The organism is Amycolatopsis sp. NPDC003731, assembly GCF_053586895.1.
In genome coordinates this window covers 1-57,671 of sequence record NZ_JBSFNC010000033.1, presented here as the reverse complement: position 1 = coordinate 57,671, position 57,671 = coordinate 1, and the positions used below count along the sequence as shown (strand labels likewise).

Here is a 57,671-nt window from a genome sequence, read left to right as displayed (position 1 = left end):
CGTCGCGCCAGGCGACGACGTCCTCGACCTGCTGGTCGACCTGGCCGGCGACGCCGTCGTCGAAGAAGTACGTGACGGGCACGCCGAAGAACTGGGCGAGCGCCTGGATGTGCGAGCGCTTGGGGTCCTTGCGCGCGCCGACGGCGAGCTGCTGGACGTGCGTGGCCGACATCGTGACGCCGGTCTGCTCCGCGACGCCGTGCGCGATCTCCCGGTAGGAGTACGGCTTGCGGTCCGGCGGGTGCACGGTCGCGATCAGGTGCGCCAGCCGTTCGGCGAAACTGCGCTCTTCGCTCACCACACACCACCTGCAGACATGAAACGTGACACCGGTCAGCGTAGCTGTTCCGAAAACTTGACACATCCTGTGCCGGAAAGACTACGATACGCCTGTCCGGTGTTTCGGAAACGTGACACCGGCCCGGGGTGGCGCAGCGGCCCACGGGTGACTCACGTGGCCGCTGGGGGTGGCCACGCGCCTAACCCGCCCGCCGCGCCGCCCCGCTTCGTGTCCGGGGCGGCCCGCTCGCGACGCGGCCGGGCCACGGGGGTTCGCGGGGTGCCGCGCATTGTGCGGACCAGGGCCGCCCGGCCGAAGTGATCGGCCACCTTGGCGCAGTGGGGCCCCGCGGATGCGCGCTGCGGGGGGCCCGGCGGCCGCAGGTTGCGGCGACCGGCGACCGGCGGCCGCAGGTTGCGGGAGCCCGGCGGCTGCCACGTTTCGGCGACCGGCGACCGCACGTTGCGGCGACCGGCGACCGCAGGTTGCGGGACCCTGGCGGCTGAACGACAGCGCACCGAGCGCATCTCCCCGGGCCGGCCTCACCCCGCTCGATCAGCGCACCGAGCGCAGCTCTCCACCCGGCAGCACCCCGCCCGACCACCCACCCCGCAGATCCTCGAACCGGCCTCACCCGGGCCGACCACCGCACCCCGCAGATCCCCGACCGCGGCCTCATCCCGCCAACAGCCGGCGCACCGCGCCCGGTGGCGCCCCCGCGTGCTCGCGCACCGTCCGGGTCAAGTGCGCCTGGTCGGCGAACCCCAGCTCGGCCGCCAGCCTCGCCAGCTCCCGCTCCCCCGCCTCCAACCTCTCCAGCGCGCGGCCGACCCGGACCCGATTCCGGTACCGCGTCAGCGAAACTCCCACCTCCCTCGGGAACGCCCGGCTCAACCGGTACGGCGACACCCCCAGCGACTCCGCCAGCGAGAACAATCCCGCCGCCGAGGGGTCGTCCGCCACGATCGCCTCGCGGGCTCGGGCCACCAACGCGCCGTCGTCTGCCGAAGACCGCCGCGGTGATCGCCCGATCGCCCCTCCCACCAACACCAGGAGCTGCTCCGCCAGCGCGTAGTCCGGGTCGGCCGCCGACGCCACCACGCGCCGGTGGGCCAGCTCGAGCGCGCCGTCCACGTACACCGTCGGTGGCAACTCCCTCTCTCCCGCGAGGCGGTGCCACAACGGCGACCCGAACTCCACCGACGTGCAGACGTCTCCGCCCGCCGGGTGTGCGAAACGCTCTTCGTCGCCCGGGGCCGCCAGGTACGCCGCCGTCGGGTCGGCGTCCGCCGCCCGTCCGCGGACCCGGCGGCGGAACCGGCCTCGGCGCACGAGCACCATCCGGTGGCCGGACGACACCTCCGCCGGCGACCAGCCGGTGTGGTCGTCGGCGCACCGGACCACGCTCACCGAGTACCCGGCGCCGGCCACGACTTCGACTGCTTCACGCACGTCCCGGACGGTACGCCGGGGGTACGACAGTTTCCGGCCCGCAAGGATCTTCAAGACCGCACCGGGTGACGGCGGGCAGGCTGCCGCACGACGAAAGGAGCCATCCGTGCCCGCAGAACTCACCACCGTCGTCCTCGACTGCGCCGATCCGGCCGCGCTCTCCGCCTTCTACGGCAAGGCGCTCGGCTGGGAGGTCACCTACGAAGACGAAGACACCGTCCAGCTCGGCGGCGGCCCGGTCGGCCTCGGCTTCCAGCGCGTCGCGGGCTACCGCGGCCCCGGCTGGCCGGACGACGCCAAGCACGCCCACCTCGACCTCCGGGTCGGCGACCTCGCCACCGCCACCGAGGAGTTCCTGGCGCTCGGTGCCACCAAGCCGGACTTCCAGCCCGGCGGCGGCGACTGGGTCGTCCTGCAGGACCCCGAGGGGCACCTCTTCTGCCTCTCCGAAGGGTGACGCCGTGGTGGTCCCCTGCACTGGGGGGCCACCACGAAATCCGGTCGCCGCCCTCGCCCGAGCGCGGCACCATGCCGGTCATGGCCCCCTCGTTCCTCCCCGGACTCGAACTGTCGCGCCTCTTCTACGACGAGGCCGTGCGGCCGCTGCTCGGGGACCTGCCCCACACGGCCGCGCGGATCGGCACCGGCTCGGAAGTCCTCGGCTTCGACACCGCCCGGTCCGCCGATCACGAGTGGGGGCCGCGCCTGCAGATCTTCCTGACCCACCGGGACGCCGGCCGGGACGTCGCCGAAGCGCTGAGCCTGAAGCTGCCCAAGACGTTCCACGGCTACCCCACGAACTTCGCCCCCACCGACCACCCCCACGTCCGCCACATGGCCCTCACCGACGGGCCGGTCTTCCACCGCGTCGACGTGACCACCCTCGGCGAGTGGCTCACCGGTCACCTCGGTTTCGATCCGCGCCGAGGGGTCACCACCCGGGACTGGCTCGCCACCCCCACCCAGACCTTGGCCGAGCTCACCGCCGGCGCCGTCTTCCACGACCCGGCCGGGGAACTCGCCTCCGTCCGTTCGCGGCTCGCCTGGTACCCGGACCAGGTCTGGCGCTACGTCCTGGCCGCCCAGTGGCAGCGGATCTCCCAGGAAGAGGCGTTCGTCGGGCGGTGCGGGGAAGTCGGCGACGAACTCGGCTCGGCCGTCGTCGCCGCGCGCCTCGTGCGCGACCTCATGCGGCTGAGCCTGCTGGTGCACCGCCGCTATCCGCCCTACAGCAAGTGGCTCGGCAGCGCGTTCGCCCGGCTCCCGTTCGCCGCCGCGGTCACGCCGGCACTGGCCGGAGCGCTCTCGGCCACGACCTGGCGGAGCCGGGAAGCCCACCTCGCCACGGCCTATTCGGCGGTCGCCGGGCTGCACAACCGGCTCGGGCTCACCGAGCCGGTCGACCCCCGCACGCGTCCCTACCACGACCGGCCGTTCCAGGTCCTGCACGCCGACCGGTTCAGCCGAGCGCTCGCCGACGGCATCAGCGACGCCGGACTGCGCGGCCGTCCGCTCGCCGGCGCCGTCGACCAGTTCGCCGACAACACCGATCTGCTCGGCGACCGCACCGCGGCCCGGGCCGTGACCGCGGCGGTGTTCGCCTCAGACGACCCGCAGTGAGCGCGTCTCGATCCCGACGTTGCCGTGGCCGTCCCGGGCGTAGAGGTACAGCTTCCACACACCCGGCTGCTGCGGCGCCGTGACGGTGAACGTCCCGCTCCCGGTGAACGGCGCCGGGATCAGGCCGGACGCGTTGTTCAGATACTTGCTGTTGTACCCCATGGTGTAGGTGATCGGGTCACCGTCCGGATCGGACACCGCGGCCGTCGCCGTGAAGGTGCCGCCCGCCGGGACGTCGCCGCTGCGGCTGAGGTTCATCGACGCGATCACCGGTGGCGTGTTGCCTCCGGTCTGTCCACTGTAGAGCTTGCGGACGGCGTACCACGACAGCCGCTTCTCGCCGCCCGTGGTGATGTTGAACCAGACGCCGCCGAAGTCGCCCTCGGTGCCGTAGTGGAAGAGCGTGGCTCCGAGCGCCACGCCGGGGTGGGCCAGCACGCAGTTCCACGCGGTGCCGTAGCCGTCGCGCTTCTGCTGGTCGGACGGCTCGGCCGGCACGCCGTTGCCGTCGTTCGGCACCTCCCATTCGCCGGGCGGGCCGGTCTCGGTGATGAGGTACGGCTTGGTGTACCCGCCCGCGAGCCAGTCCTGCTTCACCTGGCAGACGTGGGCGTAGGAGTTCACCGCGTACAGGTCGAGATTCGGCGCATACGCCTTGTAGTACGGCCACGCGCCGGTCCAGGCGTCGGTCGAGGTGACCGGGTGGTTCGCGTCGATCGCGTGGATCGCCTGCGCGGCCTGGTCGACGAAGCGCGTGTAGGCGATCCGGTTCTGCTCCAGCTGGGTGCCGGAGTAGCAGTTCTGCATCCCGAGGATCGACTCGTTCCCGACGTTCCACAGCAGCACACCGGGGTGCGCCCGGTAGGTGGTCACCCAGTTCCGGATCTCGGCGAGCATCGTGTTCTTGTACGCGGTATCGGTCGTGTAGTCGACACAGCCGCCGCTGCCCGGGCCGCCCCCGGGTTGCAGCCAGAACCCGGCGACCACCTTGATGCCGTTGGCCGCCGCGGCGTCGAACAGCGGCCGGGAGGTGGCGTCGGTGCCCCAGGTGCGGACCGTGTTGACGCCGATCGCGTGCAGCTCGGGCATCCGCGCCGCCGCTTCGCCGGCCGGCGGGCCCCAGGTCAAGCCGCGCACGGTCCACGGTGTCCCGTCGACCGTCAGCTGCCAGTTGCCCTGCGTGCCGGTCACCCGCGTGCCCCCGGAGCCCGCCGCCGGGGTGCCGCTGACCTGGAACTCCCACAGCGAGTAGCCGTAGCCGCCGACGCGATGGGTCCCGTAGAGGCGGACGTAGCGGCCGTGCCCGGTGACGGCGAGAGTCTGCACCCCGCCGGTCGCCGTCGTCGTGCTGGCTACAGTCCGCCAGGTACCAGCGTCGTCGGAGACCTGGATTTCGTAGGCCGTCGCGTAGGCGGCCTCCCAGTTCAGCGTGACCTCGCTGAGGTCGGCCGGAACGCCGAGGTCGACCTGCAGCCACTGCGGATCGCTCCAGGCGCTCGCCCAGCGGGTGCGGGGATCGCCGTCGACGGCCGCCGACGCCGGCGTGCCCGCCCCTTCGCTGGTCGATGCGGTCGCGGGCCTGCCTTGCGAAAGCAGGGTGGCGGCGTGCGCCGGAGACGGGCCGGCGAGCAGGCCCAGCACCAGCAGGACCACCAGCGGCAGGACGGCGCGGCGGAGCGACGGTCGGTCCACGATGACTCCCGTACGACAGGCAGACGGCGCTTGGAGAGCGCTCTCCGGTGGGCTCGATGGTTCGCCCGCGGCCCCGGCGTTGTCAAGGATCGCCGGCAAACCCGACAATGGCTGTCCGGTCGAGGAACCGGGTACTCCTTGACAGCCCGGCGGCCGGACGCGCATGCTGCGGGAGAGCGCTCTCCCATCCTTGGCACCCTCACCGTGGAGGACCCTTGGCAACGAAAGCCGCGCTCCTCGCCTGCACCGCCGCCACCGTGCTGGCAGGCGCCTTCCTGACCGCGGCCACCTGGTCGCCCGCCGGGGCCGACGACCTGGTGACCCACCACGAGTTCCAGGTCAACTGCTCCCCGAGCCACCACCAGCCGGACGACCCGATCGTCTTCCCCGGGCTGCCCGGCGCCTCGCACGACCACACGTTCCTCGGCAACAAGACCACGAACGCGGCCACCACGCTGTCGTCCCTGCAGGCCGCGGGGGTCGGCAACACGACCTGCGTGACCCCGGACGACCTGTCCGCGTACTGGTTCCCGACCGTCTACAACGGGAACCAGGTGGTGCTGCCGAACTTCGCGCAGGTCGTCTACTACAAGTCCGGCATCCTCGACTACACGAAGGTGGTGCCGTTCCCACCCGGCCTGCGGTACGTCGCCGGGAGCGTGACGGCGACACAGGACGAGTTCCAGCACGCGCCCGGCGCGGTCGAAGGCTGGGAATGCGGCGACAGCTTCCACAACTGGGACGTCCCCGTCCGGTGCGTGGCCGGCAGCCAGCTCAACATCCGCTACCAGGCGCCGAGCTGCTGGGACGGCGTCCACCTGGACTCGGCCGATCACAAGAGCCACCTGGCCTACCCGGACCGGGCGACGCTGACGTGCCCGGCCGATCACCCGGTGGCCGTACCGATGCTCGAGTTCAAGATGGCGTTCCCGGTGAGCGGCGACATGTCCGGCGTGCACCTGGCCAGCGGACGCGGGTACTCGTGGCACTACGACTTCTTCAACGCGTGGGATCCCGAGACGCTCGCGGCGCTGGTGAAGCACTGCATCAACGGCGGCCTGCAGTGCGACCCGCGCGGGTTCGACCTGTACAAGCCCGATCGCGGCAGCGTGCTCGGACCGAACTACCGGCTGCCCGGCCGTCCGTGAGGGTCCTGGGGGCGGTGGTGGTGGCGCTGATCATGGGCGGTTGCGCCGCCACCACCGGCCCCGCTCCCGCGGCGGCCGTCAACCCGACCGACGTGGCCTGGCTGCAGCTGGTGGTGCCGATGACGGAGAACGCACTGGCGGCGGCCCGGCTGGCCCCGGACCACACCGCGAGCACGCGGGTCCGGTCGGCGGCCGGCGAGATCACCGGTCCGCAGGAACGATTGCTGGGCCGTCTCCGGGCCGTCCGCGACCGGGCCGGGCTACCGGCCAGCGATGTCCACAGTGGACACCGGATGCCGGGCATGGTCACGGCGGCCGATCTGGTCGCGTTGCGCAGCGAACGGGACGCCGCGTTCGACCGGCGGCTGATCGCGCTGTTGCGGGCGCACGCCGCTCAGCTCGTCGTGCTGGCCGGCGGCGAACAGGCCAACGGCGCGGACGCGCAGACGCGCGAGCTGGCGCGGGACGTCGGGGCCGAGGCCGCGAAGGAAGCCGCGCTGCTGGCCTGAGGCCGTCGAGGCCACGGTGATCCGTGGCCTCGACGGCATATCCGGCTCCGCCCGCCGGGGGCTCAGTACGTGACGGTCACCGGGCCGTGCCCCGGCCGGGCCGGCGCGGTCACCGTCAGCGTCTTTGTCGCCGCGTCCCACTTCCACGCCGACGAAGGCGCCCAGCCGCTGCCCACCTTCACCCGGCTCGGAGCCGCCGCGACGCCGACGAACTTCACCGTCCACTCGCGGGGTGCCACCCGGAACGAGCCCTGCGCGGGAGCCACCGTCACCGTGTGCGCCCCGGCGCGCTCGCTGTAGGTGATCTTCGTCGACGCCGAGCGCGCCGACGACACGCCGTTGTCCTCGTACAGCGAGAACGTCCCGGAACCGCCGGGCGCCACCGTCACCGTCGCCCGGTTCAGCGGGTTCTGGACGTCGTTGGCGACGTCCGCCGTCCGGGTCACCGTGATGCCGCCCGCGCGCAGGAACACCGGCATCGTGCCCAGGTCGGAGGTGACCTGCTGGGTGGTCCCGCCCGCGTAGGTCTTGCCGGTGAAGTAGTCCGTCCACTGCCCCGGCGGGAACCAGACCGGCGTCGTCGCCGACGTGCCCGGCGAGGTCACCGGCGCCACCAGCATGTCCGGCCCGTAGAAGTACTCGCTTTGGGCCGCCGCGTACGCGCCGGGCTCCTCCGGGTACTCCAGGTACGTCGGCCGGACCACCGGAACGCCGGTCGTCGCGGCTTCCTGGGCCAGCGTGTACGTGTAGGGAACCAGGTTCTCGCGCAGGTTCAGGAACTTCGTCGCCGACGCCTTCGCCGCGTCGCCGTACTGCCAGGGCAGCCGGTCGCTGTGGTTGCTGTGCAGGCGGTCGATCGGCTGGAACGTGCCGAGCTGCACCCAGCGCGCGTACAGGTCGTCCGGCAGCTTGACCGTCTGGCGCTGCTGGCCGCCGGAGGTGTAGGTCTCGCTGCCGCGCAGGCCCGTCGTGTCGTTGTGGCCGCCGATGTCGTGGCTGATCGCCGACATGCCCGTCGCCGCCGATTCCGCCGGCGTGATGCCGATCTCCAGGCGCAACGTGCCCCACGTCGAGGACGTGTCGCCGGTGAAGTGCAGCGTGCTGCGCTTGTCGGCCCACGGCCCGGTCGCCAGCCCGGTCGGGCCGCCGTAGCCGCCCGCCTGCAGCGACCCGTACGCCCGCGAGATGACGAACCCGCGGCCGGTCGCGGGGGCTGCGAGGTCGGCGTACTGCTGGTTGATCCAGGCGTCCGGGGTGACGCCGGGCAGGCTCGAGCGGGAGGCGTCGCAGCACCAGTCGAGCCACCAGAAGTCGTTGCCCTGCTGCATCATCCCGGCGTGCAGGTCGAGGTAGGCCTTGAGCTGGTCCGGGTCGCCCCAGTCGAAGACGTAGCAGTCGGTGCCGCAGTTCGACTTCGCCAGCTTGCCCTTCGCCGTCGCCTGGGCGCGGGCGAACTGCGGGTCCGAGCCCATGATGCTGGGGTGGATGTTGAGGTTGTTGTGCAGGCCCTGGGCCTTCGACCAGGCGAAGAAGCCGGCCGGGTCGGGGAACTTCGTGGTGTCGAACTGCCAGCCGTTCCAGGTGTCCGGCGCCTTGAAGTCGGTGTCGGTGACCAGCACGTCCAGCGGGACGCCTTCGCTGCGGAACCGCGGCAGGATCTTGTCCCGGTAGTCGGCCGCGGTGCGGTCGATGTACTCGGAGTACCAGACGCCGTAGGCCCAGCGCGGCAGCAGCTGCGGCGGCCCGGTCAGGGTCGCCAGGTCGCGCAGCCCGGCCTTGTAGTCGTGGCCGAAGGCGAAGAGGTAGCCGTCCTGGTAGGGGCTTCCGCCGTGGGACGGCCGCTGCGTCACCGCGCGCGTGCGCGTGTCGTACAGCGCGGAAGGGGTGTCGTCGAGCAGATACCAGCCGTCCTGGTGCAGCAGGCCTTCGGTGGTCGACGGCGCGCCGTTGTCGCCGTTGACGCCGTCGAGGCCACGCCGGTAGCCGCCGAGCGCGAGGTGCGGCGCCGGCGCCGTGCCCCCGGCCGCGGTGACGGCGACGGTGTCGACGTTGACGTGGCAGCTGGTGTCCTCGGGGCAGCCGAGGACGACGTCGTTGGTGCCCGCCTTCAGGTCGACCGGCACGGACGCGCTCTTCCACGCGTCCCAGCTGTCGGTGATCGGCAGGGTCAGGGTGCGCGTGACGCCGTTCGCGGTGACGGCCGCGGTCCGCGTTTCGTGGCGGCCGTCGCCGCCGGTGCCGTTGGCGTAGCGGACGTGCAGCAGGTACGTGCCGTCGGCGGCCACGTCGGCGACGCGGTGGGTCAGCGTCGAGCCGCGGTTGAGCTCGGCGACGAACCCGCGCCCGGCGTACCCGGTGTGGTCGGTCGCGACGACGGCGGAACCCGCGCGGAGCCCGGCTTCGGCCTCGCAGCTCACGCCGGTGGGGCAGCCGGAGAACGCGCGCGCCGACGCCGGCGGGAAGGCCGCTCCCGAGGTCAGGACGGCCAGGCCGTCGAGGTTGACGTTGCCGGAATCGGCGGCGGCCCGCTCGATCCGGACGCTGTGGTGGCCGGCGCCGAGGGTGACCGGGACCGAGGCCAGGCCCCAGGCGTTCCAGTCGGCCGTCACGGGCAGGGTGAGCTTCTGCGCCGCGCCGCCGTCGACGCTCACGCTGAGCGTGCGGGTGACATGCTGGCCGTCGCCGCCCTGGCCGTTGGCGTAGCGCGCGGTGAGCGAGTACGTCCCGGCGGCCGGCGCGAGGACGTCCGCGGTCACCGAGTTGCCGGTGCTCTCGAAGCCGGCGAGGAAGCCTTCGCCGGTGTAGCCGGTGTGGTCGGTGGCGACGCCGAGCCCGTCGGCCGTGAGGTCCTCGGCCTCGCAGCGGGCGCCGACCGCGCAGGTCAGGTGGTGCCAGGGGGCCGCAAGCGCCGTGTTCGTGCGGATTTCCAGGTTGCCGCCGTCGAACGGGCCGGAGTTCAGCCGGTAGGTCAAGGTCGCGGCGCTCGTCCGGATGGTGAGGACGCCGCCGGTCACCGTGCTGGTGTACGACGTCGGCGTGAAGGCGCCGCGGCCGACGGCGTTGAAGGTGGCGGCGTCGGTGAACCGGCCGTCGCCCGCGTACTCGGTGCGGATCAGGGTCGGCGACAGCACCTGGAAGCGGGCGTTGCCGGCGGTGACGGTCTGGCGCGCGGGCCCGGCCACGGCGGGCGTCGCTACGGTCACCGCGGCGACGGCGGCCCCGGTGACGGCGAGCGCGCAAGCCCGCCGGATGGTTCTCGCTGTTCTGGTCCGCACGGCGGAACTCCGTTCCGGTGAAGGGGACTCGGCGGCGTTACAACGTTGGAAAGCTGAGCACAGCACGTCCGCCGATGTCCAGACCACTGAGCGGAACTTGTCCCGGACAGATCAGCGGCCGGTCACCCCGTCCGGGACGGTCACTCCGACGTCACCGGGGTCCGGGCCGCCCGCGATGTGGTGGCCGAACCAGACCCGTTCGGCGAGGGTCAGGTGGTGGACGAGATTGAGCAGCGTGGTGCCCGAGCCGACCAGCACCCGGCGCAGCCGCTCCTCGTACCGGTCAGGCCGAGTCGCGGACCACGAGCTCCGGGTCGAAGATCACCGACTCCGCGCGCAGGGCCGGATCGGCCATCCGGTCGAGCACCATCCGGGCCATCGCCGCGCCCATCTCCTCGACCGGCTGGCGGACCGTCGTGAGCCGGGGGCGGCAGCTGAGCGCGACACGGCTGTCGTCGAAGCCCACCACCGCCACGTCGCCCGGGACGCGCTTGCCCGCCTCGCGCAGGACCGTCAGCGCGCCGTAGGCCATCAGGTCGTTGGCCACGAACAGCCCGTCGAGCGCGGGCTCCTCGGCGAGCAGGTGCTCCATCGCGCGCTCGCCGCCCCGCTCGGTGAAGTCGCCCTCGGCGACCGCGACGTAAGCGTGGCCGTGGCGGGCCATCGCGTCGCGGAACCCGGCCAGCCTGTCCTGCCCCGCGGGGGTGCCCGCCGGACCCGCGATCGTGGCGACCCGCCGGCAGCCGCGCGAAACAAGCCTTTCCGCCGCGAGCCGGGCGCCGTCCTGGTGGGCGACGTCGACGTAGCAGACCGGCGCCGGCCGGGCCGGCCGCGCGAACAACGCCGTGGGGACGCCCGCGCCGGTCAGCATGCGTGGCAGCGGGTCCTCCGCCGGGTGCAGCGAGATCAGCAGGACGCCGCTGACCTGTTCCTGACGCAGCTTCGGCACCAGCTTTTCGCGCTCTTCGTCGCTGTCGACGAGCATCAGCAGCGGATGCAGCCCGTGCGGGCGCAGGTGCGCGACCACGCCTTCGACGACCCGGCCGAAGAACGGGTCGCCGAACACCCCGCCGGTGAACGCCTCGACGTGCCGCTCCGGCTCGGACACGACCAGCGCGATCCCACCGGTGCGCCGGGTGACCAGCGAACGCGCCGCCCGGTTAGGCACGTACCCGGTGTCGGCGATGGCCCGTTCGACCGTCTCGCGCAGCTTCGGGTCGACGTTGCGCACGCTGTTCACCACGCGCGACACCGTGGCGCGCGAGACCCCGGCGACCCGCGCGACGTCCTCCAGGGTGGGCGGCTGCGTCGTCACCCGTCCTTTCTAGCACGCTGTGAGAGCGCTCTCCCAGCTCATCCGCCCAGCCGGGCCTCCGCCGCCGCCCAGTCCGCGGTTCCCGAAGGCTCGTAGCGGCGGATTTCCTGCGTCTCGCGCACCAGCGCCCGCATCGCCGCCAGGTCCGGCAGGTCCTCCCCCAGGGCCCGGGCCTGGACGAGCACGTTCCCCAGCGCCGCCGCCTCGACCGGGCCCGCCAGGACCGGGACCCCGCACGCGTCCGCCGTCGACTGGCACAGGAGCTCGTTGCGGGCGCCGCCGCCGACCAGGTGGATGAGGTCGACCCGATGTCCGGCGATGCGGGCCGCCTCGCGGATTGTGCGGCGGTGGGCCAAGGCGAGGCTGTCGACGATGCACCGGACCACCGCTGCCCGGTCCGCCGGTGGACGCTGGCCCGTTGCGCGGCACGCCGACGCGAGGCGGGAGGGCATGTCGCCCGGTGGCAGGAAAGACGGCGAGTCGATGTCCACCACCGCCGCCAGTGCGGGTGCGGCGGCAGCCGCCGTCAAGAGGGAGGGCAAGTCCGATGCGGACCACGTCCGCAGCGTTTCCGACAGCACCCACAGGCCCATCACGTTGCGCAGGAAGCGGATCGTGCCGTCGACGCCGCCTTCGTTCGTGAAGTTCGCCGCCAGGGCTTCGTCGCTCAAGACCGGTGCCGGTAGCTCCAAGCCGGCCAGGGACCACGTTCCCGACGAGATGTACGCGAAGTTCGTCCCCGGCGACGCGGGCACCGCGACCACGGCGGACGCCGTGTCGTGTGAGGCGACGGCGATCACCGGCACGCCGGACAGCTCGGGGGCCTCGGCCACGATCGTGCCCGGATCTCGCAGCGGGGGGAGCAGGCGGGGCGGAATGCCGGCCCGGGATGCCAGCGAACGGGCCCAGGTCCGCGCGCGCACGTCGTAGAGCTGCGTGGTCGACGCGTTCGTCCGCTCGGCGCCGATCGAACCGGTGAGCCAGTAGTTCAGCAGGTCCGGGATGAGCAGCACGGTCGCCGCCGCGGTGAGACGGTCGCCTTCGGCCACCAACTGGTACAGCGTGTTGAACGGCAGCTGCTGCAACCCGGTGACGTCGTACAGTTCCCGATCCGGCACCGGCACGGTGATCCCGTCGGTGCGCGAGTCACGGTAGTGCACGGGGTTGCCCAGCAACGCGCCGCGCTCGTCCAGGAGTCCGTAGTCCACGGCCCAGGAGTCGATGCCGACGCCGTCCAGGCGCCCGGCCTCGCGGATCCCGGCGAGGGTCTCCCGGTACAGGCCCAGGATGTCCCAGTACAGCACCGGCCCCGCGCGGACACCGCCGTTCGCGAAGCGCCGCACCTCCGCCACCTCCAGCCGGGACGGCCCGGCGGTCCCGGCCATCACCCGTCCGCTGGACGCGCCGAGGTCGACGGCCGCGACTCGCTTCACGGGCGGACCACCGTCAGCTCGAGGCCGAGCAGGTCCGCGACCGCCGTCAGCTCGGCGACGCGGTGGCCGATGCCGAGTGCCCAGTGGTGTGCGATGCCGCTGGCGGACCAGGCGTCGGTCCACTCCCCCGGGTCGCAGCCGAAGTCGACGCGGGAGGTCGTGTTGCCGATCCGCAGCAGCGGGCCGGGCACGACCGTGCCTTCCGCCGCGATGAGCGTGAACGTCCCGTCGCGGCGCTGGCCGAGGCCGCACAGCGTCACCGGCCCGTGCTTGACGTCGAACTCGACCGACACGCCCCAGCCGCGCTTGCCGTGGTAGACACCCAGCCCGCGCAGCAGCGGCTTGCGGGCGCTGATCCCGAGGTGCGCCGGCCCGTCGTGGCCCATCTCGACCACCCGATCGCGGAAGTTCAGCGCCTGCAGCTCGGTGAACGAGCCGCCCGCCCCGAGCCGGTCCATGACCAGCATGGCCACCGAAGTCCGCAGCTCGTACTCGCCGACCGCCGGGATGCCGCGGGCGGTGAGCAGGGACGCGCCGAGGATGAACCCGGCGCCGACCCGCTCGTGCGTCTCCCCGTCGAGGCCGCGGTGGTAGTAGGCCAGGGAATCCAGCGAGAAGTCCTCGACGAGCCGGTCGAGGGCCACCGACACCCGGGCACCCCAGGCGAAGTCCTCGTCCACAACGGACTCGTCCACAGTGAACACTTCGCGGGCCAGCGCCACGCGCGCGGCGGTTTCGTCGTCGGTGACCTTCTCCACGCGCACCCGCAGGTCGTCGACCTCCAGGATCTCGACGTGCCCGCCGAGCTGGGCCGACACGAGGGTCGGATCGGTGGCGACGTCCAGCATGCCCGGGTAGAGGTGCCCGAGCAGCCCGTGGCGGCCGTGCCGCAACGCCGCCCGCACCCCGGCGGCCTTGATCCAGCGCTCGATCCGCGTCCACGCCCGCGCGTCTTCGAGGTATCCGGACACCGAGCGGAATTCGACGCCCAGACGCCGGAACGCGTTCGCCATCTCCGGCAGCGGGCAGGCGCCGCAGTAGGCCAGCCACGCGCCGGTGTCGAAGGACTCGTGGTCCATCGCCTCGGTGGGCTGCAGGTTCAGCAGCAGCACCGGCGCGCCCGAGCGCTGCGCGACCGGGGCCAGCATGCTCGACGTCAGGTACGTCGCCAGGAAGCCGACGATCAGGTCGCACCCGGCCACCCGCAGCTCCTCCGCCGCGGCGGCACCCTGCTGGGCGTCGGAGACGAACCCGGCGTCGACCACTTCACAGTCCATTTCGGACAGCCGCTCCGAAACGCGCCGGGCCGACGCCTCCAGTTGCGGCAGCAGCGCGGGGAACTGCGGCCAGTACGCGCCGAGCCCGCCGGACACGAGGCCCACGCGGGTGCGGCGCGGGGTGATGCGGTCCAAGGTCATCGGTCCTTTCGTCAACGCAGGAACGCGGCGGCCACCCCGGCGTCCACCGGCACGTGCAGGCCGGTGGTGTGGGTGAGCTCGCCGCCGGTGAGGGCGAACACCGCGGCGGCGACGTGCTCGGGCAGCACCTCGCGCTTGAGGATGGTCCGCTGGGCGTAGAACTCGCCGAGCTTCGCCTCCTCGACGCCGTAGACCGCGGCCCGCTGGGCGCCCCAGCCGCCGGCGAAGATGCCGGAGCCCTGGACGACGCCGTCGGGGTTGACGCCGTTGACCCGGATGCCGTGCCCGCCGAGTTCGGCGGCCAGGAGCCGGACCTGGTGGGCCTGGTCGGCCTTCGCGGCGCCGTAGGCCACGTTGTTCGGGCCCGCGAACACCGAGTTCTTCGACGAGATGTAGACGATGTCGCCGCCGATGCCCTGCGCGACCATCGCCTTCGCCGCGGCCCGGGACACCAGGAACGAGCCCTTGGCCATCACGTCGTGCTGGAGGTCCCAGTCGCGTTCGGTGGTCTCCAGCAGCGGCTTCGAGATGGACAGCCCGGCGTTGTTGACCACCAGGTCGATGCCGCCGTAGGCCAGCACCGTGGCGTCGATCGCCGCCTGAACCGCCGCGGCGTCGGTGACGTCGGCGGTGACGGCCGTACCACCGATCTCCGCCGCGACCTCCGCGGCCGCGTCGCCGTTGACGTCGGCGATCGTCACGCACGCCCCCTCGGCCGCCAGCCGGCGGGCGATGGCCTTGCCGATGCCCGAACCCGCGCCCGTGACCAGCGCGATCCGCCCGGCCAGGGGTTTTGGCTTCGGCATCCGCTGCAGCTTCGCCTCTTCGAGGGCCCAGTATTCGATCCGGAATTTCTCGCTTTCCGGGATCGGCGCGTAGGTAGACACCGCTTCGGCGCCGCGCATGACGTTGATGGCGTTGACGTAGAACTCGCCCGCCACGCGCGCGGTCTGCTTGTCCTTGCCGAAGGAGAACATCCCGACGCCGGGGACGAGCACGATGGCCGGGTCGGCGCCGCGCATCGCGGGCGAGTCGGCGTCGGCGTGCCGCTCGTAGTAGGCGCGGTATTCATTGCGGTACTCGGCGTGCAGTTCCTTCAGCCGCGCGACGACGTCCTCCAGCGGCGCGGTCCCCGGGAGGTCCACCACCAGGGGCCGGACCTTGGTGCGCAGGAAGTGGTCCGGGCAGGACGTACCCAGCGCGGCGAGCGGCGCGAGCTTTTCGCGTGAGAGGAACTCCAGCACGACGTCGCTGTCGGTGTAGTGGCCGACGACCCGCCGGTCGGTGGAGGCCAGGCCGCGGATCACCGGCGCCAGCGCGGCCGCGCGTGCTCGGCGTTCGGCTTCGGGAAGAGCCTCGAAGCCGGGGACGACCGGCCCGAACGGCTCCGGCGCGCCCCGCTCGGCCAGGAAGGATTCGGCGGTCCGGATGATCTCGAGGGAGTTGCGCTCGCACTCCTCCGAGGTGGCGCCCCACGCGGTGATGCCGTGGCCGCCGAGGATCACGCCGATGGCCCGGGGGTTGGCCGCCTTCACCGCGGCGATGTCCAGGCCCAGCTGGAACCCGGGCCGCCGCCAGCCGACCCAGGCGACCCGGTCGCCGAAGCACTCCTTGGTCAGCGCCGGGCCGTCGGCCGCCGTGGCCAGCGCGATGCCCGAGTCCGGGTGCAGGTGGTCGACGTGCGGAGCCTCGACCAGGCCGTGCATGGCGGTGTCGATCGACGGCGCCGCCCCGCCCCGGCCGTGCAGGCAGTAGTCGAACGCGGCGACCATCTCGTCCTCGCGCTCGACGCCCGGGTAGACGTCGACCAGGGAACGCAGCCGGTCCAGCCGCAGCACCGCCAGCCCGGCCTCGGTCAGCGTGCCGAGGTCACCGCCGGAGCCCTTGACCCACAGGACGACCGTGGGCGAGCCGGTGACCGGGTCGGTCACCGCGCCCTTGGCGGAGGTGTTGCCGCCGGCGTAGTTCGTGTTGCGCGGGTCGGCCCCGAGCGCGTTGCTGCGCGCGATGAGCTGCTCCGGCACGGTCATCGTCATGCTCCCCATCCGGCCTGCGTGCCGCCGGCGCGCTCGGCCACGATCTTCTCCTGGTACCCGCTGCGGTGGTACGCCGCGACCGGGTCCGGGTCGAGCCCGGCTTCGGTGCGCAGCTCGGCCAGCAGCGGCCGGACGTCGGTGTTGTAGGCGTCCATCAGCACGGCGTTCGCTTCCAGGACGTTGCCCGCCTGCTGGGCCGAGCGCAGTGCGGGGCGATCCACCAGGAGCGCCTTCGCGGTGGCTTCCTGGACGTTCATCACCGAGCGGATGATCGCCGGGATCTTGGCCTCGATGTTGTGGCACTGGTCGAGCATGAACGCGATCCCGTACGCCGGGTCGAGGGCGTCGGCGCGGACGATCTCGTACATGATCCGGAACAGCTGGAACGGGTCCGCCGCCCCCACCATCAGGTCGTCGTCGGCGTAGAAGCGGGAGTTGAAGTCGAACGCGCCCAGCTTCCCGGCCCGCAGCAGGAACGCCACGATGAACTCGATGTTCGTCCCCGGGGCGTGGTGGCCGGTGTCGATGCACACCGTCGCCCGCTCCCCCAGCTCGATGCAGTGGGCGTAGGACGTGCCCCAGTCCGGGACGTCGGTCGCGTAGAACGCGGGCTCGAACAGCTTGTACTCCAGCAGCATCCGCTGGTGGCCGCCGAGCCGGTCGTAGGTCTCGCGCAGCGCCTCCGCCAGCCGGTCCTGCCGGTCGCGGAGGTCGTCCTGACCCGGGTAGTTGATACCGTCGGAGAACCACAGCTTCAGGTCCCGCGAACCCGTCGCGTCCATGATGTCGACGGCTTCCAGGAGGTGGTCGGTCGCCTTGCGGCGGATGCCCGCGTCCGGGTTGGTCACCGAACCGAGCTTGTAGTCCTCGTCCTGGAAGACGTTCGTGTTGATCGCGCCGATCTCGACACCCAGATCGCGGGCGTACGCGGTCAGAGCGGTGTAGTCGTCCACGCGATCCCACGGAATGTGCAGCGCCACGCTCGGCGCCACCCCGGTGAGCCGGTGCACCACCGCGGCGTCGGCGATCTTCTCCTCCGGCGTCCGCGGGACACCGGGTTGCGGGAACACCTTGAACCGGGTGCCCGAGTTCGCGTACGCCCACGACGGCGTCTCGATGCGCTGCGTCCGCAGGGCCCCTTTTACGGCGGTCAGATCACCCATGGCGATCACTGTCCTTCCCGGACGTCGAGGTGGAAGACCTCGTCGAGCAGCTGGAACCCTTCATCCGGCGGGCCACCGTCGAGGCCGGTGAAGAACTCCGCCATCTCCGCCTGCCAGCGGGTGTTGACGTCGGTCTCCGCCATGGCGGCCTGCGCGGCGGCGAGGTCGTCCGCCTCGACGTACCCGATCAGCAGGCCGTCCTCGCGCAGGAAGAGCGAATAGTTGCGCCAGCCGGTGTCGTGCAGGGCCTGCCGCATCTCGGGCCACACCGCCCGGTGCCGCTCGGCGTACTCGGCCTTGCGGTCGGGCTTGACCTGGAGGCAGAAGCAGTACCGCGGCATCAGAAGTTGAACTTGTCGATGTTGTTCGCGTCGAACGTCGTCGGCGGGCCGAGCACGATCTCGCCGTTCTCGCCGATCGTGTAGTCGCCGAGCTTGCCCGCCTTGAACTTCTCGCCCTGCTTGCCGGTGATCTGGCCGGACTTGAGCGCGACGCCGGCGTAGGCGGCGAGGTAGCCGATGTCGGCCGGGTTCCACAGCGCGAACTGCTTCACCGTGCCGTCCTTGACGAAGGCGCGCATCTGGTTCGGCGTGCCCAGCCCGGTCACCGCGACCTTGCCCTTGTAGCTCGACGAGCTGACGTACCGCGCGGCCGCCGCGATGCCCACGGTGGTCGGCGAGACGATCACCTTGAGGTTGGGGAACGACTGCAGCAGGCCCTGGGCCTCCTGGAACGACTTCTGGTCGTCGTCGTTGCCGTAGGCGATCTTGTCCAGCTTCAGGCCCGCGTACTCCGGCTTGGCCAGTTCCTTCTTGAGGACCTCGATCCAGGCGTTCTGGTTGGTGGCGTTCGGCGTCGCGGACAGGACCGCGATCTCGCCGGAGCCGCCGGAGAGGTCCTTGGCCTGCTTGGCCAGCGCCTCGCCGATGCCCTGGGTGGTGGCCTGGTTGATGAAGACGTCGCGGCAGTCCTTGGCGGCGTCGGAGTCGAAGGCGACGATCTTGATGCCGGCGCCGCGGGCCTGGTTGAGCGACGGGCACACCGCGTTCGGGTCGTTCGCGGCGATGCCGATGACGTCCTGCTGCTGCTGGATCAGCGTGTTGATGTAGCTGACCTGCGACGATGCGCTGGCGTCGTTCGGCCCGACCAGCTTGTACTCGCCCTTCAGCTCGGCCAGGGCCTCCTTGCCGCCGCTGACCTCGATGTCGCTGTAGGGGTTGTTGAGCTGCTTGGGCAGGAACGCCATCTTGACGCCCTCCTTCGCCGCGGCGTTCGGGTTCGCCTGGGCGGTGGACTCACTCGCGCCGGAGCCGGCGTTGTCGTTCTTCGTCGTGCCGCTGCACGCGGCCAGGACCAGCACCAGTCCGGCCGACACTGCGCCGGTGAGGAACCGTCGGGACATCTTCGTCACCTTTCCGGAGTTACCGCTTGCCGACGGCGACGCACTGCCGTGCGGGCCGAAGTCACGATGTTGGGGAGCAGGACCGACACGATCAGGAGCACGCCGGTCACGATGTTGAGCGCCTCGTTCGACACGTCCTGCAGGCGCAGCGCGTTCTGCAGCGAGGCCAGCAGGACCACCCCGGCGAGCACGCCCGGCAGGGTGCCCTTGCCGCCGAAGATGGACACGCCGCCGAGCAGCACGGCGGCCACGACGGCCAGTTCGAGGCCGAAGCCGTTGTCGGCGCGGGCGCTGGAATACCGCAGCGTCCACAGCACCCCGGCCAGGCCGGCGACCGCGCCGCTCACGACGTACAGCCAGAACTTGAGCCGTCCGGTGCGGATGCCGGCGAACCGGGCCGCCTGCTCGCCCGCGCCGGCGGCGAACACGCCCCGGCCGATCGGGGTCGCGTGCAGCACGACGCCGAAGACCAGCGCGACGACGACCAGCGGGATCAGCACGTTCGGGACCGGGCCGTCGCCGATCGTCCCGGTGACCCAGCTCGTGTAGGCCCGCGGGAAGTCGGCGACCGCGTTGTCGCCCAGCACCACGAACGCGAGCCCGCGGTAGAGCGCCAGGGTGCCGATGGTGACGGCCAGCGACGGCAGTTTCAGCACGGTGACGAAGAAGCCGTTCAGCGCACCGAGGACCGCGCCGAGCAGGACGCAGAGCGGGATGATCGTCTCGATCGTCAGGCCCGCGTCCCAGAGGGAGCCCATCACCGCCGACGTCAGGCCGAGCGTGCTCGCCACCGAAAGGTCGATCTCGCCGGTGACGATGATGAACGTCATCGGCAGCGCGACCAGCGCGATGGGGAGCAGGTCGAGCAGCAGGAAGGTGAAGTTGCGGCTGGTGCCGAAGTTCTCCACGGCACCCGAAGCGACGATCAGCACGATCACCGTCACGAGCACGACGGCGGCGTCCCAGCTGAGCAGCCGGCCGAGCCGGTTACCGGGGTCAGACATGGGAATCCCTCTTCTTCAGTGCCTTGGCGACCCGGACGGCGACCAGCCGGTCGGCGCCGATGGCCAGCAGGATCAGCGCACCGACGATCGCCTGCTGCCAGAACTGGTTGATGTCGAGCACCGCCAGGGCGCTGCCGATCACGGTCAGCAGCAGCGCGCCGAGGGCCGCGCCCCAGACCGAACCGCTGCCGCCGAACACGGCGACCCCGCCGACCACGGCCGCGGCGACGACGTTGAGCTCGTAGCCGGTGCCGGCCGCCGCGTCCACGGTGCCGAACCGGGCGGCGAACAGCACCCCGGCCAGGCCCGCGAGAGCGCCGCTGACCAGGAACGCGGCACTGGTGTTGCGGCCGACGCGGATGCCGGCCAGCTGCGCGGCCTGCGGGCTCGACCCCATCGCGTACAGCTCGCGCCCGGCGCGGTAGCTGCGCAGCACGATCCCGGCGGCGACCAGGACCAGCACCGCGATCAGCACCAGCCACGGCACGCCGAGGATGGACGCCGTGCCGAAGTCCAGGAAGGACGCGGGCAGCTTGTCGGCGTTGATCTGCTGGCCGCCGGCCCAGAAGTAGCTGACCCCGCGGTAGGCGTAGAGCGTGCCGAGGGTGACGACCAGCGCGGGTACCTGGCCGAAGCGCACCAGGGCGCCGTTGACCAGCCCGCACACCGCGCCGACGCCGAGCCCGGCGAGGATCGCGACGAGCACCGGCAGCCCGGGGTTGTCCTTCATCAGCGTGCCGACGGCGAACGCCGCCAGGCCGAGCACCGAGCCGACCGACAGGTCGATGTTGCGGGTGATCATCACGATCGCCTGCCCGACCGCGAGCACGGCCAGGATGGCCGTCCCGAGCAGGATGTCGCGGATGCTCTGCCCGGACAGGAACCGGGAGTTCTGCGTCGCGGTGAACGCGACCAGCACGATCAAGGCGAGGACGATGCCGGATTCGCGGGCCTTCAGCACGTTCGCGGTCCACGACCGTCGCGAGTGGACGGCCGGTTCCTTCGTCACGCGGGCCTCCTCGGTGACGGTCATGCGGCGGCCCCCTGGCCCATCGCGGCGAACATGACCGAGTCTTCGGTCGCCTCGGCGCGCGGGAGCTCGGCCACGATCCGGCCTTCCCGCATCACCAGCACGCGGTCGGCCATGCCCAGCACCTCCGGCAGTTCCGACGACACCATGACGACCGCGACGCCCTCGGCGGCCAGCGCGGACATCAGCCGGTGGACCTCGGCCTTGGTACCGACGTCGATCCCGCGCGTCGGCTCGTCGACGATCAGCACCTTCGGCGCCATCGCCAGCCATTTGGCCAGGACGACCTTCTGCTGGTTGCCGCCCGAGAGCGTCCCGACGGGGTCGCCGAGCCTCCGGTACTTGGTGCGCAGGCGCTCGGTCCAGTGCCGGGCTTCCCGGCGTTCGCTCGCGCCGGTGAGGAAGCCGAGCTGGGAAAGCGCCCGCGAGCGCGGCAGCGTCACGTTCCGCTCGATCGAGAGGTCCATGATCAGGCCCTGCTGACGCCGGTCCTCGGGAACGAGGGCCATCCCGGCGGCCATCGCGGCCCGCGACGAGTGCGGCTTGAGCTTCTTGCCGCTCACCTTCACGACTCCGGCGTCCCGTTCGTCGACACCGAAGACGGCCTGGACGACCTCCGAGCGGCCGGAGCCGACCAGCCCGGCGAACGCGACGATTTCCCCGGCGCGCACCGAGAAGGAGATGTCGCGGAACACGCCCGCGCGGGCCAGGCCCTCGACCTCCAGCACGACCGCGCCGGGTTCGACGTCCTGCTTGGGGAACAGCGCGTCGAGGTCGCGACCGACCATGCGCTTCACCATCTCCTCGACGGTGACGTCCTCCAGGGCGTCGGTGGAGACGTGCTTGCCGTCGCGCATGATCGTCACGCGCTGGCAGAGCTCGGTGATCTCCTCGAAGCGGTGGGAGATGAACATGATCGCCGCGCCTTCCTGGCGCAGCGTCCGGGCGACGCTGAAGAGCCGCTCGACCTCGACCCGGGTCAGCGCGGCGGTCGGCTCGTCCATCACCAGCACGCGGGCGTCGGCGCTGAGCGCCTTGGCGATCTCGACGATCTGCTGGTCGGCGATCGACAAACCCCTGGCGGGCCGGGCGGGGTCGATCCGGACGCCGAGCCGGGCGAACAGGCGCTCGGCCTCGGCGCGGACCGCCGCCCGGTCGATCCGGCCGAGGCTCTTGCGCGGGTGGCGGCCCATCACGATGTTCTCCGCGACGCTCAGGTCCGGGAACAGGGTGGGCTCCTGGTAGATGACCGCGATCCCGGCCGCTTTCGCGTCGGCGGGCGAGCCGAACTCGACCGGTTCGCCGTCGAGCAGCAGCGTGCCGTCGTCGGGCTTGTGCACCCCGGCCAGCATCTTGACGATCGTGGACTTGCCGGCGCCGTTCTCCCCGACCAGTGCCTGCGCCTCCCCGGCGTGCAGCCCGAAGCTCACGCCGGCCACGGCCGCGACCGCGCCGAACGATTTCGTCACGCCGCGCACCTCCAGGAGAGGCACCCGGCCCGGGTCCTGCCGCGTCATCGCGACCTCCGGATTGAAAGGTTTCACAAATCTGGTGCGGTGAAGCTACTATGCGACGGAACGAGAAGTCAATGCATCGGCGAAGGCGTGGCCAAACGGGTCTTCAGCAGGTCCTTCGCGGTGATGTTACGTTTCAAAGAGGGGGTTGCGATGGTGGTCAGGGAGCCCGGTGCCGAGCCCCGCGCGGCGGGCATGAAGGAAGTCGCGGCGGCCGCCGGCGTGTCCCTCGGCACGGTGTCCAATGTGCTCAACCGGCCCGGCCGGGTCAGCCCGGCGACCCGGGCCAGGGTCGAGGCCGCGATGACCGAACTCCGCTTCGTGCGCAACGAATCCGCGCGGCAGCTGCGGGCCGGGCGCAGCCGGGTGCTGGCCTACGTGATGCTCGACGGCAGCAACCCGTTCTTCACCGACGTCGCGGCCGGCATGGAAGACGCAGCAGACGCTGCGGGCGAGGGCGACCTGTCCCTGTTCCTGTGCAACAGCGCGCACCAGCCGGCGCGGGAGGCGGCCTACCTCGGGCGCCTCGAACAGCAGCGCGTCCAAGGTGTCCTCATCACGCCGGTCGACCCGGACGCCCCGCTGCTCGGCGAGATCGCGCGCCGCGGCACGCCGGTGGTCGTCGTCGACCGCACGCCGGACGGCACGACGCACTGCTCGGTCGCGGTCGACGACGTCTACGGCGGCGAGATCGCCGTGCGCCACCTGGTCGAGCAGGGCCACGAGCGGATCGCGTTCATCGGCAACCACACGTCGGTCGGCCAGGTCCGCGACCGCCGGCAGGGTGCGTTGCGCGCGTTGGCGGCGGCCGGCCTCGGCCCGGACCGCCTGGTCGACCTGACGACGACGGCCCTGACGGTGGCCGACGGCCGCGGCGCGGGCGAGCGCCTGGCGGGCCTCCCTGCGTCGGTCCGCCCGACCGCGGCGTTCTGCGCGAACGACCTGGTCGCTCTCGGCCTGCTGCAGACGTGCGCGAACCTCCGCATGAGCGTCCCGGCCGACCTGGCGATCGTGGGCTACGACGACATCGAGTTCGCGGCGGCGGCCGCGGTGCCGTTGACGTCGGTCCGCCAGCCGAGGCGGCGCTTGGGCCGCACGGCCGTGGAGCTGCTGCTCGCGGAGGCGTCCGAAACCGGCCACGAACACCGGAAAGTCGTGTTCACCCCGGAGCTGGTGGTCCGCGCCTCGACCCTTCGCTGAGCAACCCGCTGATCGTTTGTGACGTCTTACCGGCCACCAGCGATATCCCGGGGGAGCCCGAGCACGGAGGTCGTCTGTGTCCGATACCGAGCTGGCCGACTCGCCGCCACGGCTGTCCCGGCGCGGGTTCCTCGCCGCCGGTGGCGCCGCGTTGCTCGGCGTCGTCGCCGGGTCGGCCGGGCACGCCGCGCCCGGGCCGGACCCCGTGCGGCTGGGCGATTTCTGGTTGTTCGGGCGGTACGACGACGGCTGCACCGAGCTCGGCTTCGACGAGATCGACCTCTCGCCGGTGCAGCTCCCCCACTGCGTGACGCCGCTCTCGTGGACCGGGTGGGACCCGGCGTCCTGGCAGGACCGGTGGGTCTACCGCAAGCACTTCACCGGGTCGGCGACCGGCCGCCACACCGCCCGCTTCGACGGCGTCATGACGAACGCCGAGGTGCACCTCAACGGCCGGCTCGTCGCCACCCACGAAGGCGGCTACCTGCCCTTCGAGGTGGCCCTGCCGGACGTCGTGACCGGGGACAACGTGCTCGCCGTGGTGGTCGACGGGCGGTGGGCGCTGGACGTACCGCCGAACCTGCCGCGCGGGGGGCCGTCGGTGATCGACTTCTACCAGCCGGCCGGGATCTACCGCCCGGCCACGGTCGGCGAGGTGCCGCGGATCCGGCTGGCCGACGTCTTCGCCCGGCCCGTCGACGTCCTCTCCCCCGGCCGCTCGCTGCACCTGACGTGCACGCTGGACGCACCGGTCGTGGGGCAGGTGACCGCGTCGGTGCGGCAAGCGGGCCGCGAACTCGCCACCGCATCCGCGGCGGTCGGCGGGACGACGGTCGAGTTCGACGTCGGCGGGCTCGAGGCGGTGCGGCTCTGGGACGTCGAGGACCCCGCCCTGTGCGACGTCGTGGTGACGCTCCAGTCCGGGAAGCGCGCCCTCGACCAGCGGGTGGTGCGCACCGGCTTCCGCGACGCGCGGTTCACCACCGAGGGCTTCTTCCTCAACGGACGGCGGCTCAAGCTGTTCGGCCTCAACCGCCACCAGTGGTACCCCTTCGCCGGTGGCGCGATGCCGGAGCGCGTGCAGCGGCGGGACGCCGAGATCCTGCGCCGCGACCTGAACTGCACCATGGTCCGCTGCTCGCACTACCCGCAGTCGAGCGCGTTCCTCGACGCCTGTGACGAGCTCGGCCTGCTGGTGTGGGAAGAGATCCCGGGCTGGGGCCACGTCGGGGACGACGCCTGGCAGCGGCGGAACCTGGCGGACGTCGAAGGCATGGTCGTGCGCGACCGCAACCACCCCAGCATCATCGTGTGGGGTACGCGGGTGAACGAGGCGAACGGCACGACCGCGATGTACCAGCGGACCGGCCGGCTCGCGCGGCAGCTCGACCCGTCCCGGCCGACGAGCGGCGCGCTGGCCAGCGCCACGCTCGGGCGCTTCGCCGGCAGCGACGTCGAAATCCTGGCCTACAACGACTACACCGCCCGGCGCGGGGCGCCCTTCCGGCTGCGCCCGCCGCGGCCGGGGGTGCCGTACCTGGTGACGGAGACGATCGGCACGCTCGCCGGGGCCCGGGCCTACCGGCGCGGCGACTTCCCGGCGGTCCGGCAGCAGGCGGAACTGCACGCGAAGGCCCACGACCTCGCCGCCGCCGACGACCGCTACTGCGGGCTGCTCGCCTGGTGCGCGTTCGACTACCCGTCGGCCTGGCAGCGGTCGGTCGACGGGGTGAAGTACGCCGGGGTGTCCGACCTCTTCCGGATTCCCAAGCCGGCCGCGGCCTTCTACGCCTCGCAGGGCGACCCCCGGGTGCGGGCGGTCGTCGAGCCCGGCTTCGCGTGGGACTTCACGGCCCAGCCGGCCGGGCCCGGCGCCGGGGTGACGATCTGGTCCAACTGCGACCGCCTGCTGCTGTTCCTCGACGACCGGCCGGCGGGTGCGGCCCGCAGCCGGCGCGCGGAGTTCCCGCACCTGCGGTACCCGCCGTTCGCCGTCGACCTGGTGGTGCCGAAGGGGCGGCGGCCGCAGCTGCGCATCGACGGTTACGTCGGTGAGCGGCTCGTCGTCAGCCGCCGGTTCAGCGGGGACCGGGGCTCGGACGTGCTCAGCTGCGTGCCCGACGATCCGGAGCTGCGCGCGGACGGCAGCGACGCCACCCGCGTGGTGGTGGCGGCGGTGGACCGGTTCGGGACCCTGCGCGCGGGGACGACCGGCCGGGTGCGGCTGACGCTGACCGGCCCGGGTGAGCTGGTCGGCGATCCGGAGCTCGACTTCGGCGCGACGGGCGGTGCGGCAGCGGTGTGGCTGCGCCCGTTCGCGGGACAGCCGGGGACGCTCACTTTGACGGCCCGCCACGAGAAGCTCGGCTCCGCCGCGGCGACGGTCCGCGTGGCGGTCACCGGAACGCGCCCCTGAGGCGGTCGCCCGACGGACGACACGCGTACCCGGACGGACGACACGCGTACCTGGGTGGACGACACGGCTCACTCCCCGGTGAGCACCGCCGCCAGCACGGCCGCCTGGCTGATCGAAGGGGACCCGCTCGCCGTCAGGAGGGTCACCGGGCCGTCGCCGGCCAACGTGCGGAGGCGGTCCAAGGCCGCCACTCGATCGGGCTCGCGCAGCTCTGCCCGGTAACGCTCGGCGAACTCCGCGAACCGCTCGGGATCGTGGCCGTACCAGGTGCGCAGGTCGTCGGACGGCGCCAGGCCGCGGTACCAGCCGTCGAGGACCACCGCCGTCCGGGCCGTGCCGCGGGGCCAGAGCCGTTCGACGAGCACGCGGACGCCGTCGGCGGGCCCGGCCGGGTCGGACAGGCGCGCCACCCGGACGACCGTCGGCTGCATGCGCGCATTCTGCGTCGGGCGCACGCCGGCCGCCACCGGAGCTACCGCATCGGGCGGCCGCTGCCCCGGGCAGCGAACGGACAAAGGGCCACCACGGCGACCGTGGAGGGGTCGCCGTGGTGGTCCTACCCCCAGCTCGTGCCGCCCGTGGGACGACGACAGCCGAATCCGCCGGTTCCCCGGCGCCCGAGCCGGCCGTGGACATCGTCGGGAGCATGTCCTGCGGCCCCGCCAGGATGGCGGACCGGGCCTGCACCACGCTTGCAGTACGCTTGCACACCCGATCAGGTGAGTGGAGGTGACCGGGTGGAGTTTCGCCTCCTCGGCGCCGTCGAGGCGACGGCGGACGGCGACCCGGTCGATCTCGGCTCCCGCAAGCAGCGCCTGGTCCTCGCCGTCCTGCTGCTCGAGACGCCGCGGCCGGTCACCGTCGAAAGCCTCGTCGACCGGCTCTGGCCCGACGATCCCCCGGCCAGCGCGCGCGGCACCGTCCAGGCGCTGATCTCCCGCCTGCGCGCGGTGTTCCGCGCCACCGGCGGCCCCGAGCTCGTCACCGAAGGCCACGGGTACGTCCTGCGCGCCGACCCGGACACCGTCGACGCCCACCGCTTCACCGCCCTCACCCACCGGGCCCGCGTGGCGGCCGACGAGACCGCCGTCGAGCTGTTCGACGAGGCCCTCGCTCTTTGGCGGGGCGACGCGCTCGCCGGGGCCGCGTCCGGCGAAGTCGCCGAGCTGCTCCTCGCCGGGTTGCACGAAGCCCGCTGGAGCGCGCTGGAAGACCGCATCGACGCGCAGCTGCGGCTCGGCCGCGGTCGGGAGGTGCTCGCCGAACTGACCACGCTGGTCGCCGCGCACCCGCTGCGGCAGCGGTTCGTCGGCCAGCTCATGCTCGCCCTGCACCGCGAGGGCCGCACCGACGACGCCCTCGCCGCCTTCCGCGGCCTGCGCAGCCGGCTCGTCGCCGAACTCGGGCTCGACCCCTCCCCCGAGCTGACCCGTCTCGAAGCCGCGATCCTCGCCGCCGACCCGGCCCTCGACGCCGCGCCGGAGCCGGCCCCCGAACCCGTCCGCCCGGCCCAGCTGCCCCACGACGTCCGCGGCTTCACCGGCCGCGCCGCCGAGCTCGCCCAGCTCGACGAGCCCGCGGAGCCCGGCCCCGGCGCGGACATCCGCGTGGTCACCGGCACCGCCGGCGTCGGCAAGACCGCCCTCGCCGTCCGCTGGGCACACCGCGTCCGCGACCGCTTCGGTGACGGCCAGCTCTACCTCGACCTGCGCGGATTCGACCCGGACCACGAGCCGCTCACCCCGGCCGTCGCGGCCGCGCAGCTGCTGCGGGCGCTGGGCACCGACCCGCGTGCCATCCCGCCGGACCCGGACGGCCGCACGGCCCTCTGGCGCTCCCTGCTGGCCGATCGGCAGGTCCTCGTCCTGCTCGACAACGCCCGCGACAGCGCCCAGGTGACACCGCTGCTGCCGCCGTCCGGCACGGTGCTGATCACCAGCCGCCAGCGGCTCGGCGACCTCATCGCCCGCACCGGCGCGCGGGCCGTCCCGCTCTCCGTGCTGCCGGCCGAGGATTCCCGGCAGCTGCTGGAAACCGTGCTCGGGCCACCCGCGGTCGCCGCCGAACCGGCCGCGGCGGCGGAACTGGCCCGGCTGTGCGGGCACCTGCCGCTCGCGCTGCGGCTGGCCGCGGCGAACCTCGGCGAGGTGTCCGGCATCGCCGAGCTGGCCCGCGAACTCGCCGACGGCGATCCCCTGGCCGGCCTGAGCGTCGACGGCGCCGAGGAAAGCGCGGTCACGACGGCGTTCTCCGTGTCCTACCGGGCCTTGCCCGCCGGGCACCGCCTCCTGTTCCGGCGGCTCGCGCTGGTGCCGGGCCAGACGTTCACCGCACCGGTCGCCGCCCACCTCGCCGCCGTCAGCGAAGGGCACGCCGGCCGGCAGCTCAAGGCCCTCGCCGCGGCCAACCTCGTCGAACGGCACCTGCCCGGCCGCTACCGCTTCCACGACCTGTTGCGCAGCTACGCGGGCGGGAGGGCCGCGGCCGACGACACCGCGGCCGACGCGGACGCGGCCCGGCGGCGGCTGTTCGACCACTACCTGGCAACGGCCGACGCGGTGGGCCGCCTGCTGATCCCCCACTTCCTCCGGCTCCCCCGGCCCGAACCGGAACCGGCGTTCGAGGGCACCGAAGACGCGCTGGCCTGGCTGGACACGGAGTGGCCGAACCTCGCGGCCGCCGTCGAGCACGCGGCGGCACACGGCCCGCGCGAGTACGCCTGGCACCTGGCCGACGCGCTCCGGGCCTTCTTCCACCACCGCGGCCACCACACGGAATGGATCGAGACGGCCACGACGGCGTTGACCGCCGCCCAGGCCGACGGCGACCGGCAGGCGCAGGCGGCGATGCGGCTGTCCATCGCGCTCGCCGGGGTCAACAGCGGCCGCTACGCCGACGCCCGCGCGCACCTGACGACGGTGCTGTCCGACGGGCTGGCGGCGGACTGGCCGCCGGGGCGCGCCGCGGCGCTCAACAACCTCAGCGCCGTGCTCCAGCGCCTCGGCGACGCGCACGAGGCGATCGCGTGCGGCCTGGAAGCGTTGCGGCTGTGCGAAGAAACGGCCATGCCGGGCATCACGATGGCGCTGGCCAACCTCGGGTTCGCCTGCGGCCAGGTCGGCGACTTCGACGCCGCGCTCGGCCACTTCGCCCGCGCCCTGGACATCGCCGAACGCGACGACGCGCGGTTCAGCGTCGCCGTGCTCCTGGTCGACCTCGGGCACGTCCACCGCGACCTCGGCCACGCCGTCGCCGCCGAGTTCTACGAGCGAGCCTTGACCGCCAACCGGGAACTCGGCTACCAGTACGGCGAAGCGGCGGCACTGTCCGGCCGGGCGGTCATGGAGGCCCGGGCGGGCGACGCCACCCGCGCCCTGACAGACGCGGCCGACGCCGTCGAGCTGACCCGCCGCATCGGCGACCGCGGCACCGAAGCGTCCGCACTCGCCGCGCTCGGCGAAACGTGCCTCCGGCTCGACCGCGCCGCCGAAGCGGTCGAGCATCTGACGGCAGCACTGGACATCGCCCGCGAAACCAGCTTCACGTGGTGCGAAGCCGCAGCACTGACCGGCCTCGCCGAAGCGGCGTTCGCCGTGGGTGACACCGAACTGGCGCGCACCCACGGCGAAGCGGCGGTCAAGCTCGCCACCCAGGCCGGCTACCGGCCCCTGGAGACGCGGGCCGCCCGCGTCCTCAGCAGGTAGCCGGGGCCGTGCACTTCGCACGGGCCAGGATGGTGCTGAAGTTGTCCTGGTAGGCCGCGCTGATCGCCGCGTTCTCGACCTTGATCAGGATTTCGTCGTTGTCGCGCAGGGCCGCGCCGGAGATGTTGTGCGAGCCGGTGAAGACGAGCTGCCGGCCGCCCTTCTCGCTGTAGTTGCCCGTGTAGAGCATATACTTCGAGTGCACGGTGATCTCGCGGTCGTTCACGGTCGTGCTGAACTTCTTGAGCGTGATGTTCGCCTTGCCCTTGAGGGCGGCCAGTGCCGCGGTGCCCATGTCGTCGTAGACGATCCGGACCTTGCAGCCCAGCTTCGCGATGCGCGCCAGCTCGGTGACGACCGGGGTGCGCGAGTCGGCGATGTTGGCCTGCACGACGTTGAGCGAGCAGCCGGCTTCGTACTTGGTGATGTACTTCAGCAGCTGCGCCCACGTGTCGGTGGCGAACTCCTCGGAGGCGCCGCCACGGGAGTCGGCGCGCGGGGAAAGGTAGCTGGTGACCATCGTGGTCAGCGTCTTGTGGTAGCCGGCGTCGTCGAAGTAGTTGTTGTTCTTCTTCTGCGCCAGCATCTTCTGCATGTGGCCGAGGTAGAAGCCGTACAGATCGGCGTCGCCGTACGTCAGCAGAGCGTTGTTGAACATGTTGCCCTGCACCGTGGTCAGGTTGTACGAGCCGATGACGACGACGTCCTTCTTGCCCTCGGTCTCGGAGAACATCCACAGCTTGTCGTGGTTGATCGAGTGCGGGCTGCCGTCGTGGGCGATGCACCCGGTGTTGTCGCCGCCGGTGCCGCAGAAGACGAGCTGGGTGAGCCCGGCGGACTTGAGGATCGGCATCGCCGTGTTCGCCGGGTCGTCGTCCGCGGCGCCGTCGAGCGCGATCCGCACCTTGACGCCGCGGGCCTGCGCCGCCTTCACCGCCTCGGCCAGCGCCGGCCGGGTCCAGCTGAAGGGGGAGATGTGGATCTCGGCACCGGCCGGGGTGCCGTTGGTCAACTGGACCAGCCGCGTTTCGATCGAGTGGTCGCGGTCGCCGTTTTCGGGCGGGTTGTTGAAAATCGCTTCCATGCCGGTCACGTCGGCGGCCGCCGTCGGCGCGGCCTGGGCGATCCCGCTGCCGGCCAGCGCGAGCAGCGCGCCGACGGCGACGGTGAGCGCCTTGAACTTGGGGGTCATGTCTTCCTCCCGGTCGGATGCCCCCAAGCTCGCAATGCGGCGTACAAGATCCGTACACCCGGACGTTCCCGTGCATACACGACGAAAGCGGCACGGAACCCGACTCTTGGCGGGTTCCGCCCATCCGGGGCGCAGAGGACGCTTCTCCTGGCTCCCACGGGCGGAGCCGGGAAAGGACGACCTCCATGAGATCGAGGGTGCTTCCTGCCGTGCTCGGCGTGGCCATCGGCCTGCTGGGCACCGTCGCCGTCGCCACTCCGGCCGAGGCCGCCGCGGTCTGCGGTGACCAGATCGTCGGCAACGGCGGGTTCGAAAGCGGCACCACGCCGTGGACCCAGACCGGCGGCGTCATCACCGCGGCCACCACCGCGCAACCCGCGCACGGCGGCACGATGCTCGCCCGCTTGGACGGCACCGGCAGCACGCACACCGACACCCTGTCCCAGTCGCTGACGCTGCCCGCCGGCTGCGCGTCGGCGACGCTCTCGTGGTGGCAGCACATCGACACCAAGGAGACGACCACCAGCACGAAGTACGACAAGCTGGTGGTGCAGGCGGGTTCCGACACCCTGGCGAGCTATTCGAACCTCGACAAGAACACCGGCTACCTCCAGCGCACCGTGGACGTCTCCCGCTACCTCGGCCAGACGGTGACGCTGAAGCTCACCGGCACCGAGGATGCCAGCCTGGCCACCAACTTCGTCCTCGATGACTTCTCGCTGACCACCACCGGGTCCGCGCAGTCGCCGGTCGTCACCTCGCCGGGCGCCCAGACCAGCGCCGTCGGCCAGGCCGCGGCGCTGCAGATCCAGGCGAGCGACCCGCAGGGTGACGCGCTCACCTACAGCGCCACCGGCCTGCCCGCCGGCCTCGCGATCGGCGCGAGCACGGGCAAGATCACCGGCACGCCGACGGCCGCGGGCACGTCCTCGGTGACCGTGACGGCGAAGGACCCGGCCGGCAACAGCGGCAGCGCCACCTTCACCTGGACGATCTCCGCCGCTCCCGCCGACTCGACGCGCACGCCGGTCAATCCGGCGTACACGGTGAACCTGACGTCGAACACCGCGGGCGACACGTGGACCGGGCACCAGAGCGTCGGCTTCACCAACGGCTCCGCGACCGCGCTGCCCGAGGTGTACCTGCGGCTCTGGGACAACTACCACGGCGCCTGCCCGACGACGCCGATCACGGTCACGAACGTCACCGGCGGCACGGCGTCCGCGCTGAGCGTGAACTGCACGGCCCTGAAGATCACGCTGCCCGCGCCCCTGGCCCAGGGCCAGTCCGCGACCATCGGGTTCGACCTGAAGATCGTCGTGCCCAGCGGCGCCGACCGGTTCGGCCACGACGGCGCGTTCAACATGATCGGCAACGCACTGCCGGTGCTCGCCGTCCGCGACGGCGCGGGCTGGCACCTCGACCCGTACACGAACAACGGCGAGTCGTTCTACACGGTGATCAGCGACTTCGACGTCACCCTGGTCCACCCGACGTCGCTGCTGACCCCGGCCACCGGCACCTCGACCGAGACGACCAGCGGCACCACGACCACCACGCACGCCGTGGCGGCCAAGGTGCGGGACTTCGCGTGGGCCGCCGGGCCGTTCGCGAAGATCACCACGACGTCCGGCAAGGGCGTGCGGGTCAACGTCTACTCGGTCAGCGGGATCTCCACCAGCAGCGCCAACTCGATGTTGTCGCTGGCCGCCGACTCCCTCGACGTTCACTCGGGCCGCTTCGGCGACTACCCGTACGGTGAGGTCGACGTGGTGCTGGACAACAACTTCTGGTTCGGCGGCATGGAGTACCCGGGCTTCGTGATGGACCTGGTATCGAACGTGGCCCTGCCGCACGAGCTCGCGCACCAGTGGTTCTACGGGATCGTCGGCGACGACGAGTACACCTCGCCGTGGCTGGACGAGAGCTTCACCGACTACGCCACCGACCTCTACCGCGGGATCACCGGCAGCGGCTGCGGCATCACCTGGCAGTCGAGCGCGGAGAAGCTGACCAACTCGATGGCCTACTGGGACGCGCATTCGTCCCGGTACTCGACGGTGGTCTACAACTACGGCAAGTGCACCCTGCACGACCTGCGGCGGCTGATCGGCGACACGGCGATGGCGAACCTGCTCAAGTCGTACGCGCAGTCGCACTGGTACGGCGTGTCGACGACGGCGGAGTTCAAGGCCGCGGCGCAGGCGGCGGCCGGGTCGACCGACCTGACGTCGTTCTGGGCTTCGCACCGCGTCGAGGGCTGAAAACCGGTTGGTGTTCCCCGTCCGCGTCCGCCACTGTGGGGACGTGGACGGGGAACGGCTCTTTTGCGGCACAGCTCTGGCCGAGCGCATCGAACGCGCCGAGGCGCGGTTCGTCGCCGCTTGTTGTGACGCCTCGCGGGCTCGGCTCGGGGACGACCGCGGCTTCACGCGCCCGCTCGCCGGGGGTGTCGCCACCTTCGCCGAGGCCGGGTCGCCGTTCACCAAGGTCGCCGGGCTCGGCTTCTCCGGGCTGCCCGAGCCCGCCGCGCTCGCGGAGATCGAGGCGGCGTTCGCCGAGCGGGGCGTGCCGGTACAGGTCGAACTCTCGCAGCTCGCCGACTCGGCGGCCGGGGCGATGCTGACCGCGCGGGGCTACCGCCTGGAGTCGTACGAGAACGTGCTCGGGCGGCGGATCGGAGACGCCGGCTTCCCCGGCGACGTCCGAGCCTGCCGCGACGACGAGCTGGAGACCTGGCTGTCCGCGGTGGCCGAAGCGTCCGCCGTGGACGACGGACAAGGCCTGCCCTCGCACGAGGACTTCCCCCACGACCTGCTCGTCAACGCGCTGCGGGACATGGCCGGCGTGCGACGGTACATCGCGGAACGGGACGGCGAGTTCGCCGGGGGCGCGAGCTTCCGGGTCACCGACGGGATCGCGCAGTTCAGCGGCGCGGCGACGCTGCCGGCCCACCGGCGCCGAGGCGTCCAGACCGCGTTGCTGCGGGCCCGGCTCGCGGCGGCCGCCGAGGCCGGGTGCGACCTCGCCGTCGTCACCACGCAGCCCGGGTCGAAGTCCCACCAGAACGTCCAGCGGCAGGGGTTCGACCTGCTCTACGCGCGGGCGATCCTGGTGAAGGGCACCTCCGCGACCAGCTCCTCCGGGGCGGAGAGCCGCCAGGCCTCGTAAAGGAGTTCGGCGAGTTCGTCGGCGTCGATGCCGTCCAGGTAAACCACGACCCAGCCGAAGCCGCCCGCGGTGAACTGGACCTCGAAGACGTCCGGCCGCTCGGAGACCAGCGCCAGTTGTTCGGAAACGGTCTGCTTGAGGCCGACGGTCCGGGTCCGGGGCCAGAAGTAGCCGAACCGCTTGCCGCGCACGCTGAACGACGAGTAGTCGCGCGCTTCCGCACGCTCGACCTCCGCCAGCGTCCCGAGCAGCTGTTCGAACTTCTTGACCTGCACCGCCACCGTCTGTCCCCCTGTCTTCGGCGACCACCGTAGCGCGCCGGTACCGTGCCGGACATGACCGACTCCGGCGAGGTGTTCGTCAAGCGCGGCCACGCTCCCGGCGCGACGGTGGCGGAGGCGGCCGGCCTGCGTTGGCTGGCCGCGGCCGGCACCGTGCCGGTGCCCGCCATCCGCAGTCTCGACCGGGACCGGCTCGTCATCGACCGGGTCCCGGCCGGACGCCCGTCAGCGGCGGCGGCGGAACGCTTCGGCCGCGGGCTGGCCGGGCTGCACGCCGCGGGCGCCCCGGCGTTCGGCGCCCCGCCGCCCGACGGCCCTGCGGACGCGTGGATCGGCCGGGCGCCGATGGCCAACGTCCCGGCGGAGGACTGGGCGTCCTGGTACGCGGCGGACCGGGTGCTGCCCTACGTCCGGCTGGCGGTGGACGCGGGGACGTTCGGTGCGTCGGAAGCGGCGTTGTTCGAGCGGGCCTGCGGGCGGGTCCCCGCGTCGGCCGAGCCGCCCGCGCGGCTGCACGGCGACCTCTGGAACGGCAACGTCCTGTGGGACGGGCGCGAGGCGTGGCTGATCGACCCGGCCGCCCACGGCGGGCACCGCGAGACGGACCTCGCGATGCTGCACCTGTTCGGCTGCCCGCACCTCGACCGCGTCGTGGCCGCCTACGACGAGGCGGCGCCCCTGGCGACCGGCTGGCGCGATCGGATCGGGCTGCACCAGCTGTTCCCCCTGCTGGTGCACACGGTCCTCTTCGGACAGTCCTATGCGGACCAGGCGGTGGCGGCGGCCCGGTCGTTCTAGCAATGGTCCAGCATGGTCTCCAGCGCCTTCTGCTCGGGGACCGTGATGGTCAGGCCGTAGTTGCGCTTCACGACGATCCAGTCGGTGGCGTAGGCGCACCAGTACGACACGAGCGGCGGCTTCCAGGCGTCCGGGGCCTTGTCGCTCTTCTGCTCGTTGAGGTTGTCGGTGACCGCTTTCAGCTGCGGGCGGACGAGGTCGTTCGCGAACTGCTCGCGCCGCTCCCGCGTCCAGCTCTTGGCGCCGCTGATCCAGGCCTGCCCGAGCGGGACCATGTGGTCGATGTCCAGATCGGACGCCTTGTGCCAGGTCTCGCCGTCGTAGGGGCTGACCCAGGTGCCGGACTTCGCGGCGCACTGCGCGTCGGTCTTGACGTCCTTGCCGTCCCGTTTGAGGACCTGCTCCCGGACGTCGCAGTTCGCGTCCACCTTGTCCCAGTGCGGGAACTCGTCCCGGCTGTAGCCGTCCATGGTCCCGCGCACGGCGACCTTCAGGGCGGCCAGCTCGGCGCGCGCCTCGGCGGGCGCGACCCGCGGGGCGGCGACCGTGCCGGGCGCCTCGGTGACCGGACCGGCGCCGGAGGCCAGCTCGTCGGCGAGCTTGCAGCCGGTGAGCGACGAACCGGCGAGGACGGCGAGAAGGACAAGCGCTCGGGTGCGCGGCATCGTGAACCCCTTTCACAGCTACCGGGAGGTGCCCAGCGGCTGCGAGGGGGAAACGGTGCAGATGGCCTAGTTGGCGCGATCCGAACGGGTCAAGATCCGTGGAAGACCTGAGCGACGAAGACGGCGGCCACCACCCCGACGGCGACGAGCACGGTGAGCACGAAGAGCAGGCCCCACGGGACGTCCCGGATCGGCCGCTGCCGCGGGAAGACGCTGACCCGCACGGGCGGAGTCCACGGATCGAGAGCATCCTCGGCCACCGGCGGCGGCTCGGGCGGCACGGGGATGACGGCGGGCAGGTCCGGCAGCCGGTCGAGAACGGGAAGGCGGGCGGGGAACCCGTCGGCGATGAGCGCGGCCCGAGGCGGGGCGAGGTGCGCGAGGGAGAGGGCGTAGCAGGCGTCGAGGACGTCGTCGGCCGACCAGACGGTCCGCCACCGGTTGTGCTGGGCGATGATCCGCCGCAAGCCACGAGGCTCGGCGAGCACGACGGCGACGTTCGGCACCGGGTGCGGGTCGGGCCAGCGGAGGGCGGGCGGGGCGCCGTTCGGTCGTTCGGCTTCCCGGGCACGGCTGCCCACCTCGGGCGGGACAGCCATCGACCCGTCACCGGCGGCCGCGGCGCCGTTCGGACGTTCGGCTTCCCGGGCACGGCTGCCCACCTCGGGCGGGACAGCCATCGACCCGTCACCGGCGGCCACGTCCGGCGCGCTCGCCTGCCGGACCGCCGCCCACTCGCCCAGCCGCAACTCCGGCTCGCCCGGAGCCCGCGGTTCCGCCGGCGGGACGACCGCGACCAGGCCCGTCACGTGCCGGCCGCCTTCGTGGCCGGCCAGGGCGCCCCTCGCCGCCGCCACCGCGGCTCCGGTGCGGTCTCCCGGGCCCGGCCACTCCGCCGGCCCCGGCTCGTGGGCCGCGATCACCACCACTCCGCTGCGGGTGAACACCAGGGCGTCCACCCGCCGCGGGCCCAGCCGGCTCTGCAGCGTGATGCCCGCCAGCGCCAGCCCCGTCAGGTGCTGCGGGCCCGGGCCCCACGATCGCAGCAACGCCACCAGATGTTCCGCCGCCGGCGGGAGCGGCCGGTCTGCACCGGTTCGCTGGAGGGCCACGAGCACGCCGGTCACACCTCCCACGACGCCTACGGCGAGCACTCCCTCGACGGTAGGAGGCCACCCCGCCCCTCCCCCAGCAGCCGAACGAGTGGTCGATCACCACCGTGCGTAGCCAAGAGGGGTGCGCCGGGAGGGTCCACAGTGGACAGCTAGGGCCGCGGGGTGTTGCGCAGGTTGGCCCGCGCCAGGTCGACCATCTTGCCGACACCGCCGTTGAGCACCGTCTTCGTCGCGCCCAGCGCGAATCCGCGCACCATCTCCCCCGTGATGCGGGGCGGGATCGACAGCGCGTTCGGGTCCGTCACCACCTCGACCACCGCCGGCCCCGGGTGGGCGAACGCCTTCTCCAGCGCGCCGCGCACGTCGTCCGGGTCCTCGACGCGCTCGGCGAACACGCCGCAGGCCGCCGCGATCGCCGCGAAGTTGACCGGAGCGTGGTCGGTGCCGAAGTCCGGGAGGCCGTCGACCAGCATCTCCAGCTTCACCATGCCCAGCGTGGCGTTGTTGAACACCACGACCTTCACCGGGACGTCGTACGCCGGCAGCGTCAGCAGGTCGCCCATCAGCATCGCGAGCCCGCCGTCGCCCGACAGCGACACCACCTGGCGACCGGGCTGGGAGAGCTGGGCGCCGATCGCGTGCGGCAGCGCGTTCGCCATGCTGCCGTGCCGGAACGAACCCAGCACGCGGCGGCGGCCGTTCGGCGTCAGGTAGCGGGCGGCCCAGACGTTGCCCATGCCGGTGTCGACGGTGAACACCGCGTCGTCCGCGGCGACCTCGTCGAGCACCGAAGCGACGTACTCCGGGTGGATCGGGCGGCGGTGCTCGATCTTCGTCGTGTACGCGCCGACGACCTTCTCCAGCTTCCGGACGTGTTCCCGCAGCATCCGGTCGAGGAACCCCCGGTCACTCCGGGGCCGCAGCAGCGGGAGCAGGGCCCGCAGCGTTTCCTTCACGTCGCCGTGCACCGCGAGATCCAGCGGCGTGCGGCGGCCGAGGCGCGAGGCGTCGTGGTCAACCTGGATCGTGCGCGCCTGCGGGAGGAAGTTGTCGTACGGGAAGTCGGTGCCCAGCAGCACGATGCGGTCGGCCTCGTGCATCGCGTCGTAGCAGGCGCCGTAGCCGAGCAGGCCGCTCATGCCGACGTCGAACGGGTTGTCGTACTGGATCCACTCCTTGCCGCCGAGCGAGTGCCCGACCGGCGCGGCGAGCTTTTCCGCCAGCTCCATGACCTCGTCGTGCGCGCCGCGGACGCCCGCGCCGGCGAACAGCATCACCTTCTCGCCGGAGTTCAGCAGGTCCGCCAGCTCCCGCACGACCGCGGCCGGCGGCACCGCGGGCGACGGCGTCACCAGCGGGAGGCGCTCGGTCAGCGGGCCGGTGGCCTTGCGGTCGGCCAGGTCGCCCGGGATGGTCAGCACCGCGACGCCGCCCTTGCCGACGGCGGCCTGCGTGGCGATCCGCAGCAGCCGCGGCAGCTGCGCCGGGTCCGCGACGACCTCGCTGAAGTGGCTGCATTCGGCGAAGAGCCGGTCCGGGTGGGTCTCCTGGAAGAAGCCGGTGCCGATCTGGTTCGACGGGATGTGCGACGCGATCGCGAGCACCGGCGCGCCCGACCGGTGGGCGTCGAACAGGCCGTTGATCAGGTGCAGGTTGCCCGGGCCGCAGCTGCCCGCGCAGACGGCGAGCTTGCCGGTGACCTGCGCTTCGGCCGCGGCGGCGAAGGCGGCCGTCTCCTCGTGGCGGACGTGGACCCACTCGATGCCGTCGGTGCGGCGGACCGCGTCGACGATCGGGTTCAGGCTGTCCCCGACGATGCCGTAGATGCGCTCGACCCCGGCGTCGCGCAGGGTCCTGACCAGTTGTTCTGCCACGGTAGCCATGCCTCCAGCGTGACCCCGGATGATCGATGCGTCCAATGCCTGATTGGCTGAAATTCCATACACTGGCGGCATGGACGTCGAGACGCTGCGGCTCTTCCGCGAGGTCGCGGCCGGCGCCACCGTCACCGAGACCGCCGCGCGGGCGCACCTCACCCAGCCCGCGCTGTCACGGGCCCTGCGGCGGCTCGAGCGCGACGCCGGCGCCGAGCTGTTCCGCCGGTCCGGACGGGTGCTGCGGCTGACGCCGGCCGGGCGCGTCTTCAAGCGGCACGTCGACCTCGTGCTCGACCAGCTCGACCAGGGCCTGCGCGAAGTGGGCGAGCTCGTCGCGCCGGGCACCGGGGTCGTCCCGCTGGCGTTCCTGCACACGTTCGGCACCTGGCTGGTGCCCGCCGTGCTGAGCGGCTTCCTCGCCGAGCACCCGAGCGCCCGGTTCGAGCTGCGGCAGCACGGCGAGGCCGGCCTCGAAGCCGAGCTCCTCGAGGGCACGGCGGACCTGGTCATCACCAGCGGCGACCCCGGGCACCCCCAGCTGCACTGGTCGCGGCTGCTCGTCGAGCCGCTGCGGCTCGCGGTCCCGCCGCGCCACCGGCTGGCCGGGCGACGGCGGGTGCGCCTCGCCGACGTCGCGGATGAGACGTTCATCCTCCTGCGCCCGGGGTACGCGTTGCGCGAGACGACCGAGCGGCTGTGCGCCGAGGCCGGGTTCGTCCCGCGCATCGGGTTCGAGGGCGACGAGGTCGAGACGCTGCGCGGCCTCGTCACGGCCGGGCTCGGGGTGTCCGTGGTACCGCTGCCGCACACGGCGGCGTTCCCGGCGCCGCACCTCGAACTGACCGATGTGGACGCTGCGCGCGACATCGGCCTCGCCTGGGCGGCGGGCCGGAACCTCCCACCACTGAGCGAAAGCTTCCGCCGGCACGTCGTCGAAGCGGCCCCGCGGCTGGTGGCGCCCGACCGCGACCGTCCACAAGGGACGATGTGAGAAGTGCCGTACGGACCCGCGGGATCCCCGCCGGTGTGACAGGGTGGAGGCATGGTCGCCGCGCTGAGATCCTTCCTGCTGTCCTGGACCTCCGTCACCCCGGTGGTCGGCGTGCTCGTGCTGGCGCTCACCTGGGGCCGCGACCTCGGCCCGGTCTTCGTCGGGGTCGTCGCCGTCGCGCTCGGGGCGACCGTGCTGGCCGCGGTGCACCACGCGGAGGTCGTCGCCCACCGGGTGGGTGAACCGTTCGGCTCGCTGGTCCTCGCGGTGGCGGTCACGGTCATCGAGGTCGCGCTGATCGTCACGATGATGGTCTCGGGCGGCCCGGAGGCGGGCTCGCTCGCGCGGGACACGGTGTTCGCCGCCGTGATGATCACGACCAACGGCATCGTCGGCATCTCGCTGCTGGTCGGCGCCCGCCGCTACGGCTCGACGCTGTTCAACTCCGAAGGCAGCGGCGCCGCGCTGGCGACGGTCGCGACCCTGGCCACGCTCAGCCTGGTGCTCCCGGCGTTCACGTCCAGCACGCCGGGCCCGGCGTTTTCCCCCACACAGCTGACCTTCGCGGCGCTGGCCTCCCTGGTGCTGTACGGCACGTTCGTGCTGACGCAGACGGTCCGGCACCGCGACTTCTTCCTCCCGGTCGCGGCCGACGGCGCGGTCAAGGAGGACGACCACGCCGAACCACCGTCCAACCGAGCGGCCCTGGGCAGCCTGGCGCTGCTGCTCGTGGCGCTGATCGCGGTGGTCGGCCTGGCGAAGGTCGAGTCCCCGGCCATCGAAGCCGGAGTGCGCGCGGCCGGGTTCCCGCAGTCGTTCGTGGGCGTGGTGATCGCCCTGCTGGTCCTGCTGCCGGAGACCCTGGCGGCGGTGCGCGCGGCCCAGCGCGACCGGATGCAGATCAGCCTCAACCTCGCGTACGGCTCGGCGATCGCGAGCATCGGCCTGACGATCCCGGCCATCGCGCTGGCGTCGGTGTGGCTGCCGGGCCAGCTCCTGCTCGGCCTCGGTGCGACGCAGATCGTCCTGCTCGCGCTGACGGTGGTGGTGAGCGTCCTGACGGTCGTCCCCGGCCGCGCCACCCGCCTCCAAGGCGGCGTCCACCTGGTCCTGCTGGCCGGCTTCCTGGTCTTGGCCATCAACCCCTGACGCCGAGTCGACCTTCCAATCACGCGTGTCGGCTCCCCCATCACGCGTGCTGACCCTTCAATCACGCGAGAAGCCCCGCGGAACGCGGCCGACGCCCGTTCCGCTTCTCCGGCCGACCGGCGAGCGGGGCCTCCCCCGTGATCGGGAGGTCGACACGCGTGATCGGGAGGTCGACACGCGTGATTGAAGGGTCGACACGCGTGATTAGGGGGTCGACACGGTCAGGCGGTGGTGACCTCGATCCCGACCACGCAGGTGTCGTCGTCGGTGTCCGCGGTGCTGAAGGTCAGCAACCTGTCCAGCTGGTGCTCGAGGCCGCCGTCGTGGCCGTGGACCAAGGTGACCAGGCGGGACACCGAATCCTGGACCGGGCGGTCGCGGCGCTCGATCAGGCCGTCCGTGTAGATCAGCAGGATGTCGCCCTCGGCGAGCTGGAGCTCGTCCTCCTCGTACACGACGTCGCGGACCGCGCCCAGCAGCGAGCCGCGGATCAGGGGCAGCGTCGTCGCCGTTCCGTCGCGGTGGCGGACGATCGGGGGCAGGTGGCCCGCCCGGGCCCAGCGCAGCTTGCGGTGCGCCGGGTCGTAGACCGCCGTCACCGCCGTGGCCGTCACGTGGTCCGTCAGGTGGTAGGCCACCAGGTTCAGCCACGTCAGCAGCTGAGCCGGGCCGGCGCCGGTCGCCGCGAGGCCGCGCAGGGCGTTGCGGAGGCTCACCATGCCCGTCGCCGCGTCGATGCCGTGGCCGGCGACGTCGCCGACGCACAGCAGGACCTCGCCCGTCGGCAACGCGACGGCGTCGTACCAGTCGCCGCCGACCAGGTGCTCCTTCTCCGCCGGGCGGTAGCGGACCGCCGCACGCAGGCCCGGCATGTCGATCGGGCCCTTGGCCGGCGGCATGATCGCGTGCTGCAGCTGCAGCGCCAGCCGGTTGCGCTCGATCGCCTGCTGCTCGGTCTCGGCCAGCCTGTCCCGCGTCGCGGCCAGCGCCACCTCGGTCCAGTGCTGCGACGAAACGTCCTGGTAGGCGCCGCGGACCGCGACCAGCTCGCCGCGGCCGTCGACGACCGGCTCGGCGACCACCCGGATGTGCCGGGCGACGCCGTCGGAGCGCTGCAGCCGGAACGCCGTCGACGACGGCCGCTTGTGGTGCAGCACCGCCCGCAGGAACCGGCCGATCGCCCCGGCGTCGTCGGGGTGCGCGTGCTCGGCCAGGTCGTGCAGCGACAGCGGCGACGCGTTCGGCGGCAGGCCGTACAGCGCGAACAGCTCGATGTTCCAGGTGATCGCCCCGGTGACGACGTTCTCCTCGAAGCCGCCGATCCGCCCGAGCCGCTGGGCGTGCTGCAGCAGCACCGCGAGCTTCGCCGCGTCGTCCTGGATGCGCAGGATCAGCAGCACGTTCCCGGCGAAGCGCGTGACGCTGACGTCGGTGAGCACGGTCAGCGGCACCTGGTCGACCAGGGTGGTGATCGCCACGCTGTCGGCCCGGAACGGCTCGCCGGTGGCGTAGACGCGCTGGATCTTGTCGAGCAGCCCGCTTTCCTCCGCGGCCAGCGGGTAGGTCTCCAGCAGCCGGGTGCCGACGATCCGGCTGCGCGGCCGCCCGCCCGGGTCGGCGAACCGGATGTTCGCGTGGTGGATGCGGAAATCGCCGCCGTCCAGGCACGGCGTCAGCAGCACGGCCGGGTCGTACAGGCCGTCGATGAAGTCCACCAGCTCGCCGAGCACGTCACCCGCCGGCGGGAGCTCCCGGGTGTCGAGCGTGTACGCGCACAGCTCGGCCAGGGCCTCCAGCTGGCGGCGCTGCCGCCCCGGTTCCGCGGGCAGCGGGTCGGGCCAGCACATCTCGACGACGCCGATGATGCGCCCGCCGGTCCCGGTCGGCACCGTCACCCGGCCGCCCCCGGACAGGCTGTGCTGCCCGATCGACGGCAGGCCGGCCGCGGCGAGCGTCGGGCACCAGACGGTGTCGCGCTCGAGCAGCGCGTTCCGGGCGGGTGTCGCCACGCCCGGCGGGACGTACCGCCAGCGCGCCGCCTCCTCGGCGGAGAACCCGGCGGAGCCGGCCAGCGTCAGCGACCCGTCGGACCCGGCGAGCCACACCGCGACCGCGGTCGCGCCCAGCGGCCGCAGCGCATGGTCCAAAATGGACTCCGCGACGCGCTGGGTGTCCCCGGCCGCGAGCACGCCGCTCTCCGCGGTCCGCAGCCGGACCGCGACCGAGTCGCCGGAGTCGTCGGCGCGGGCCAGGAACTCCTGCGCCACCTCGGTCACCCGGTCCGCGGCCGCCTCGCCGACGACGTCCGCGGCGAACTCCAGCGGCGTCATCCCGGCCCGCCCGGCCAGGGTCTCCAGCTGCCGCGCCGCGTCGGCCGGCGCGCACTGCAGGCGTTCCATCAGCACGCCCTTGGCGAGCTCGATCAGCGCGCGGCCGTCGGCGACGGCGTGCGCGTGGTCGATTTCGCTGCGCAGGCGGGCGACGGTGTCGGCCAGCCGCGCGAGGTTGGCCGGGACGTCGGAGACCGGCCGCTCGTCGCCGATCACGCCGTCACGTGCCGCTTGATGCGGGTGATCAGGTCGTCGGCGTCCACCGGTTTCGTGACGTAGTCGGTCGCACCGGAGGCGAGGCTCTTCTCCCGGTCGCCCGGCATCGCCTTCGCCGTCACCGCGACGATCGGGATCCCGGCGTGCTCCGGCATCGCGCGGATCTTCGCCGTCGCGGTGTAGCCGTCCATCTCCGGCATCATCACGTCCATCAGGATCAGGTCGATGCCGGGGTGCGACGCGACCGTCTCGACCCCCTTGCGGCCGTCTTCGGCGTGCAGCACCTGCATGCCGTGCAGCTCCAGGATCCCGGTCAGCGCGTAGACGTTGCGCGGGTCGTCGTCGACGATCAGCACCGTCCGCCCGGCCAGCGTCGTGTCGACGTCCGCCGCGCGCACCGGCGCGGCCGGCTCGTCCGGGCGGACCAGCGGCAGCACCGCGCCGGGCTCCTCGGCCGACAGGTGCAGCGCGATCCGCTCGCGCAGTTCGTCCAGTCCGGACAGCACTTCCAGGGACTGCATGTCCGCGCGGGACTGCACCAGCTGTTCGAGTTCGCCGTCGAGCCGCCGGCTGTTGTGCGCGAGCACCGGGACCAGCCGCAGCGCGCTGTCGCCCTGCATCGCGTCCAGGAAGGTGAACGCGGTCCGCTCCGGCAGGTCCAGGTCGAGCACCACGCAGTGGTAGGCGTCGGTGGCGAGCGCGGCGGCCGCCTCCTGCGTGCCGACCGCCGTCACGACCTCGACGTCGGCGGGCGAGAGGCCGATGTCGCGGCTGTCGGACAGATCCGCGGCCGCGCTCTCGGCGACGAGCGTCAGCAGGCCGTGCTGGCGTTCCTCGACGACCAGCAGCCGCCGGTACGCCCGCGGGCCCGACGCCGCGGCGGGGGCACCGGGCTCGGTGGTCACGACGACGGTGCCGGGGTGGTCCCCCGCCGGCAGCGGTGCGAAGTCCGGGCGCGCGACCGGCAGCGCGAAGGTGAAGGTGCTGCCCTCGCCCAGCGTGCTTTCGGCGGTGATCACGCCGCCGAGCAGCTGCGCGATCTCGCGGCTGATGGACAGGCCGAGCCCGGTCCCGCCGTACTTGCGGCTGGTCGTGCCGTCGGCCTGCTGGAACGCGCCGAAGATGGATTCGAGCTGGTGCTCGGCGATCCCGATGCCGGTGTCGGTGACGCGGAAGGCGACGGCGGGCCCGTGCACCCGCAGCGGCCGGGGCAGCCGTTCGGGGTCCACCGGCTCGATGTGCAGCTCGATCAGGCCGACTTCGGTGAACTTGACCGCGTTGGACAGCAGGTTCCGCAGCACCTGCCGCAGCCGCGAGTCGTCGGTGAGCAGCTCGGACGGCGACCCGGGCGCCACGGTGATCCGGAAGTCCAGGTTGCGCTGGGAGGTCATCGGCCGGAACGTCGCCTCGACGTAGTCGATGAGCTGGCGCAGCGACACCTGCTCCGGCGTGACGTCCATCTTCCCGGCCTCGACCTTCGACAGGTCGAGGATGTCGTTGATCAGCTGCAGCAGGTCCGAACCCGCGGAGTGGATGATGCCCGCGTACTCGACCTGCTTCGCGGTCAGGTTGCGGGTCGGGTTCTGCGCGAGCAGCTGGGCGAGGATCAGCAGGCTGTTGAGCGGGGTGCGCAGCTCGTGGCTCATGTTGGCCAGGAACTCCGACTTGTACTTCGACGCCAGCGTCAGCTGCTGGGCGCGGGCCTCCAGCTCCTGCCGGGCCTGCTCGATCTCCAGGTTCTTCGTCTCGATGTCGCGGTTCTGCGTGACCAGCAGGGCCGCCTTCTCCTCCAGCTCGGCGTTGGAGGACTGCAGTTCCTCCTGCCGCGCCTGGAGTTCCTCCGAACGGGCCTGCAGTTCCGCGGTCAGCCGCTGGGATTCGCCGAGCAGCTCGTCGGTGCGGGCGTTGGCGACGATGCTGTTGACGTTCACGCCGATCTGCTCCATCAGCAGCTCGAGGAACGCGCGGTGCACCGTCGTGAAGCCGTGCACCGAGGCGAGTTCGATGACGCCGAGCACCTGGTCCTCGACCACGATCGGCAGCACGATCAGGCTGGCCGGCGCGGTGCGGCCGAGCCCGGAGGAGATGGTGGCGTAGCCGGGCGGGACGTCGTCGACCGCGATCGCGCGGCGGCTGCGGGCGGCCTGCCCGACCAGCGACTGCCCGACCCGGAACCGGACCGCCGGGCCGTCCCCGTCGTCCGGGTGGCCGTACGCGCCGACCAGCCGCAGCTCGGGCACCTCGGCGGTGTCGTCGGCCAGGTAGAACGCGCCGTACTGGGCGTTGACCAGCGGGACGAGCTCGTCCATCACCGCGGCCGCGACGACGGCGAGGTCGCGCCGGCCCTGCATGAGCCCGGTGATGGTGGCCAGGTTGGACTTGAGCCAGTCCTGTTCCTGGTTCGCCCGCGTGGTTTCGCGCAGCGACTCGACCATCGAGTTGATGTTGTCCTTGAGCTCGGCGACCTCGCCGGAGGCGTCGACGGTGATCGAGCGGGTCAGGTCGCCCTCGGCGACCGCGCTGGTCACCTCGGCGATCGCGCGGACCTGCCGGGTGAGGTTCCCGGCCAGCTCGTTGACGTTCTCGGTCAGCCGCTTCCAGGTCCCGGAGACGCCTTCGACCTCGGCCTGGCCGCCGAGGCGGCCTTCGCTGCCGACCTCGCGCGCCACGCGGGTGACCTCCGCGGCGAACGCGGAGAGCTGGTCGACCATCGTGTTGATCGTGGTCTTGAGCTCGAGGATCTCGCCGCGGGCGTCGACGTCGATCTTGCGGGTCAGGTCGCCCTGCGCGACGGCGGTGGTCACCTGGGCGATGTTGCGGACCTGCCCGGTGAGGTTGTTCGCCATCGAGTTGACGTTGTCGGTGAGGTCCTTCCAGGTGCCGGCCACGTTCGGCACCCGCGCCTGGCCGCCGAGCATGCCCTCGGTGCCGACCTCGCGGGCGACGCGGGTGACCTCGTCCGCGAACGCCGAGAGCGTGTCGACCATCGTGTTGATGACGTCGGCCAGGGCCGCGACCTCGCCCTTGGCCTCGACGGTGATCTTGCCCGACAGGTCGCCGCGCGCGACCGCGGTGGCGACCTGCGCGATCGAGCGGACCTGGCCGGTCAGGTTGGACGCCATGACGTTGACGTTGTCGGTGAGGTTCTTCCACGTCCCCGACACGCCGCGGACGGTCGCCTGGCCGCCCAGGTTGCCCTCGGTGCCGACCTCGCGGGCGACGCGCGTGACCTCGTCCGCGAACGCGGACAGCTGGTCCACCATCGTGTTGATGGTGTCCTTGAGCTCGAGGATCTCGCCGCGGGCGTCGACCCGGATCTTCTGGGACAGGTCGCCGCGGGCGACCGCGGTGGTGACCTGGGCGATCGAGCGGACCTGCGCGGTGAGGTTGTCGGCCATGACGTTGACCGACTCGGTGAGGTCCTTCCAGGTGCCGGAGACGCCCTTGACGTCGGCCTGGCCGCCCAGCCGTCCCTCGGTGCCGACCTCGCGCGCCACCCGGGTGACCTCGTCCGCGAACGCGGACAGCTGGTCCACCATCGTGTTCAGCGTGTCCTTGAGCTCCAGGACCTCGCCGCGGGCGGTGACGTTGATCTTCTGCGACAGGTCGCCCTTCGCCACCGCGGTGGCGACCTGGGCGATGTTGCGGACCTGGTCGGTCAGGTTGCCGGCCATGAAGTTCACCGAGTCGGTGAGGTCGCGCCAGGTGCCCGAGACGCCCTTGACGTCGGCTTGGCCGCCGAGGCGTCCTTCGGTGCCGACTTCCCGCGCGACGCGGGTGACCTCGTCGGCGAACGACGACAGCTGGTCCACCATCGTGTTGATCGTGTTCTTGAGCTCGAGGATCTCGCCGCGGGCGTCGACGGTGATCTTCTGGGACAGGTCGCCCTTCGCCACCGCGGTCGTCACCTGGGCGATGTTGCGGACCTGGTCGGTCAGGTTGCCGGCCATGAAGTTCACCGAATCGGTGAGGTCGCGCCACACGCCGCCGACGCCGGGCACCTGCGCCTGGCCGCCGAGCCGGCCTTCGCTGCCGACCTCGCGCGCCACCCGGGTGACCTCGTCCGCGAACGACGACAGCTGGTCCACCATCGTGTTGACGGTGTCCTTCAGCTCGAGGATCTCCCCGCGGGCGTCGACGTCGATCTTCTGCGACAGGTCGCCCTTCGCCACCGCGGTCGCCACCTGGGCGATGTCCCGCACCTGGGTGGTCAGGTTGCCGGCCATGGCGTTCACCGAATCGGTGAGGTCCTTCCACGTGCCGGACACGCCGGGGACCTTCGCCTGCCCGCCCAGCTGGCCCTCGCTGCCGACCTCGCGGGCGACGCGGGTGACCTCGGAGGTGAACAGCGACAGCTGGTCGGCCATGCCGTTGAAGACCGTGGCGATCTCGCCGAGCAGGCCGTCGGCCCCGCCGGGCAACCGGATGCCGAAGTCGCCGTCGCGGACCGCGGTCAGGCCGGCCAGCAACCGCCGCAGCTCCTGCTCTCCGGCCTCGCCCACGCCTGCAGCTGCGACTTTGGCACCCGGGCGCGTCCCTTCGACCATTGCCCCGCTCATCCGCCACCCGTTTCTTCGGTTGTCCCGCTCCGGTGCACACCGGATGGCTCAGCATAGTGCAGCTGCACTATGCTGAGCGGCAACGGTTGAGCAACCAGCCGCGCCCGTGTCCGCGCGCGCTCCCCAGGCGGTGCTCGAAAGCCTTTCCTTCTCTCCCAGGCCATCCGGCCGCGTTGACCCGTTCGGCTGAACGCCGTCCCGGGCACCGGTTGACGTGCGCGCGGCCGCCGTCGCCGGGATTCGCCGCGCCCGGATTCGCTGTCCGGTGTGGACACTCCACAGTGGATCGGCCGCCGCGCGCGAAGCCGGGTCAGAGCCAATCCTTCTTCTTGAAGATCCCGTACAGGCCGAGCGACAGCACCAGCACCACGGCCGTCGACGTCCAGAAGCCGCTCGGGGCGCCGTTGCCCGGGTACGGCACGTTCTGGCCGTAGAAGCCGGTCACCGCGGTCGGCACCGCGATCACCGCGGCCCAGCCCGTCACCTTCTTCATGATCAGGTTCAGCCGGTTGCCCTGCAGGTTCAGCTGGGTCTCCCGGACCGTCGCGATCAGCTCGCGCAGCGCCTCCGTCTGCTCCGCGGCCTGGCGGGCGTGGTCGTGGACGTCCTCGAAGTACGGCCGGGTCAGCTCGTCGGCCAGCCGCAGGTCCGGCCGCATCAGGGAGCTGAGCACCTCGCGCATCGGCAGCACCACCCGGCGCAGCGCGGTCAGGCTCTTGCGCAGCCGGAACGAGCGGCGCTGCAGCTCCGACGAGTCCGGGCGGTCCTCGAAGACCAGGTCCTCCAGGGCTTCGACCTCGTCGTCGAGGGCCTGGACGGCCTCGTACTGCCCGTCCACGACGTGGTCGAGCAGGCCGTGCACCAGGAACGGGACACCCGACTTCGCCAGCTCCGGCGCCTGGTCCCAGGCGCGCACGACCGGTTCGATGTCGAAGCCGTCGTCCTTGCGCACGGTGACCAGGGCCCGCGGCGTGACGAAGGCGCCGAGCTCGGCCGTCGTGACATCGCCGGTCCCCGCGTCGAACCGCACCGCGTAGGCGGCGAGGAAGGCGTGGCCGTCGTAGCGGTCGAGCTTGGGCCGCTGGTGTTCGGACACCGCGTCCTCGACGGCGAGCCGGTGCAGGCCCAGTTCGTCCGCGAGCTCCGCCAGATCCGCTTCGGTCGGCCCGCAGAGGTCCACCCACACCGTGGTGCCCGGTTCGGCCAGGAACTCCGACACGTCCTCGACGGGGAAGTCTTCCTTCTGCAGCACGCCGTCGCGGTACACCCGGGTCCTGGTCATCCCCTCCGGTTACCCAGCGGCGGCGGGGTTCAAGCCAGCCGGTCCGAGAACCAGGCGCGGACGCGGTGCAGGTAGTCGAGCTGGTGGCCGCGCTCGCGCAGGGAGTGGCCCTCCCGGGGGTAGACGACGAACTCGTGCGGCCGGTCCCCGAGCGCGTGGTGCAGGAGTTCGGCCTGCGACAGCGGGACGTTCGCGTCGTCCTCGCCGTGCACGATGAGCACCGGTGTCCGGATGCGCTGGGCGTGGGTGATCGGGCTGTTCTCCCGGCCGCCGAGGGCTTGGTCGTACCGGCCGCACTCCCCGGTCGCGGCGAGCAGCGGCCAGTCGGCGATGCCCGCGTTGACGACGGCCGCCTTGAAGCGATCCGTCTGCGTGACGGCCCAGGCCGCCATGAACCCGCCGTGGCTGCCCCCGCCGATCCCGAGCCGGTCTCCGTCGGCGACGCCCGCCTCGACGAGCAGGTCGATCCCGGCGAGGAGGTCGGTGAACTCCGCGCCCCCGACGTCGCCGGCGACGCTCGCCGCGAAGGCGTGACCGTGGCCGAGGCCGCCGCGGGGATTCGGGAGGAACACCGCGAACCCGGCCGCGGCCAGCCACTGGCCGTGGCGGAACCACCCGAGCTGGAACCGGTCGGCGTAGCGGTCATACGGGCCGCCGTGGACCAGGGTGACCAGCGGGAAGGGCCCGTCGGCGCGGGTCCGGCCGGGCGGCAGGACCAGGAGGCCGTCGAGGTCCAGGCCGTCTTCCGCCCGGTAGGACAGGCGTTCCTGCCGACCCCACCGGATCCCGGGCACCTGCGGCTCGCCGATGCGCGTGAGCGGGCCACCCGGCGGTCCACAGTGGACGGCTTCCGGTTCGGTGGCGCTGCTCCCGACGACGGCGACGGTGTCTCCGCTCGCGCTCAGGTCCAGCAGGCTGCCGGTCGCGCCGCCGAGCTCGGTGAAGGTGCCGGTGGCGGGATCGAAGCGCCGGATCGTGGTGTCGAGGCCTTCGGCGAACAGGGCCAGCAGCCGGCCGTCACCGGCCCTCGCGAGTTCGATCGGGCAGACACTCATCCCGGCGGTGAGGTTCCGGTGGCCGGTGTCGAAGATCGCGCGGCCGCCGATCAGGCCGGGCGGGGTGATGCCGAGGTAGGCCAGGCGCCAGCCGGCGTCGTCGCGCCACCAGGTGAGGGACGCGGCTTCCGGCGCCGGGACGCCGAGGTCCTGCCGGGCCCCGGTGACGGCGTCGACGAGGTGGAGGCCGGCGTCGTAAAGCCCGGGCTCCCGATCGGCGACGGACCAGGTGAGCACGGCGAGAGAGTGGCCGTCCGGCCGCGCGGTGACTTCGACGACGTGCCGCGGGCCGAAGTCGCCGAGGGGGCGGAGGCCACGGGCCGACGGGTCGAGGAGCCACAGCCGATCAGGCCGGTCGACACTGTCCCAGGTGGGCACTCCGGCCGGGCCGACCACGCGAACCCGGGGGTCGGCCGCCTCCTTTTCCTCGGGGGCGACGAGCACCACCGCACCATCCGGCAGCAGCGCGTACTCGTGGATCCCCGCGGGCCAGTCCGTCAGCTGCTCCGGCTCGCCGCCTTCCCGGGCCACCCGGTAGAGCTGCGCCGTCCCGCGCTCGGCGCGGTCGGAGAGGAAGAAGACCGACGCGGAATCCGGCGCCCACCGCGGCTCCCGGTCTTCCGCCGCACTCGGCGCCGGCTCCCGGGGCGGCGCACTCGCGTCCACGGGACCGGCCCGCACCTCGCTCACCGGATGCTTCCCCGGCTGCCCCACCGGCGAACTCGCGAACACGACCCACGCGCCGTCCGGCGACACCCGCGGCGTCTTCGGCACCATCCGGTCGACCACGGCTTCCGCCGTCAGCTCCCCCATGGGCCCCAGTGTGCCCGAAACCGATCAACTCCGGCCCGCGGCCAGCAGGTGCTCGTGGCCGCCCGCCTCGCGCAGGACCGCGGCCTCCGGCGTCCCCGCGTCCGGGTCGTCCGCGCGGACCGCCGCCAGGAAGCGGACCACCGCGCGGGGTTCCGGGAATACCTCGCCACCCAGGTAGGTCAGGACCGTCGCCCCGGTGGTGTCTTCGATCGCCGCCGCCCAGCCGTGGACTTCGTCCCAGACCAGGGCCAGGTCGTGGCCTGGGAAGCGGGACAGGCGCCAGTCGAGGGCGATGTAGGCCGCCGCGGGGGTGCCCGCGTCGAGCGTGCAGGACTCCAGGCCCACCCCCACGGCCCGGGCCACCGCCCCCACGTAGCCGCGCAACCGCCGCTCGAACGAGAACTCCGTGTCGCGCCCGAAGTCGATCAGAATGCTCAACGCCGCCTCGCTTTCCCCATTGCGCCGCGGGATCCTCCGCGGTCGCCCGATCGGGTACCCCGGGGTACCGCCGCTCAATCCGGCGAACCGGACAGCTCCCGCCAGGCGAGACGTCGTCCATCCGGTGACATCTTCCTTGTCATCGAAACGACGACATGTTAGAACGGAACCACCCGAGAGAAAGGCACCACGACCCCGTGACCGCATCGATCGAACTCCCGACCGGTTACCAGCACCCCGCCGTCCCCGCGCTGCTCGGCTACCTCCGCGACGTCACCGCCGAGCTCGGGATCGGCCTCGAGTCCTGCACCCTCGACCACGACCGCCCGGTCTCGGCCTACGTCGCCCTCGACACGCGGCTGCCGCACTACCCCGACCGCGACGTGGCCCTGCTGTGGGACGAGGAACGCGGCTGGGCGGCCGCGATCGAGACGCACTCCGGCGAGGACCTGATCGTCCTGCGCTACCTGGGCGGGCCCACCGTCGTCCCGCCGCCGCGCCGGGTCGCGCGGTTCGTCACCGCCCTGCACGAGGACGACCACACCGTGGGACGTCCCGACCCCGTCGAGCTCCGGACCGCGGGCGACGCCGGCGAACTCGCCGCGCTGCTGCGCCGGCCGGCCGCGGCCCGATGACGGCGCCGCTGCCCCTGCCCGAGAGCTTCGCGCTGACCTTCCGCGGCTACGACCGCGCGCAGGTCGACGAGCGGATCGACGAACTCCTGGCCGAAATCCGCCTGCTCGGCACCGACCGGGACGCGGCCGTCGCCGAGGCCGAACACCTCGCGCGGCAGCTCGAACGGGCCCGCGCCGACCACGCCGAGCTGAGCGCCCGCACCGACCGGCTGTGCCGCGAACCCGCCGACCCGGCCGCCGTCGGTGACCGCGTCCGGCACCTGCTGGAACTGGCGCACGCGGAAGCCGGCGAGATCGTGGCCACGGCCCGGGAGCGCGCCGCCGCGATCGTCGCCGAAGCGGACGAGGCCGCCGAGCGCCGCACCGCCGACGCCCGCGCGCAGGCCTACCGGATCGTCGACGACGCCCGCCGCCGCGCCGACCGGCTGGCCGCCGTCGAGCGGCGCACCGCCGACCGGCTGCGGCGGATCGACGCCTTCCTCGCCGAGGCCGAATCGGTCCTCGAGGGGCAAACGCCGCTCCGCGCCGTCGCCTGATGCGCATCCGGCGTCGTGAACCGCTTACGGGAATGAGTCTTTTCACGACGTCCGGCGCGCCACCACGGCTCCCGGTGAGGCAGGATCAGGGGGGTGACCATCGATCAGGCCGGGGCGCCGGAAGCCCCGGCTTTCCCCGCGCACGAAGCCCGCGTCGACGCACTGAGACGGCAGCTCACCGCGATCGACGGCGAAGCGACCGTCCGGCTCGCGAAGCGGACCTCCAACCTGTTCCGCTCCCGGGCCGCCGCGAAGCACCCCGGGCTGGACGTCTCCGGCTTCGCCCACGTGCTGCACGTCGACCCCGGGACCCGCACCGCCGACGTCGAAGGGATGGTCACCTACGAGCAGCTCGTCGACGCCACCCTGCCGCACGGGCTGATGCCGCTGGTCGTGCCGCAGCTGAAGACCATCACCCTCGGCGGCGCGGTGACCGGGCTCGGCATCGAGTCCTCGTCCTTCCGCAACGGCATGCCGCACGAGTCGGTGCTGGAGCTCGAGGTGCTCACCGGGGACGGCCGGATCGTCGTCGCCACGCCGGACAACGAGCACCGCGACCTGTTCCACGGCTTCCCGAACTCCTACGGCACCCTCGGCTACGCGCTCCGGCTGAAGATCCTGCTCGAACCGGTCAAACCGTTCGTCGAGCTGCGCCACGTCCGCTTCCACGACCGGGACACTTACTTCACCGCCCTGCGCGAAGCCTGCGACAGCGGTGAAACCGACTTCGTCGACGGCACGGTCTTCGGTCCGGACGAGCTGTACCTGACGCTCGGGACGTTCACCGACACCGCGCCCGCCACCAGCGACTACACCTGGCTGGACATCTACTACCGGTCCATCCAGCGCCGCGAGACCGACCACCTCACGGTCCGGGACTACCTGTGGCGCTGGGACACCGACTGGTTCTGGTGCTCGCGCGCGTTCGGCGTCCAGCACCGGCTGCCGCGGCTGCTGCTCGGCCGCCGGTTCCTGCGGTCCTCGGTGTACTGGAAGGCCGTCGCGCTCGATCGCCGGTTCCGGATCGCCGAGCGGCTGCTGAAGCTCCGGCGGCTGCCACCGGAAGAGACGATCGTGCAGGACATCGAGGTCCCGCTCGACCGGGCCGCGGAGTTCCTCGAGTTCTTCGAGCGCGAAATCCCGATCAGCCCGGTCTGGATCTGCCCGCTGCGCCAGCGGCCCGGTGGCGTCCGCTGGCCGCTGTACGAACTGGACCCCGAAGAGCTGTACGTCAACTTCGGGTTCTGGTCGGCCGTGCCCCTCGACCCCGGCGAGCGCGACGGCGTGCACAACCGGATGATCGAAGCCGAGGTCACCCGCCTCGGCGGGCACAAGTCGCTCTACTCGGACAGCTTCTACACCGAGGACGAGTTCTGGCGGCTCTACAACGGCGACGCCTATCGCGAGCTGAAGCGCGCCTACGACCCGCGCGAGCGGCTGCTCGGCCTCTACGAAAAATGCGTCCGCCGCCGGTGAAAGGAACGAACGTGACCCAGGAGAACATCACCGTCGGCGCCGTCTTCGAGCGGCTGCTCGGACCCCGCGCCGAGGTGTCGATCACCGCCTACGACGGCAGCCGCAGCGGCCCGGCCGACGCGCCGGTGGCCATCGAGGTGCGCTCGCCGCTGGCGCTGGACTACCTGATGTCCTCCCCCGGCGACCTCGGCCTCGCCCGCGCGTACGTCGCCGGCGCGCTCGACGTCACCGGCGACCTCTACACGGCGCTGCACGCGCTGGCCGCGCAGGTCGACCAGCTCACCCCGGCCGACCGGCTGTGGCTGCTGCGCAAGCTCGGCCCGCGCCACCTGCGGCTGGTCAAGCCGCCGGCCGAGGAGCACCCGAGCCGGTTCCGGCGCGGGCTGACCGCGCTGCGGCACTCGAAGGAGCGCGACAGCGAGGCCATCGCCAGCCACTACGACGTGTCCAACCGGTTCTACGAGCTGGTCCTCGGCCCGTCGATGGCCTACACGTGCGCGGTGTTCCCGCACGAGGACGCCACCCTGGAGGAGGCGCAGGCGCACAAGTTCGACCTCGTCTGCAAGAAGCTGGGCCTCAAGCCCGGGATGAAGCTGCTCGACGTCGGCTGCGGCTGGGGCGGGATGGTCGCGCACGCCGTCCGCCACTACGGCGTCGAAGCCATCGGTGTCACCCTTTCGCGGGAACAGGCCCAGTGGGCGCAGAAGAACATCGTCGCGCTCGGGATCGCCGACCGCGCCGAGATCCGCCACCAGGACTACCGGGACGTCACCGAGACCGGGTTCGACGCGATCTCCTCGATCGGCCTGACCGAGCACATCGGGGCCCGCAACGTCCCCGGCTACTTCCGCTTCCTGGCCGGCAAGCTCAAGGCGCACGGACGGCTGCTCAACCACTGCATCACCAACCCGGACACCAGCGTCGCGCACCGCTCGCGCGGGTTCATCGACCGCTACGTCTTCCCCGACGGCGAGCTCGAGGCCCCCGGCGAGCTGATGACGGCCATGCACGACGCCGGCCTGGAGGTGCGGCACGCGGAGAACTTCCGCGAGCACTACGCGAAGACCCTCGCGGGGTGGTGCGCCAACCTCGACGCGAACTGGGACGAGGCCGTCGCCGAGGCGGGCGCCGGGCGCAGCCGGGTGTGGGCGCTGTACCTCGCGGCCTGCCGGCTGGCCTTCGAACGCCGCGAGATCGAACTGCACCACATCCTGGGTGTGCGGACCGACAGCGAGGGCGGGATGGGCATGCCGCTGCGACCCGATTGGGGAGTTTGACCACCGGGGGTGGCCACTCCGGACGCGCAATGGAAGGATGGGGGGTGAGACCGGGTGTCCGAACGGGACGCCCAGGCTCACTACAAAGAGTAGGTATTGGTATGGCTCAGGGCAGTGTCAAGTGGTTCAACGGCGAAAAGGGCTTCGGCTTCATCGCGCAGGACGGCGGGGGTCCGGACGTGTTCGTCCACTACTCCGAGATCCAGGGCAGCGGCTTCAAGTCGCTCGACGAGGGTCAGCGCGTGGAGTTCGAAATCGGCCAGGGCCAGAAGGGCCCGCAGGCCCAGCGCGTCAGCGTCATCTGAGCCACGAGGCAGCCTGAGGCCCTCGCCCCGACCAGGGGCGGGGGCCTTACTCGTTCCCGGGCGCCGACCACACTGCGGATTCACAACGATCAGGTAACGTGGACCGGGTACGAGAGCACCCCCCGTGTGCCGGCGTCCGGTCGGCCTCACTCTCGCACCGTGGCCATCCGAGGCAGATCACCGGCAGGAGCGGTGACGCGCCCGGCCACCCGCAGACCGCTGACCGCCGGGTGTTCCGCTCCCCGGCCTCCCGCGCCCCCGCGCGGCGTAGACCTCGAATCGAGTAGTGCATGACCGCCTCCGTGAAGGCAGCCCGGCCGGCCCCGAAACCCGTCCTCTCCGGCAAGCAGACGATCCCCGAGCTCATCACCATCCGCACGTTCCTGCTGGTCCCGTTCCTCGCGCTGGCCGTCGCCGTCCCGGTGTTCTGGGGCTGGGGCGTCAGCTGGCTCGACCTCACCATCGCCGGCGCGTTCTTCGTGGTCTCGACGCTCGGGATCACCGTCGGTTACCACCGCTACTTCACCCACGGCTCCTTCCGGGCGAAGCGGGCGCTGCGCATCGCGCTGGCCGTCGCCGGCGGACTCGCGGCGCAGGGCCCGGTGCTCGTCTGGGTCGCCGACCACCGGCGGCACCACGCCTTCTCCGACCGCGAAGGCGACCCGCACTCGCCGTGGCTGTTCGGGACCTCGCCGCTGGCGCTGGCCCGCGGGTTCTGGCACGCGCACATGGGCTGGCTCTTCGGCCGCGACAAGACCAACGTCGACCGGTTCGCCCCGGACCTGGCCGCCGACCGCGACCTGCGCGTCGTCGACCGGCTCTTCCCGCTGTGGGTGGTGCTGAGCCTGCTGCTCCCGCCGCTGCTCGGCGGGCTGATCACGCTGTCGTGGTGGGGAGCGCTGACCGCGTTCCTGTGGGCGGGCCTGGCGCGGATCTCGTTCCAGCACCACGTGACGTGGTCGGTGAACTCGATCTGCCACATGATCGGCGAGCGCCCGTTCGCCAGCCGCGACCGCTCGGCGAACTTCTGGCCGCTGGCCATCCTCTCGATGGGCGAGTCCTGGCACAACACCCACCACGCCGACCCGACGTCGGCCCGGCACGGCGTGCTGCGCGGCCAGCTCGACGTCTCCGCGCGGGTGATCTGGGTGTTCGAGAAGCTGGGCTGGGCGTGGAACGTCCGCTGGCCGACGGCGAAGCGGCTGGCCGCGCTGGCCCGCTGATGGACACCGTCGCGCTGACCTTCGACGACGGCCCGTACCCGGAGACGACCCCGGCGCTGCTGGCCGCCCTCGACGGGACGCCGGCGACGTTCTTCCTGTGGGGCGAGCACGCCGAGGCGCACCCCGCGCTGGTCCGGGCGATCGCCGCGGCCGGGCACGTGATCGGCAACCACACCTGGACCCACCCGCGGCTGACCACGCTCGGCCCGGAGGCCCGCGCCGAGGAGGTCCGGCGCACGCAGGACCTCCTCACCGAGCTCACCGGCACCCGCCCGGTCCTGTTCCGGCCGCCCTACGGCGACACCGGCCCGGAGGTCGCGGAAACCGTTGCGGCACAGGGGCTCACCGAGGTCCTGTGGACGGTCGACACCCGCGACTGGGCCGGCTGCCCCGCGGACGAGATCGTCGCCGCGGCCGGGGAAGCGCAGCCGGGCGGCGTCGTGCTGATGCACGAAGGCCGCCCGGCCGCCCTCGACGCGGTCCCCCGCATCCTCGCCGCGCTCACCGAGCGCGGGCTGCGGCCCGGCCCGGTCGCCCTCCGGTGACCGCCGCCCGGAGGTCGCGAATGACTCATTCGGGACACCAGGGCATCCGGCAATTCCTGGACATCGGTTCGGGGATGCCGACGCTCGGGCACGTGCACGAAGTCGCCCAAGCCGTCGACGCCAACGCGCGC

46 protein-coding genes (1 of these 46 running past the window's edge) are annotated in these 57,671 nt (G+C 72.4%); 20 read left to right on the top strand and 26 right to left on the bottom strand.

Annotated elements, in window-relative coordinates; all coding sequences use genetic code 11:
• Together ACWDN5_RS16660 and ACWDN5_RS16655 are read right to left on the bottom strand one after the other, a co-directional pair.
• Positions 1–298: the 5' portion of an XRE family transcriptional regulator gene (locus tag ACWDN5_RS16660; RefSeq protein WP_310972807.1), read on the bottom strand. Its footprint begins 137 nt before the window's first position; only the first 298 of its 435 coding nucleotides appear in the window; its start codon is at positions 296–298; the stop codon falls past the left edge of the window.
• A gap of 657 nt (positions 299–955) precedes the next feature.
• A complete protein-coding gene (locus tag ACWDN5_RS16655) occupies positions 956–1,762 on the bottom strand; it encodes a helix-turn-helix domain-containing protein (RefSeq protein ID WP_449676938.1) in 807 nt (268 codons plus the stop codon).
• A 76-nt stretch (positions 1,763–1,838) separates the two neighbouring features.
• Between ACWDN5_RS16655 and ACWDN5_RS16650 the strand changes: the two genes are divergently transcribed.
• Together ACWDN5_RS16650 and ACWDN5_RS16645 are read left to right on the top strand one after the other, a co-directional pair.
• The gene (locus tag ACWDN5_RS16650; protein WP_310972809.1) at positions 1,839–2,189 is read left to right on the top strand and encodes a VOC family protein; all 351 of its coding nucleotides are present in this window, start codon (positions 1,839–1,841) and stop codon (positions 2,187–2,189) included.
• Positions 2,190–2,269: 80 nt separating this feature from the next.
• Complete coding sequence (locus tag ACWDN5_RS16645; RefSeq protein WP_449676919.1) at positions 2,270–3,352, top strand: DUF4037 domain-containing protein; 1,083 nt, start codon at positions 2,270–2,272, stop codon at positions 3,350–3,352.
• Here ACWDN5_RS16645 and ACWDN5_RS16640 read toward each other — a convergent pair.
• Positions 3,335–5,044, bottom strand: a complete 1,710-nt coding sequence (locus ACWDN5_RS16640) for a discoidin domain-containing protein (protein WP_449676918.1) — start codon at positions 5,042–5,044, stop codon at positions 3,335–3,337. The two genes, ACWDN5_RS16645 and ACWDN5_RS16640, sit on opposite strands and share 18 nt — an antisense overlap.
• A 215-nt stretch (positions 5,045–5,259) precedes the next feature.
• Between ACWDN5_RS16640 and ACWDN5_RS16635 the strand changes: the two genes are divergently transcribed.
• Both ACWDN5_RS16635 and ACWDN5_RS16630 read left to right on the top strand, forming a co-directional pair.
• Positions 5,260–6,192: a DUF1996 domain-containing protein gene (locus ACWDN5_RS16635; RefSeq protein WP_310972812.1), complete on the top strand. Its 933-nt coding sequence runs from the start codon at positions 5,260–5,262 to the stop codon at positions 6,190–6,192.
• A complete protein-coding gene (locus ACWDN5_RS16630; protein WP_449676917.1) occupies positions 6,189–6,701 on the top strand; it encodes a DUF305 domain-containing protein in 513 nt (170 codons plus the stop codon). Before ACWDN5_RS16635 ends, ACWDN5_RS16630 begins: the two co-directional genes overlap by 4 nt.
• A gap of 62 nt (positions 6,702–6,763) precedes the next feature.
• Here the strand turns inward: ACWDN5_RS16630 and ACWDN5_RS16625 are convergent, their stop codons facing one another.
• The 12 genes from ACWDN5_RS16625 to ACWDN5_RS16570 form a co-directional block, all read right to left on the bottom strand.
• Entirely contained in the window at positions 6,764–9,976 is a 3,213-nt protein-coding gene (locus ACWDN5_RS16625) for a TIM-barrel domain-containing protein (RefSeq protein ID WP_449676916.1), read from the bottom strand.
• A 111-nt stretch (positions 9,977–10,087) separates the two neighbouring features.
• Positions 10,088–10,243 carry a mycothiol transferase gene (locus tag ACWDN5_RS16620; RefSeq protein ID WP_310973215.1) on the bottom strand — a complete coding sequence of 52 codons (156 nt, stop codon included), beginning with the start codon at positions 10,241–10,243 and terminating at the stop codon, positions 10,088–10,090.
• A gap of 16 nt (positions 10,244–10,259) precedes the next feature.
• Positions 10,260–11,291 carry a LacI family DNA-binding transcriptional regulator gene (locus ACWDN5_RS16615; RefSeq protein ID WP_449676915.1) on the bottom strand — a complete coding sequence of 344 codons (1,032 nt, stop codon included), beginning with the start codon at positions 11,289–11,291 and terminating at the stop codon, positions 10,260–10,262.
• A 38-nt stretch (positions 11,292–11,329) separates the two neighbouring features.
• Positions 11,330–12,676, bottom strand: a complete 1,347-nt coding sequence (locus ACWDN5_RS16610; RefSeq protein ID WP_449676937.1) for a rhamnulokinase — start codon at positions 12,674–12,676, stop codon at positions 11,330–11,332.
• A gap of 44 nt (positions 12,677–12,720) precedes the next feature.
• Positions 12,721–14,142 carry an arabinose isomerase gene (locus ACWDN5_RS16605; RefSeq protein WP_449676914.1) on the bottom strand — a complete coding sequence of 474 codons (1,422 nt, stop codon included), beginning with the start codon at positions 14,140–14,142 and terminating at the stop codon, positions 12,721–12,723.
• 11 nt (positions 14,143–14,153) lie between these two features.
• Positions 14,154–16,172 (bottom strand): bifunctional aldolase/short-chain dehydrogenase, encoded by a 2,019-nt coding sequence (locus tag ACWDN5_RS16600; RefSeq protein WP_449676913.1) that lies wholly within the window; start codon positions 16,170–16,172, stop codon positions 14,154–14,156.
• 2 nt (positions 16,173–16,174) lie between these two features.
• Complete coding sequence (rhaI, locus tag ACWDN5_RS16595) at positions 16,175–17,341, bottom strand: L-rhamnose isomerase (RefSeq protein ID WP_310972819.1); 1,167 nt, start codon at positions 17,339–17,341, stop codon at positions 16,175–16,177.
• Positions 17,342–17,346: 5 nt separating this feature from the next.
• Positions 17,347–17,682 carry an L-rhamnose mutarotase gene (locus tag ACWDN5_RS16590; RefSeq protein ID WP_310972820.1) on the bottom strand — a complete coding sequence of 112 codons (336 nt, stop codon included), beginning with the start codon at positions 17,680–17,682 and terminating at the stop codon, positions 17,347–17,349.
• Positions 17,682–18,743: a rhamnose ABC transporter substrate-binding protein gene (gene rhaS, locus ACWDN5_RS16585; protein WP_310972821.1), complete on the bottom strand. Its 1,062-nt coding sequence runs from the start codon at positions 18,741–18,743 to the stop codon at positions 17,682–17,684. Before rhaS ends, ACWDN5_RS16590 begins: the two co-directional genes overlap by 1 nt.
• A 5-nt stretch (positions 18,744–18,748) precedes the next feature.
• Entirely contained in the window at positions 18,749–19,747 is a 999-nt protein-coding gene (locus ACWDN5_RS16580) for an ABC transporter permease (protein ID WP_449676912.1), read from the bottom strand.
• Positions 19,740–20,780 (bottom strand): ABC transporter permease, encoded by a 1,041-nt coding sequence (locus ACWDN5_RS16575; RefSeq protein WP_449676911.1) that lies wholly within the window; start codon positions 20,778–20,780, stop codon positions 19,740–19,742. Before ACWDN5_RS16575 ends, ACWDN5_RS16580 begins: the two co-directional genes overlap by 8 nt.
• Positions 20,777–22,294: a sugar ABC transporter ATP-binding protein gene (locus tag ACWDN5_RS16570; RefSeq protein WP_449676910.1), complete on the bottom strand. Its 1,518-nt coding sequence runs from the start codon at positions 22,292–22,294 to the stop codon at positions 20,777–20,779. The genes ACWDN5_RS16575 and ACWDN5_RS16570 overlap by 4 nt, the downstream gene beginning before the upstream one ends.
• A 150-nt stretch (positions 22,295–22,444) precedes the next feature.
• Between ACWDN5_RS16570 and ACWDN5_RS16565 the strand changes: the two genes are divergently transcribed.
• Complete coding sequence (locus ACWDN5_RS16565; protein WP_449676909.1) at positions 22,445–23,491, top strand: LacI family DNA-binding transcriptional regulator; 1,047 nt, start codon at positions 22,445–22,447, stop codon at positions 23,489–23,491.
• A 76-nt stretch (positions 23,492–23,567) separates the two neighbouring features.
• Entirely contained in the window at positions 23,568–25,907 is a 2,340-nt protein-coding gene (locus ACWDN5_RS16560) for a glycoside hydrolase family 2 protein (RefSeq protein WP_449676908.1), read from the top strand.
• A gap of 68 nt (positions 25,908–25,975) precedes the next feature.
• Here the strand turns inward: ACWDN5_RS16560 and ACWDN5_RS16555 are convergent, their stop codons facing one another.
• Positions 25,976–26,338, bottom strand: a complete 363-nt coding sequence (locus ACWDN5_RS16555) for a DUF488 domain-containing protein (RefSeq protein WP_449676907.1) — start codon at positions 26,336–26,338, stop codon at positions 25,976–25,978.
• A 306-nt stretch (positions 26,339–26,644) separates the two neighbouring features.
• Between ACWDN5_RS16555 and ACWDN5_RS16550 the strand changes: the two genes are divergently transcribed.
• Positions 26,645–29,611, top strand: a complete 2,967-nt coding sequence (locus ACWDN5_RS16550) for a BTAD domain-containing putative transcriptional regulator (protein ID WP_449676906.1) — start codon at positions 26,645–26,647, stop codon at positions 29,609–29,611.
• Here the strand turns inward: ACWDN5_RS16550 and ACWDN5_RS16545 are convergent.
• Complete coding sequence (locus tag ACWDN5_RS16545) at positions 29,601–30,803, bottom strand: phospholipase D-like domain-containing protein (RefSeq protein ID WP_449676905.1); 1,203 nt, start codon at positions 30,801–30,803, stop codon at positions 29,601–29,603. The two genes, ACWDN5_RS16550 and ACWDN5_RS16545, sit on opposite strands and share 11 nt — an antisense overlap.
• 197 nt (positions 30,804–31,000) lie before the next feature.
• Between ACWDN5_RS16545 and ACWDN5_RS16540 the strand changes: the two genes are divergently transcribed.
• Both ACWDN5_RS16540 and ACWDN5_RS16535 read left to right on the top strand, forming a co-directional pair.
• Complete coding sequence (locus ACWDN5_RS16540; protein WP_449676936.1) at positions 31,001–33,067, top strand: putative Ig domain-containing protein; 2,067 nt, start codon at positions 31,001–31,003, stop codon at positions 33,065–33,067.
• Between the two features lie 43 nt (positions 33,068–33,110).
• Positions 33,111–33,974 carry a GNAT family N-acetyltransferase gene (locus ACWDN5_RS16535; RefSeq protein WP_449676904.1) on the top strand — a complete coding sequence of 288 codons (864 nt, stop codon included), beginning with the start codon at positions 33,111–33,113 and terminating at the stop codon, positions 33,972–33,974.
• Here the strand turns inward: ACWDN5_RS16535 and ACWDN5_RS16530 are convergent.
• Complete coding sequence (locus ACWDN5_RS16530; protein ID WP_449676903.1) at positions 33,899–34,255, bottom strand: MmcQ/YjbR family DNA-binding protein; 357 nt, start codon at positions 34,253–34,255, stop codon at positions 33,899–33,901. The two genes, ACWDN5_RS16535 and ACWDN5_RS16530, sit on opposite strands and share 76 nt — an antisense overlap.
• A 54-nt stretch (positions 34,256–34,309) precedes the next feature.
• Between ACWDN5_RS16530 and ACWDN5_RS16525 the strand changes: the two genes are divergently transcribed.
• Positions 34,310–35,053, top strand: a complete 744-nt coding sequence (locus ACWDN5_RS16525) for a fructosamine kinase family protein (protein WP_449676902.1) — start codon at positions 34,310–34,312, stop codon at positions 35,051–35,053.
• Here the strand turns inward: ACWDN5_RS16525 and ACWDN5_RS16520 are convergent.
• The 3 genes from ACWDN5_RS16520 to ACWDN5_RS16510 form a co-directional block, all read right to left on the bottom strand.
• Complete coding sequence (locus ACWDN5_RS16520) at positions 35,050–35,718, bottom strand: HNH endonuclease family protein (protein ID WP_449676901.1); 669 nt, start codon at positions 35,716–35,718, stop codon at positions 35,050–35,052. The genes ACWDN5_RS16525 and ACWDN5_RS16520 overlap by 4 nt on opposite strands.
• A gap of 89 nt (positions 35,719–35,807) precedes the next feature.
• Positions 35,808–36,773 carry a hypothetical protein gene (locus tag ACWDN5_RS16515; protein ID WP_449676900.1) on the bottom strand — a complete coding sequence of 322 codons (966 nt, stop codon included), beginning with the start codon at positions 36,771–36,773 and terminating at the stop codon, positions 35,808–35,810.
• 209 nt (positions 36,774–36,982) lie between these two features.
• Complete coding sequence (locus ACWDN5_RS16510; protein WP_310972834.1) at positions 36,983–38,716, bottom strand: pyruvate dehydrogenase; 1,734 nt, start codon at positions 38,714–38,716, stop codon at positions 36,983–36,985.
• 70 nt (positions 38,717–38,786) lie between these two features.
• Between ACWDN5_RS16510 and ACWDN5_RS16505 the strand changes: the two genes are divergently transcribed.
• Complete coding sequence (locus tag ACWDN5_RS16505) at positions 38,787–39,701, top strand: LysR family transcriptional regulator (RefSeq protein WP_449676899.1); 915 nt, start codon at positions 38,787–38,789, stop codon at positions 39,699–39,701.
• Positions 39,702–39,752: 51 nt separating this feature from the next.
• Entirely contained in the window at positions 39,753–40,850 is a 1,098-nt protein-coding gene (locus ACWDN5_RS16500; protein WP_310972836.1) for a calcium:proton antiporter, read from the top strand.
• Positions 40,851–41,071: 221 nt separating this feature from the next.
• Here ACWDN5_RS16500 and ACWDN5_RS16495 read toward each other — a convergent pair whose 3' ends face one another.
• The 5 genes from ACWDN5_RS16495 to ACWDN5_RS16475 form a co-directional block, all read right to left on the bottom strand.
• Complete coding sequence (locus tag ACWDN5_RS16495) at positions 41,072–43,396, bottom strand: SpoIIE family protein phosphatase (RefSeq protein ID WP_310972837.1); 2,325 nt, start codon at positions 43,394–43,396, stop codon at positions 41,072–41,074.
• Complete coding sequence (locus ACWDN5_RS16490) at positions 43,393–47,943, bottom strand: HAMP domain-containing protein (protein WP_449676935.1); 4,551 nt, start codon at positions 47,941–47,943, stop codon at positions 43,393–43,395. The genes ACWDN5_RS16495 and ACWDN5_RS16490 overlap by 4 nt, the downstream gene beginning before the upstream one ends.
• Before the next feature lie 322 nt (positions 47,944–48,265).
• Positions 48,266–49,237, bottom strand: coding sequence for a magnesium transporter CorA family protein (locus ACWDN5_RS16485; protein WP_449676898.1), 972 nt, complete (start codon positions 49,235–49,237; stop codon positions 48,266–48,268).
• A gap of 29 nt (positions 49,238–49,266) precedes the next feature.
• Complete coding sequence (locus ACWDN5_RS16480) at positions 49,267–51,105, bottom strand: S9 family peptidase (protein ID WP_449676897.1); 1,839 nt, start codon at positions 51,103–51,105, stop codon at positions 49,267–49,269.
• 24 nt (positions 51,106–51,129) lie between these two features.
• On the bottom strand, positions 51,130–51,543 hold the full coding sequence (locus tag ACWDN5_RS16475) for a DUF6292 family protein (RefSeq protein WP_449676896.1): 414 nt from the start codon (positions 51,541–51,543) through the stop codon (positions 51,130–51,132).
• Between the two features lie 197 nt (positions 51,544–51,740).
• Here ACWDN5_RS16475 and ACWDN5_RS16470 point away from each other — a divergent pair, with 197 nt between their 5' ends.
• From ACWDN5_RS16470 to ACWDN5_RS16435, 8 genes are all read left to right on the top strand, one after another.
• Complete coding sequence (locus tag ACWDN5_RS16470) at positions 51,741–52,178, top strand: DUF6292 family protein (RefSeq protein WP_310972841.1); 438 nt, start codon at positions 51,741–51,743, stop codon at positions 52,176–52,178.
• A complete protein-coding gene (locus ACWDN5_RS16465) occupies positions 52,175–52,714 on the top strand; it encodes a DivIVA domain-containing protein (protein WP_449676895.1) in 540 nt (179 codons plus the stop codon). Before ACWDN5_RS16470 ends, ACWDN5_RS16465 begins: the two co-directional genes overlap by 4 nt.
• A 93-nt stretch (positions 52,715–52,807) precedes the next feature.
• On the top strand, positions 52,808–54,190 hold the full coding sequence (locus ACWDN5_RS16460) for an FAD-binding oxidoreductase (protein WP_449676894.1): 1,383 nt from the start codon (positions 52,808–52,810) through the stop codon (positions 54,188–54,190).
• A complete protein-coding gene (locus ACWDN5_RS16455; protein WP_396136946.1) occupies positions 54,172–55,467 on the top strand; it encodes a class I SAM-dependent methyltransferase in 1,296 nt (431 codons plus the stop codon). The genes ACWDN5_RS16460 and ACWDN5_RS16455 overlap by 19 nt, the downstream gene beginning before the upstream one ends.
• 101 nt (positions 55,468–55,568) lie before the next feature.
• Positions 55,569–55,772: a cold-shock protein gene (locus ACWDN5_RS16450; protein ID WP_004558414.1), complete on the top strand. Its 204-nt coding sequence runs from the start codon at positions 55,569–55,571 to the stop codon at positions 55,770–55,772.
• Between the two features lie 290 nt (positions 55,773–56,062).
• Positions 56,063–56,995, top strand: a complete 933-nt coding sequence (locus tag ACWDN5_RS16445) for an acyl-CoA desaturase (RefSeq protein WP_310972845.1) — start codon at positions 56,063–56,065, stop codon at positions 56,993–56,995.
• Entirely contained in the window at positions 56,944–57,540 is a 597-nt protein-coding gene (locus tag ACWDN5_RS16440) for a polysaccharide deacetylase family protein (protein WP_449676893.1), read from the top strand. The genes ACWDN5_RS16445 and ACWDN5_RS16440 overlap by 52 nt, the downstream gene beginning before the upstream one ends.
• Positions 57,537–57,671 (top strand): SAM-dependent methyltransferase (locus ACWDN5_RS16435; RefSeq protein WP_449676934.1); only part of this gene is annotated, 135 nt, incomplete at its 3' end. The genes ACWDN5_RS16440 and ACWDN5_RS16435, both read left to right, overlap by 4 nt.

Coding starts and splice junctions, on each gene's coding strand:
- ACWDN5_RS16645 (WP_449676919.1), top strand. CDS start 2,270: ATGGCCCCCTCGTTCCTCCCCGGACTCGAACTGTCGCGCCTCTTCTAC.
- ACWDN5_RS16610 (WP_449676937.1), bottom strand. CDS start 12,676: ATGGCCGGGACCGCCGGGCCGTCCCGGCTGGAGGTGGCGGAGGTGCGG.
- ACWDN5_RS16605 (WP_449676914.1), bottom strand. CDS start 14,142: ATGACCTTGGACCGCATCACCCCGCGCCGCACCCGCGTGGGCCTCGTG.
- ACWDN5_RS16600 (WP_449676913.1), bottom strand. CDS start 16,172: ATGACCGTGCCGGAGCAGCTCATCGCGCGCAGCAACGCGCTCGGGGCC.
- rhaI (WP_310972819.1), bottom strand. CDS start 17,341: ATGGGTGATCTGACCGCCGTAAAAGGGGCCCTGCGGACGCAGCGCATC.
- ACWDN5_RS16590 (WP_310972820.1), bottom strand. CDS start 17,682: ATGCCGCGGTACTGCTTCTGCCTCCAGGTCAAGCCCGACCGCAAGGCC.
- rhaS (WP_310972821.1), bottom strand. CDS start 18,743: ATGTCCCGACGGTTCCTCACCGGCGCAGTGTCGGCCGGACTGGTGCTG.
- ACWDN5_RS16580 (WP_449676912.1), bottom strand. CDS start 19,747: ATGTCTGACCCCGGTAACCGGCTCGGCCGGCTGCTCAGCTGGGACGCC.
- ACWDN5_RS16575 (WP_449676911.1), bottom strand. CDS start 20,780: ATGACCGTCACCGAGGAGGCCCGCGTGACGAAGGAACCGGCCGTCCAC.
- ACWDN5_RS16570 (WP_449676910.1), bottom strand. CDS start 22,294: ATGACGCGGCAGGACCCGGGCCGGGTGCCTCTCCTGGAGGTGCGCGGC.
- ACWDN5_RS16565 (WP_449676909.1), top strand. CDS start 22,445: ATGGTGGTCAGGGAGCCCGGTGCCGAGCCCCGCGCGGCGGGCATGAAG.
- ACWDN5_RS16555 (WP_449676907.1), bottom strand. CDS start 26,338: ATGCAGCCGACGGTCGTCCGGGTGGCGCGCCTGTCCGACCCGGCCGGG.
- ACWDN5_RS16545 (WP_449676905.1), bottom strand. CDS start 30,803: ATGACCCCCAAGTTCAAGGCGCTCACCGTCGCCGTCGGCGCGCTGCTC.
- ACWDN5_RS16525 (WP_449676902.1), top strand. CDS start 34,310: ATGACCGACTCCGGCGAGGTGTTCGTCAAGCGCGGCCACGCTCCCGGC.
- ACWDN5_RS16520 (WP_449676901.1), bottom strand. CDS start 35,718: ATGCCGCGCACCCGAGCGCTTGTCCTTCTCGCCGTCCTCGCCGGTTCG.
- ACWDN5_RS16510 (WP_310972834.1), bottom strand. CDS start 38,716: ATGGCTACCGTGGCAGAACAACTGGTCAGGACCCTGCGCGACGCCGGG.
- ACWDN5_RS16505 (WP_449676899.1), top strand. CDS start 38,787: ATGGACGTCGAGACGCTGCGGCTCTTCCGCGAGGTCGCGGCCGGCGCC.
- ACWDN5_RS16500 (WP_310972836.1), top strand. CDS start 39,753: ATGGTCGCCGCGCTGAGATCCTTCCTGCTGTCCTGGACCTCCGTCACC.
- ACWDN5_RS16490 (WP_449676935.1), bottom strand. CDS start 47,943: ATGGTCGAAGGGACGCGCCCGGGTGCCAAAGTCGCAGCTGCAGGCGTG.
- ACWDN5_RS16485 (WP_449676898.1), bottom strand. CDS start 49,237: ATGACCAGGACCCGGGTGTACCGCGACGGCGTGCTGCAGAAGGAAGAC.
- ACWDN5_RS16480 (WP_449676897.1), bottom strand. CDS start 51,105: ATGGGGGAGCTGACGGCGGAAGCCGTGGTCGACCGGATGGTGCCGAAG.
- ACWDN5_RS16465 (WP_449676895.1), top strand. CDS start 52,175: ATGACGGCGCCGCTGCCCCTGCCCGAGAGCTTCGCGCTGACCTTCCGC.
- ACWDN5_RS16455 (WP_396136946.1), top strand. CDS start 54,172: ATGCGTCCGCCGCCGGTGAAAGGAACGAACGTGACCCAGGAGAACATC.
- ACWDN5_RS16450 (WP_004558414.1), top strand. CDS start 55,569: ATGGCTCAGGGCAGTGTCAAGTGGTTCAACGGCGAAAAGGGCTTCGGC.
- ACWDN5_RS16445 (WP_310972845.1), top strand. CDS start 56,063: ATGACCGCCTCCGTGAAGGCAGCCCGGCCGGCCCCGAAACCCGTCCTC.